A 56,383-nucleotide genomic window follows, 5' to 3' on the forward strand; every position below is an offset into this window, starting at 1 on the left:
CCACAGCTCGAGCCCGCCGCTCTGATGTCTGCGCCGAAGCGGTTGACGCGCGCGGCGCCGGCCATGCTGGCCTCGCCGGTCACCCGCTACGGTTTCCGCGACGCCAAGCCGATCAATTTCGGCAAGGCTTCGCCACGCTACCTTGCCGTCCACGGCGTCGACGTCTCGCGCTGGCAGGGCAATGTCAACTGGGGCAAGCTGCGTACCCAGGGCGCCAACTTCGCCTATATCAAGGCGACCGATGGCGGCGACCATCTCGACCCGATGTTCATGAAGAACTGGCGCAATGCCGACGCCGCCGGGCTGAAGCGCGGCGCCTATCATTTCTTCTACTGGTGCCGCACTGCGGGCGAGCAGGCCGACTGGTTCATCCGCAATGTGCCGAGGGTCGAAGGCGCGCTGCCACCGGTAATCGATGTCGAGTGGAACGGCGAATCTTCCTGCAAGCGGCGGCCGTCGCGGGCCACCGTGCTGGAAAAGATGAAGGTGTTCATGGACAAGCTGGAGCGCCATTACGGCCAGCGGCCCATCATCTACACCGCACCGGATTTCTATCGCGACAATCTCAAGGGTGCGTTTCTCGATTATCCGTTCTGGCTGCGCGCCGTGGCGCGGCATCCCTCAAAAGTCTATCCCGGCCGCAAATGGCTGTTCTGGCAGTACTCCGGCTCCGGCCTGTCGCACGGCGTGACCGGCCGCATCGACCTCAACGTCTTCCATGGCGACGAGCGCGCCTGGCGGGCATGGGCAGGCGGGCAGACGACCGTCGCCGACGCCGACTGAACGTCAGGCCGGTGCCGGTGCGCCTGCGCTGCCTGCCGCTGCGCCTTGGGTGAATTTTCAGCGTCTCGCTAACGATCCGCTCACTGTGTCCTTTAGCGGTATCGCAACAGCCTTCCGGTAACGTGCCCGTGATCGGGTTTCGGAGGGATCCATGCGCAATCCAGTTGTGGCTGTCGCACTTGCCGCCGCCGTCGGCTACGGGTTTTTCAGTTCGCTCGGCCACATGCCGGGCGGAAGTGGCGCTTCGCTGGCGGAGTCGAAGCAGAACGTCGTGTCCTATTCCACCGAGGACAAGGCGATGCAGGCCGCCAAGGACAGCGGCCGCTCGACCCTCAAGCGCTTCCACGAACTGATGGACGCCGGCACGCCGGGCACCTACACGGTAAAATTCCGCTGACCCAGAACGGCGCCACCGAGCATATCTGGCTGCAGCTGGTGGGCTACAGCGAAGGCTCCTATATCGGCCTGCTTGCTGACGTGCCGGTCAATGGCAACAAGTACAAGATGGGCGACAGGATGACGGTAACCGAGGCCGACGTCGAGGACTGGATGATCAAGAACGGCAAGGTGATCTACGGCGGCTACACCACGCGCCAGGCGCTTGCGGATATGCCGAAGGAGCAGGTTGCAAAGTACGGGTTGACCTTCAAGGACTGAGGGTTGAGGCGCGGGCGAGTTTTATCGCGGTGCCTAGAGGGCTGTCGCGCTTTTCGCGTTCGCGTATCTCTGCCGTCTGCGCCAGCACCCAGTCCCGAAACACCTTGATTTTGGGCGCGTTGCGGCGGCTCTCCAGATGCACCAGCCAATAGCCGTCGCCGTCCGATCCAAGCACGTCGAATGGCTGTATCAACTGGCCCTTTTCCAACAGGGCGCTGTAAAGGTTTTTGGTCAGGATCGCGGCGCCCTTGTCGGTCAGCGCCGCCATCGCATCATAGGCCTGCGTACCCAGTTTCGGGCCAGCGATGACGCGATCGGGCTCGAACGGCACGCCGGCAGCCTTGAACCAGATTTCCCACCAGGGATCGTCGGCACAGCATAGCGGCAGTTGGTAGAGATCCTCGGGGCGGTGGATGCCGCCGACGCTTTCGGCGAGTCTCGGGCTGAGCATCGGCGTATAGTCCGCCTTGAACAGATAGTGAGCCGTCAGTCCCGGCCAATTTCCACTGCCGGTGCGAATGCCGACATCCATGTCGCCGCGCGTGAAATCGACCAGCCCGTGCGATGTATTCACCTTCACGGCAAGGTCGGGATGCATCAGCTGGAATGTTCCAAGCCATACGGCCAGCCAGTTCGATGCGAAGGTTTCCATCGTCGTCACCGACAGCACGCCGGTCGCTCCACCCTTGGTGGCGACCCATGCGTCGGCCAGGGTCGAGAACGCGCCTGTTGCGTGCGGCGCCAGCTGCTGTCCGGCCTCGGTCAGCGCGATCTGCCTTGTTTTTCTTACGAAAAGCGGCGTTCCGGCACGTTCTTCCAGCACCTTTATCTGATAGCTGGCAGCTGATTGGGTCATGCCGAGTTCTTCGGCTGCCTTGGTGAAACTGCCCAGCCGGGCCGCGGCTTCAAAGACCCTGATGGCTCCTAATGGTGGCAGTTCCCAGCTCATGACGCATCAATCCTGCTGATGCATACTACGCGACGTTCGATTGGAAACCAAGCCCGGAAAACGGCATGCTGCATTCATCGGATCAAACCCTGGAGGATACGGCAATGACCACCACCATCGCTCTCTACAACACGCTTCGCCGGCCGATGCTCGACCTCTTCACCGCGCCGTTCAGACCTCGCAAGCACGGCCTGCTCGACCGCCGCTCGCTGTCGGATCATTTCCTCAGGGATATCGGCATGCTTGACGGACGCGTGCCTCCCGGCACCATTGGCTAAGCAAGCTCTTTGACCAGGGGAGGGAAAGATGACTGTGTTATCCGAGGATCTGGCGAAGAGCCGACAAACGATCAACGCCTATGAGGACTATGCCGAACGCTACGACGCTCTGGTGCGGCACGTTCCGAACCAAAGAGAACAGAAATGGCTGAAGCGCCTGGTGAAGATCGCCGGCAAAGGTGGCCGGATTCTTGAAGTCGGTTCGGGACCCGGATACGATGCGGACTTCGTCGAAGGGCTCGGTGTCCAGGTTCGGCGCACAGACGCAACGAAGCGGTTTCTCGAGTTGCAGGCCGCACGCGGCAAGCATGGTGAGTTTCTCGATCTCATCACCGACGATCTCGGCGGCCCCTACGACGCGGTGCTCGCATTGTGCGTCCTGATCCACGTGCCGCGCGAGCAGGCCGACCAGGTGCTTGCCAAGATTGCCGGGTCGCTGCGGCCGGGCGGCGCCTTCCTCGTCTCGATGCGCATTGGCGACGGCGAGAAGAGCGGCGAATATCATACGGTCTACTGGCGCAGGGACGACTTCGCGGCCCGCCTCGAAAACGCCGGGCTGGTTCTTGTCGGAGACGAATTCAACGTCGGCCGCGATCGCGAAGAGTGGACCACCTTTCTGGCTGTGAGGCCGTCATGACGCGCCGCGGACTGTTTTTGTTCGTGCTGCTCAGCCTCCTGTGGGGCATTCCCTATTTGTTGATCAAGCTGGCGGTTGCCGAGGTGTCGGTGCCCTTCCTGGTCTTTGCCCGAACAGCCGTCGGCGCCCTGGCGCTGCTGCCCTTCGTCCTTGTCCAGCGCAGTTTCGGATGGCTGAAGACACATTGGCGGGCGGTCGCCGCATTCTGTCTGGTCGAGATGATCCTGCCATGGGGGCTGATCACCCATGGCGAAGTCAGCATCGACAGTTCCACCGCCGGACTGCTGATTGCCATGACGCCGGCCGTAACCGTCGCGCTCTCAAAGCTGATGGGCTCGGATGAGCGGCTGGGGATACGCCGCTGGACCGGCCTTTTCCTCGGTTTTGCCGGTGTCTTCGTGCTGGCGCTGCCGACCTTGGGTGGCGGATTTCTCGCGGTCGTCGAGATTCTCATGGCCGCGGCCTGCTATGCCTCGGGTTCGATCATCGCGTCGCGCTGGCTGAACGATGTGCCGGCAACCTCGCTGACGGCAGTCTGTCTGGCAGGGGCCGCGCTGATCTACGCCGTGCCGGCGGCGTTGGCCTGGCCGGCGGCCATGCCGTCGACAACGGTGGTTGGCGCAATCCTCGGTCTTGGCGTGTTTTGCACGGCGATTGCCTTCGCCACCTACTTCTTGTTGGTGCGGGAGATCGGCCCCGAACGGGCGGTCGTCATCACCTATGTGGCGCCCGCCGTGTCCGTGGCAGCGGGCGTGCTCGTCCTTTCGGAGCCGCTCGATATCGGCATTGTGGCGGCCTTCGCGCTCATCCTGTGCGGATCATATCTCGGCACGTGGCGCGCTCCGCCAGAACCGTCCGTGTCCGCGACCTCGGCAAGTTGACCGGCGGCCGCCAGCCGCCGTCAGAAATAAGGTCGCAGGTTCTCGCGAATGCGGTCCAGCACCGTCTTTCCCGAGATATCGGCGGTGAAGGTCTTGCCGGTGATGGTCTCAAAGGCCTGCGTGTAAACCCGCGATGTCTGCTCGATGAGCTCGGCGGGGATTTTCGGAATACGATCCTTGTAGGGATCGCAGCGCGCGGTCACCCAGGCGCGAATAAAGTCCTTGTCGAAACTTTGCGGCCGCTCGCCTGCCTTGAAACGCTCTTCATAGCTTGCCGCAAGCCAGTAGCGGCTTGAGTCGGGCGTATGGATTTCATCGGCAAGGATGATGGCGCCATCCTTGTCCGTGCCGAACTCGTATTTGGTGTCGACCAGGATCAGGCCGCGCTTGGCGGCCAACGCTTTGCCGCGCGCAAACAGCGCCAGCGCATAGCGCGAGACTGTGTCCCATTGCTCTTCCGATAACAGGCCGCGCGTCAGGATCTCGTCGCGCGTCAAGGGCTCGTCATGGCCGCCATCGAGCGCCTTGCTGGTCGGCGTGATGATGGCCTGCGGCAGCTTCTCATTGTCGCGCAGTCCGTCCGGCAGGCGGATGCCGTACATATCGCGTTCGCCGTTCTTGTATTTCGTCAGCACCGAAGTGCTGGTGGTGCCGGCGAGGTAGTCGCGAACGACGATTTCCACCGGCAGAATGTCGAGCCTGGTGCCGACGACGACATTGGGGTCGGGATAATCGAGCACATGGTTGGGGCAGATGTCCGCCGTTTCCTCGAACCAGTAGCGCGCCGTCTGCGTCAGCAACTCTCCCTTGAGCGGTATTGCGGTCAGGATCACATCGAAGGCGCTCAGCCGGTCGGTGGCGATGATGATGCGGCGGCCATCCGGCAGATCGTAATTCTCGCGGACCTTGCCTTTGTAGTGGTTCGGGAGTTCCGGAATGAAGGCATCCGAGAGAACGCGCAGTGCTGTCATCCTGGTCTCATGGCTCCTAACAGTTTGGGCGACTCTTAACAAAGTTGGCGGGGCTTCGATACCCGAGGAAGGGCGGTTCGTCCTTTGCGAATAATCAAGACATTGCCTTCGCCGTGCTATCTATTTGCAGCTTCCGGCACTCCTGGGGGACGCGGTGGACGTAGAGCTCAAATTTCTGATTGTCGGATTTGCCTGCGCGATCGCGGGCGGTCTGTCGTTCATCACCTTCGTCAAATGGCGCGAGGTGCAGGCGATGAGCCACTGGCTGCCGGCGCCGGGCAAGATCATCTCGTCGCGCGTCGAGGCGCGCGAAGTCAGAAGGTCGGGCGTCGGCTCGGACAGCAGCGACACCACCGAGATGCGCAATTTTCCGGCGATCACCTTCGAATACAAGGTCGGTAAAAAGAAATTTCAAAGCTCGCGCTACAGCGTGAAGGAGAATCTGGGGAATTTCGAAGTCACCGAAACCCTGGCGCAGTTTCCCACCGGCGCTGAAGTGACCGTCTTCTACAATCCGGCCGATCCGGGCAAGGCCGTGATCGAACGCACCCTGCCGGACGGCGCCTTCAAGTTCATGGTCAAGCTCTCGGCCGGGCTGGTGATCGGCACGGTGGTGCTGGTGTTTTCGCTCGGTGGCGTGCTGGAGGCGATCCGGCCGCACCTGCCCAAGCCGCAGAACCTCGGCGCCGGAGCGCTGCTGCTGTTCATGGGCCTGATGATCCTGCGCATGGCCTTCGTCCAGAAGTCGCTTGCCGAGCAGGCGGCAAAATGGCCGGTCGCCGCCGGCCGCATTGACTCCTCCGGCCTGCAGGCGCTGCGAAACTACAGCGGCTATCGACGCTGGAGCACCGTCTTCAAATCCCGCATCGTTTACAGCTACGGCGTCGCCGGCCAGCGCTACACCTCCGATCGCGTAACCTTCGGCGCCACGGTCACCGCTTCAATGCCCGGCTTAATCAGCGGCCAGGCGCGCAGCTATGCCGAGGGCGGCAAGGTCGACGTGCATTACGACCCAGCCAACCCCGCCTCGGCAGTGCTCGAATGCAGGGTGCGCGGGCTTTGGCTGCTGTGGGTCTGTTCGGCCGCGTTTCTGGGCGGCGCGGCGTGGCTGGTCGGTTTTATCTGAGGCGCCCACTTTCATGACAAGACATCCAATGATCGTCCGCAGGCTGGCTGTCGTTTCCCTGGCTCTGCTCGGCGCCGTGCAGGCAGCGAGCGCAAAAGAATGTCTGCTGAGCCATGCCACCTACCGCGAGCCGCGTTCGGGCGCGGTGATGCAATTCCGGCCGCTGAACAATGAGCCGGCGGCACTGACGGCCGAAGTGTTTTCGGTGACCGTGCCCAACACCGACACGCGCTTGCCGGCCGACATCACCTGGACCAATGGCAAAAATTCGTTTCCGCTCGGCACCATCCGCCATGCCTGCACCGACGACGACCGCGAAGTGGGGCTGGAGGACGGCAGCGGGATGTGCCGGATATGGATGGGCTATGCCTTGACCGGAGGCGGAGCCGAGCAGCTGAATTCACGCGAAGCGACACCGGCGCCGAAAGGGCTGTTGCTGCCCGATTTCGGCGCGGGCTTCACCGAATTTGCCGATTTCGCCAATGCCAATCCGGACGGCTCGGCCTGGGATGCCTTCACATTGACAGGATGCAGCGATGAATAGCGCCATGAGATCGATTGTCTGGATTTGCGTGCTGTTTGCCGCCGCGGCGATATCAGCCGCTGCATATGCGGACGAGCCGTCGCCGTCGCGCCCGCCGATCGACAAATGCGTCTGGGAAAAAATGGCCGACAAGACGGTTGGGCTGGCCGCTTGGGCGCAGCGCTGCGATTTCGGCTTCCGCCAGATCCATTTCGAGTTCGCCGGCAATGCGCTCGCCATCAAATACAGCGACGGCGGCGCGCCCGATCCGCTGGTCGAGGTGTTCGACATCAAATCAGGCGAAACCGCCGAGGCCGCGGTGTTGCGCCTGTTGCTGGAAAAGACCGACAAATCAGGCAGCGCCCGCTGCGTGCTGACGCCCTACACCGAGGGCACCGTGCCCACCGGCGTCAAACTCTACACATTCAGCCCCGACGCCGCCTATCCCATAGAGCTGAAAGCGCTTGCCAATGACGAAGTTCCCGAACCGCCCTGCGGCGACTGGGGCGAAATGCCGGATGGTATTCAGTATTTCGAGGCGCCGGCGGGTGAGGGGCGGAGGGTGCTGTTCGTTCGGGCGGGGCAGGACGAGCCGCTGTTCGACGATCAGACGCTGCGGATGTTGCCGTAGGGTCTATGTGCGCGAAACCGACTGTAACCGTGCCGTGCGCCCTGACCTGCGAGCTAATGGTTGATCGTGCGTCACGCTTCGGACAAGTTTGATCGCCTATGACCACTACAACAGACAATGAGATGTACCAATGGCGCTGCTGACGATTGGCTATGAAGGTTCTGAAATTGACGACTTCGTATCCGTACTGAAGGCGGCGAAGGTCGAATTGCTTGTCGACGTGAGAGATCTACCTTTGTCGAGAAAACCAGGCTTCTCCAAAAATTCGCTCAGGAGCCATCTCGAAAACTCTTCGATCGACTATAGGCACACAAAAATCCTTGGTGACCCCAGAGAGGGGCGGTTGGCTGCTCGAAGCGGTGATCGTCCGCGGTTTGAACGCATCTTCAGAAACCATATCGCAAATGAGGCAGCCGGGAAAATTATCCGTGAATTAGTACTGCAGGCGGAGACAAAGAACATTTGTTTAATGTGTTTTGAAAGGGATCACAAAGACTGCCATCGATCGATTATTTGTGAAGAGATATTGAAAGTTAAGAAGAGTTCAATTAAAAATATTGGTGTTCCGAAGGGCTTTCGTCTAAAGGCTGCGTGATTGGCATCTCTCTCTCGGCGTGACTCTGCAGTGATTTTGGTAAAGGCGGCGCCACGAGTTGGAGAAACTCACGGCGAGCTGGTCTGTTGTGCAGGGCTAGATTTCAGCGGTAACTGGATTCGGCTATATCCAGTAGCTTTCCGGACGCTAGAAGATGCTCAGAAGTTCGGTCGGTGGGATACCATTGAGTACGGCTGGAGCCTTCCTAAAGGCGACCAAAGAAGAGAGAGCCGAAGGCTAGAGCATAAATCTCTCGTAATAACAGGCAGTTTGTCCGAAAAATCACGGGCTCAATTCTTAGCGCGGCATGTCGTTCCTAGCCTCAACACTGAACTGGAGGAAGGTCGAAGTCTGGCGCTTGTTCGACCGAAGAATGCTGAATTCGTGATTGAAAAAAAAGATCGCGCTACATTTGAGGACGAGAAAGCGCGATTTCGTATGTGGCATGACCAGGAGGCTAATAGCCTGTTTGGATTTCTGGATAAGAGCTTAGTTCCGTATGAGCCGGCTCCATTTCTTTTCAAATATAAATACGAAACGATGGACGGGTTGCGGGAAGGAACTTGTCAGGATTGGGAGATAGAAGCCACTTTTCTCAAGTGGCAACGGCTCTATGGCGAGACCGACACGCTTCAAAAGATGACCGAAAGATTTGGGGTTGAGTACTCGAGAAAAGGTTTTGTTCTCGCGATGGGTACTCACAAAGCCTATCCGCAATGGCTAATTAATGGCGTGATCCGGCTCGACCACGGAGTTGAGAACGAAATCCAACAATCGCTTTTTTAAAGGCCTATACGAAATCGGCCCGATCTTGCGACCGGGCCGATGATGTTGCGTTTTAGCGCTAGGACTTTCCTCAGCTGCACCCGCTCGTCGATCCACAAGTATCGCACTTCTCGCAGGTTCCGTTCCGTACCATGGTGAAGTTGTGGCATTCCGAGCATTCGTTGCCGGTGTAGCCTTGCATCAAGGATTGCTGACGCCGCGTAGAGGCAAGCGCCTTTGCCTCGGCCGCTTCTTTCGCTGCTTCGTCGGTGAACAACCCGGTGGGGTCGGCAGCCTCCTCGGAAACAATATCTTCGACCAGTTCCTTGGCTCGCTCCTCATAGTCGCGCTTGTAGGCGATGGCTTCGTCGCTTGCTGGTTTAAGCGCCAACACGTTGGAGCCTGAGAACGCAGTTGGAGTGACCCGGGCAGGTGCCGCGGCAGGTGATCCAGCAAAGCCCTTGGGTTCGCCACCTAAGCCCGACACCAACTTCACTGGTGACGCGCCGCGGGTAAGGCCCTTCGAGAACGGCGTCGCCTTGCCTTCGTTGATGCCGCGTCCGAGCGCCGTCTTGTCGAAATCCGACTGGTCGACATGGGCGAGGTCGTGGCGGCCGAGGTAGGACACAGCGAGCTCGCGGAACACATAGTCGAGGATCGACGTCGCATTCTTGATTGCGTCATTGCCCTGCACCATGCCGGCCGGCTCGAACTTGGTGAAGGTGAAGGCCTCGACAAATTCCTCGAGCGGCACGCCATATTGCAAGCCGAGCGAAATGGCGATGGCGAAGTTGTTCATCATGGCCCGGAAAGCAGCGCCTTCCTTGTGCATGTCTATGAAGATCTCGCCGATGCGGCCGTCATCGAATTCGCCCGTGCGCAGGTAGACCTTGTGGCCGCCGACGACCGCTTTCTGGGTGTATCCCTTGCGGCGGTTCGGCAGTTTTTCACGATCGCGATAGAGACGTTCGATGACGCGTTCGACGATCTTCTCGGTCACTTGCACGGCGCGCTGTGAAGCGGGCGCAGCGATCAGCTGCTCGACCGCGTCGTCCTCGTCATCCTCGCTGTCGGCGAGCAGCGACGAATTGAGCGGCTGCGACAGCTTTGAGCCGTCGCGATAGAGCGCGTTGGCCTTCAGCGCCAGCTTCCACGACAGCATGTAAGCGCCCTTGGCGTCTTCCACCGTCGCATCGTTGGGCATGTTGATGGTCTTGGAGATGGCGCCGGAGATGAAGGGCTGTGCCGCCGCCATCATCTGGATGTGGCTGTTGATGGACAGCGAGCGCTTGCCGATCTTGCCGCACGGGCTGGCGCAGTCGAACACCGCGAGATGCTCGGGCTTGAGGAAGGGCGCGCCTTCCAGAGTCATGGCACCGCAGACGTGGATGTTGGCGGCCTCGATGTCCTTTTTGGAGAAGCCCAGCGCCGGCAGCATCTCGAACGAGAAGTCGTTGAGCTGCTCGTCGGTGAAGCCGAACGTCTCCTTCACCCAGTCGGCGCCGAGCGTCCACTGGTTGAAGACGAACTTGATGTCGAAGGCCGACTTCAGTGCTGCATTGAGCGCCGCGATCTTGTCGTCAGTAAAACCCTTCGCCTTGAGCGAGCCGGGGTTGACCGCCGGCGCCTGGTTCATGTTGCCGTGACCGACCGCATAGGCCTCGATCTCGGCGATCTGGCTTTCTGAATAGCCCAGTGTGCGCAGCGCTTCCGGCACGGCGCGGTTGATGATCTTGAAATAGCCGCCGCCGGCAAGCTTCTTGAACTTCACCAGCGCGAAGTCGGGCTCGATGCCGGTGGTATCGCAATCCATGACCAGGCCGATCGTGCCGGTCGGCGCAATCACGGTCGCCTGCGCATTGCGGTAGCCATGCTCTTCGCCGAGTTCGATGGCGCGGTCCCAGGCAGCCTTGGCGTGCGCGGCCAGTTCCTGCTGCTTCAGGTCGGACGCGACCAGCGGCACCGGATTGACGGCGAGCTTCTCGTAGCCCTGCTTTTCGCCATAGGCGGCACGGCGATGGTTGCGCATGACGCGCAGCATGTTCTGCGCATTGCGGTCGTAGTCGGCGAAGGCGCCGAGCTCGCCGGCCATCTCGGCCGAGGTGGCATAGGCGACGCCGGTCATGATGGCGGTGAGTGCTGCGCAGATGGCGCGGCCCTCGTCGGAATTATAGGGAATGCCGGACGTCATCAGCAGGCCGCCAATGTTGGCATAGCCGAGGCCGAGCGTGCGGTATTCGTAGGACTGCTTGGCGATCTCCTTCGACGGAAACTGCGCCATCATCACCGAGATTTCGAGAACGACGGTCCACAGCCGCACCGTGTGCTCGTAGGCGGCGATGTCGATCGTGCCGTCGGCATTGCGGTAGGGCAGCAGGTTGATCGAGGCCAGGTTGCAGGCCGTGTCGTCGAGGAACATGTATTCCGAGCACGGATTGGAGGCCCGGATCGCACCGGCCGAAGCGCAGGTGTGCCAGTCGTTCATCGTCGTGTTGAAATGCAGGCCCGGATCGGCCGAAGCCCAGGCGGCGTAGCCGATCTTCTCCCAGAGGTCGCGTGCCTTCAGCGTCTTCAGCACCTTGCCGTCCTTGCGGGCGGTGAGGTGCCAGTCGGCATCGTCCTCGACGGCGCGCAGGAAATTGTCCTTCAGCGACACCGAATTATTGGAGTTCTGGCCGGAAACGGTGAGGTAGGCGTCGGAATCCCAGTCGGTGTCGTAGGTCTTGAACGACATCGAGGTGTAGCCCTGCTTGGCGAACTGGATGACACGGTAGATGTAGTTCTCCGGCACGGCCGACTTCTTGGCCGCCTTGATCTCGCGCTTCAGCGCGGTGTTGATCGACGGGTCGAAGCAGTCGTCATCATGGCCTTCGCAGTTGATGCAGGCCTTCATGATCGCTTCGAGATGTTTTTTCACGATCTTGGAGCCGGTGACCAGCGACGCCACCTTCTGCTCTTCATTGACCTTCCAGTCGATGAATTCCTCGATATCGGGATGGTCGGCGTCGACAATGACCATCTTGGCCGCACGACGCGTGGTGCCGCCCGACTTGATGGCGCCCGCCGCGCGGTCGCCGATCTTGAGGAAGCTCATCAGGCCGGACGAACGGCCGCCGCCCGACAGCTTTTCGCCTTCGCCGCGCAGCATCGAGAAATTGGAGCCGGTGCCCGAGCCATATTTGAACAGACGCGCTTCACGCACCCACAGGTCCATGATGCCGCCTTCGTTGACGAGATCGTCCTGCACGCCCTGGATGAAACAGGCATGCGGCTGCGGATGCTCGTAGGAGGACTTCGACTTGGTCAGCTTGCCGGTAAACGGGTCGACATAATAGTGGCCCTGGCTCGGACCATCGATGCCGTAGGCCCAGTGCAGGCCGGTGTTGAACCATTGCGGCGAGTTCGGCGCAACGCGCTGGGTGGCGAGCATATAGGCGAGTTCGTCGCGGAAGGCGCTCGCGTCTTCTTCCGACTTGAAGTAGCCGCCCTTGTAGCCCCAATAGGTCCAGGTGCCGGCCAGCCGGTCGAAGACCTGGCGGGCGTCGATTTCGGAACCGTAGCGCTCGGCTTCCGGCAGCTTGGCAAGCTCGGCCTCGTCGGCGACGGAGCGCCACAGGAAGGAGGGGACGTCGTTCTCCTCGACCTTCTTCAGGCGCGCGGGCACGCCGGCCTTGCGGAAATACTTCTGCGCCAGGATGTCGGCGGCAACCTGCGAGAACTGCGCCGGCACATCGATATTGTCCAAGCGGAACACCACCGAGCCGTCCGGATTCTTGATCTCCGAAAGCGCCTTGCGGAATTCGATCTCCGCGTAAGCTGATTGGCCTGGCTTGGTGAAACGACGCTCGATGCGCATTGGTCCGGTCCCTTTTGTCTATATATAGCGCTTTTCCCCGGGGATTTCTGCCCCCAATGCGAAACGCGCATGTCCGCCGTCTGCCGGCGTTCGAAAACACCGGCTCTCCTTGTGGCAGTCTTCGTCGCCTTGCTGGTCGAACTTCTTGCGAAGCAGCTGTTCCAACTCTGCGCCGAACCCTGCGGGTCCCTCAAAACTGAATTTTTCCTCGATTCCCTCGACGGAGGGAAATTCACACTATCTAGCGTCGAACCTGCCTGCAAACACTAAATATAGTGTTAACAGACAATTTATTCCAGTCCGACAAATCTCCCTTTTCGCTCCCGAAGCCCCCACGATCCAACGCTTCCGCCAGCCTCGTAAACAGGCGGAAATCATGGCCAAAACGCACAAAATCCGGGAAAATGACCGGGCTCGAAACTCTCCGGTCGCGCCCTCAACAAGAGCACATGGCACATAAAAGGCGACTCGGTTTGCGTCGTCAAGGATTCGTTTGCGTAGCTTTTGTGACCCCAACATCTTGTGTGTCACATATGTGGATAACGGGGACAAAAAGCGGCTGAGGAAAGCCCGATTCTGCCGGCGTGGACCGCTGGTGAGCGGTTCACCCGAGACAGGCCCGGCCGGATTCTGGCTCACAGCCTTTTCATTTTAGCTGGCGTGCATTATGTCTTTGGCGTCGCGCGGGGGCGCGTCTTGTCAATTCCAAGAGCATCCGTTACGCCCCGCCCATGACAGTTACCGTCCGTTTTGCCCCCTCACCAACCGGCCGCATTCATATCGGCAATGCCCGCACCGCCTTGTTCAACTGGCTGTTTGCCATGAACAACAAGGGCCGTTTCATTCAGCGCTTCGACGACACCGACATTGCCCGCTCGAGGCAGGAATTTTCCGACGCCATCCTCTACGACCTGCACTGGCTGGGGATTTTTCCCGACGCCACCGAATACCAGTCGCGGCGCTTCGAAACTTACGACGCGGCGGTGGAGCGGCTGCAGAGAGCCGGCGCTGTCTATCCCTGCTACGAGACCCCCGAAGAACTCGACCTGCGCCGCAAGGTGCGCCGCACGCGCGGCCTGCCGCCGGTCTATGGCCGCGAGGCGCTGGCGCTTTCGCAGCAGCAGATCGCCGAATACCGCTCCGATGGCCGCCGGCCGCACTGGCGCTTTCTGCTGCCGAATTTCACCAGCGATCCGCTGCAGCCCGAACGCACCGAAGTGCACTGGAACGATCTGGTGCGCGGCGAGGAAACCGTCGATCTGGCCTCACTGTCCGATCCGGTGCTGCGGCGCGAGGACGGCACTTATCTCTACACGCTGCCTTCGGTCGTCGACGACATCGAGATGGGGGTCAGTCATGTTATCCGCGGCGACGACCACGTCACCAACACCGGCGTGCAGATCGCGCTGTTCAAGGCATTGGGCGCCGAGCCGCCTGTCTTCGGCCACCACAATCTCTTGACCACGGCCTCGGGCGAGGGCCTGTCGAAGCGCAGCGGTGCGCTGTCGATCGAAAGCCTGCGCGAGGAGGGCATCGAACCGATGGCTGTGGCTTCGCTGGCCGTCCTTGTCGGCACCTCGGAAAATGTCGCGGCGGTGCATGACATGCCGGCACTGGCCGCGCGCTTCGATCCGGCCGCCACGTCGAAATCGGCGGCCAAATTCGACCCGGACGAGCTGTTCGTGCTCAATCGTGCGCTCATGCACCACATGCCGTTTTCCGAGGCGCGGGATCGGCTGATCGTGCTCGGCATCTCCGGCGACAAGGCCGAGCCGTTCTGGCTGGCGGTGCGCGGCAATCTCGACCGGCTGAGCGACGCGGTCGGCTGGTGGCGCATCCTTGCCGACGGCCCGCAGCCCGCGCCGGAGTTTTCCGACGAGGATCGCGACTTCCTGCAGCAGGCCTTCGACCTGTTGCCGGAAGAGCCGTGGACCGGAACGGTGTGGAAGGACTGGACGGCCAGGATCAGGGAAGCCAGCGGCCGCAAGGGCAAGGCGCTGTTCATGCCGCTGAGACTGGCGCTTACCGGACTTGCTTCCGGGCCGGAGCTTGCAGATCTATTGCCGCTGCTGGGTCGGGAAGGAACGCTGGCCCGACGACCCTGACCTTGCGCTGGTCCGGCGGGATCAGCGACACCGGCGACACCACCGGCTTGACGGCAAGGCGCTTGATGGCGGCGCGGTCGAGCCCGCCTTGTACGTTCGCCAGCGTCTCCGGATCCGCGCCCGGATCGGGTTTGGCCGCCGGCACCGGAATGAATGGCGTTGTCTCGGTATCAGGCTGCGATTGCTCGGGCGGTGGCGGGTTGCCGCCGATGATCTCGAAATTTCCGGCCTGCGCATTGCAGCCACAAGCCAGCGGCCGCGACATGTTGGGCTGTTTGTAGAGATAGGCGGTCGGCAACTTGCTGTAGGGCCTGCCGGTCACCGACGACGTCATGTTGGCCGAATCGTCTTCCATGCCGCGCGAATAGAACACCTGCATTTCGGTGCCGGGGCAGCTCGATTCGCAATTCTTCTGGTCGCGCTCGAAATCGCCGAGCGAAGCCGAGTTCGACATCGGGAAGAAATAGCCGTCGCAGGTGCGCACGCAGCTCGTATGGAACTCGCCGCCAACCGTCGGGAAATCCGGCACGCCGGGCTGATTGAGCACCCGGCGCACATTGCGCTCCTCGCCGGGATCATCGGGCTGATCGAGCGTGTCGATCTGCCGGTTGCCGCCGAAAAGCTGGTCGAACAGATTGCCGTCGTCGGGTTCGCGGCTGGCTTCCTGCAGCGGCTCCCGGCGCGGCGCGGGCTCGTCACGGCAGCCATTGGCGTCGAGCGCGGCCAGGATGCGGCCGCGGTCGCGCCGCGAGCCGCCGCCGGCAAGCTGCGCGCGCTTGGCTTGCAACGCATCGAGATTGGCGTTCATGCGATCGATGCTGCTGTTCAGCGCGGCACATTGGCTGACATTGCGCGAAAACAGCGAAAACCCGCAATTCGCATCGCTCGCACGACCGCGCACCTTTGATAGCTGTTCGAACTGGCGGGAGATGGCCTTGTCATACTTCCGCACCATGCTGGAATTGCCGCCGCCATTCGATGAAGAAGCAAGCTCGGCTTCCAGTTGACGGCAAACGCGGGAGGCGGCCTGCGGTTCAGTGGTGGCGATGGCCGAAAGCACAAGCGCGCCGAGCAGCGCAGCCAGATGCTTCAGCCTCCATCGTCCGCCCGTCATTGCCCGAACCCCGCTTGCCTGCCTGTCTACCGGATTCGCGGTTAACCGTTCCCTCAATCTACAACCAAAGATGGTCTTAGCCCATAGACGCGTTGCAGGAGGCGTTTGGATAGGGCGGCAACTGTGCGATCTCACCGCTGCATGAAAAAGGCGCAATCGCCCCGGAATTATCCCACGATCCAGCAATGCCCCGGGGAGCTGGCATGATCGCGATTACCCGTCGAACCGCGCTGCAGTTCGGTCTGTTGTGCCTGGCGGTGCCCGCCGCCCGGGCGCAGGAAAATCCAGCCGCTCCGAACTGGCGCAGCAAATTGGTCGAAGCCGCGCGTGAGCAGATCGGCATCACCACCTTCTACGACCCGACCTATGTCCGCCTCGGCTATCCCGGCGGCGACGTCGCGCCGGATCGAGGCGTGTGCACGGATGTCATCGTGCGCGCCTATCGCCGCGCCTTCAATCTCGACCTGCAGAAACTGGTGCATGAGGATATGGCCGCCAATTTCGCCGCCTATCCCAAGACCTGGGGCCTGAAAGCGACCGACCGCAACATCGACCACCGACGGGTCGGCAATCTTGCCGCTTTTTTCGGGCGCAACGGAGTTTCCTTGCCCGCCAGCGAGTATCCTCCCGACTTTCAGCCGGGCGATATCGTCACCCAGATGCTGCCCGGCAACCTGCCGCACATCGTCATCGTCTCTTCCGAACGCACGGCGGACGTGCCGGAACGAGCGCTGGTCATCCACAATATCGGGTCGGGCGCCCGCGAGGAGGACACGCTGTTCGCCTTCAAGCAGACCGGGCATTACCGCTTCGCGCCTGCGTGAGAAACTCAGCCGAAATGAACCACCGCCTGCGCCTTGTGCGCCGCCTCGACCACCGCCAGCGCCGTCATATTGACGACGCCGCGCGACGTCACCGACGGCGTCAAAATATGCGCCGGCTTGTCGGTGCCAAGCAGGATCGGACCGACATGCAGCGCATCCATCATCGTGCGCAGCGCGGTCAGCGTGATGTTGGCGGAGTCGAGGTTGGGGAACACCAGGAGATTGGCTTCGCCCTTCAGCCGCGAATGCGGATAGACGCGCTGGCGCAGATGCTCCGACAGGGCTGAATCGGCATGCATCTCGCCGTCGCATTGCAGGTCGGGCGCAACGCGCGCCAGGATCGCCGCTGCCTGCCGCATCTTCAGCGCGCTGGGAGAATCGCGCGAGCCGAAATCCGAATGCGACAGCAGCGCCGCCTTCGGCTCGATGCCGAAGCGCTGGATTTCCTCCGCCGCCAATATGGTCATTTCGGCGATTTCCTCGGCCGTCGGGTCGACCGAGACATGGGTGTCGGTGAGGAAGATGATGCCGCGCTGCGAGATCAGCATCGACAGCGTCGACAGGTCGCGGTCCTTGACGCCCGCGCGTGGTCCGATGACCAGCGTCACATTGCGCAGATGCCGCTCGAAACGGCCCTCGAGGCCGCAGATCATGGCGTCGGCATCGCCGCGTTTGAGGGCCAGTGCCGCAATCACCGTGTTGTCGGTGCGCACCATGGTGCGCGCGGCCTCCGTCGTCACGCCGCGCCGGCCGGCAAGCTCGATCAAAAGGTCGACATAATGGCGGTAGCGCGGATCGTCTTCCGGGTTGATCAGGCCGAAATCGACGCCCGGCTTGATACGCAGGCCGTAGCGCTTCAGCCTGACCTCGATGACGTGCGGGCGGCCGATCAGGATCGGCTCGGCAATGCCTTCCTCCAGCACCACCTGGGCTGCGCGCAGCACGCGCTCGTCCTCGCCGTCGGCATAGATGACGCGCTTGGCGTTCGAAGCTTTGGCCGAGGAAAACACCGGCTTCATCACCAGGCCGGAGCGGAAGACGAAGCGGTTGAGCTGGTCGATATAGGCGGCGAAGTCGGTGATCGGCCGGGTCGCGACGCCGGTGTCGCAGGCAGCCTTGGCCACCGCCGGCGCGATGCGCAGGATCAGGCGGGGATCGAAGGGCGAGGGGATCAGGAAGTCGGGTCCGAAGATCGGCGTCTCGCCGGAATAGGCGCGGGCGGCGACGTCGGATGGTTCCTCGCGGGCAAGGGCAGCAATCGCCCTGACCGCGGCCATCTTCATCTCCTCGTTGATGGCGCTGGCGCCGCAGTCCAGCGCACCGCGGAAGATGTAAGGAAAACAAAGCACGTTGTTGACCTGATTGGGAAAATCGGAACGGCCGGTGCAGATCATCGCGTCGGGACGGGCGGCGCGCGCGACCTCCGGCATGATCTCGGGATTGGGGTTGGCCAGCGCCAGGATCAACGGCTTAGGCGCCATATGATCAAGCAATTCCGGCTTCAGCACGCCGGCGGCCGACAGGCCGAGAAAAACGTCGGCGCCAGGGATCACATCGGCCAGCGTGCGCGCCTCGGTGTCCTTCACATAGGGGTCTTTCCAGCGATCCATCTCGTCGGTGCGGCCCTTGTAGGCGACGCCGAAGCGGTCGGTGACCCAGATATTCTCTACCTTGGCGCCAAGCGAGACCAACAGGTTGAGGCAGGCGAGCGCTGCCGCACCGGCGCCTGAGGTGACGATCTTGATGTCGGAAATGGTCTTGCCGGCGAATTCCAGCCCGTTGAGCACGGCGGCGGCGACGATGATGGCGGTGCCATGCTGGTCGTCATGGAAGACGGGAATGCCCATGCGGGCCTTCAACTGCGCCTCGACCTCGAAGCATTCGGGCGCCTTGATGTCCTCGAGATTGATGCCGCCGAAAGTCGGCTCCAGCGCCGAGATCGTCTCGACCATGCGCTCTATGCCCGGCGCGTCGATCTCGATGTCGAAGACGTCGATGCCGGCGAATTTCTTGAACAGCACCGCCTTGCCTTCCATCACCGGCTTGGAGGCGAGCGGGCCGATATTGCCGAGCCCGAGAACGGCCGAGCCGTTGGAGACGACGCCGACCAGATTGGCGCGCGCTGTATAATCGGCCGCGGTTGCCGGATTGTCGCGGATTTCGAGGCAGGGCGCGGCAACACCCGGCGAATAGGCCAACGCCAGGTCGCGCTGGTTGCCGAGCGGCTTGGTCGCCTGGATCTCGAGCTTTCCCGGCCTTGGATGCTTGTGGAAGTAGAGGGCGGCTTCGTCGAGGTCCGAACGTGCCGTTTTCTTGTTCTCGCCTTCCATGCGGCCGCTCCCTCAAACCTGCTTTGCAGCCTTTTAGCACGCAAAAATGGTTTTTCGCGACGCCAAATGACGCAAGCGCGGCTAAAACAACCCGGTCCGGAAAGATCGAACTATTTCAAATGATTGCGCTGAAATCCTGCCGATTATCCATCGAGCCCTTCAGAACGCGCTGACATAGAGGCCGCCATCGACGGGGATGTTCTGGCCGGTGAGATAACCGGCATGGACCGAGCACAGAAAGGCGCAGATCTGGCCGAACTCTTCCGGCGTGCCGAGCCGCTTGGCCGGAACGTCGGCGCTGATGCGGGTCTTGCGCGCTGCGGCCGCTGCCGGGTCTTCCATCGTGCCGGCCTCATGCGGGCCGCGCAGCCGGTCTGTGTCGAGCTTGCCCGGCAGCAGGCTGTTGATGGTGACGTTGCGGTCGATCACCGTGCGCGCCACGCCGGCCAGGAACGAGGTCAGCCCGGCTCGCGCGCCGGACGACAGATCGAGGCCGGGAATCGGGACGTAGACCGACAGCGAGGTGATGTTGACGATGCGGCCGAAGCCGCGCATGGCCATGCCGTTGATGACGGCCTGCACCAGTTCGATCGGCGTCACCATGTTCTGCGTCACGCCTTCGAGGATCTTTGCGCGGTCGAGTTCGCGGAATTCGCGCAAGGGCGGGCCGCCATTGTTGTTGACCAGGATATCCGGGTCGGGGCAGGCGGCTAGGATCGCCTTCTGCACGTCGGGCTTCGAGACGTCGCCGACGATCTCGGTCACCTTCACGCCGTAGCGTTCGCGCAGTTCGGCTGCGGTTTTTGCCAGCAGCTCGGCATTGCGGCCGTTGACGACGAGATCGCAGCCGGCCTCGGCCAGCGCCATGGCGCAGCCGCGGCCCAGCCCCTTGCTCGATGCGCAGACGATGGCCTTCTTGCCCTTGATGCCGAGATCCATGACGATTTTCTCCTGTGATTGGCGCGGCACGCTAGCCCTTTGGCTGGCCCAATCGCAACCGTCATACGGTTGTTGCATGAATCGGGGCATAGCCTGCGCGAAAGCAACGGTGACGATCTGATGTCCGGTACAGAAACCCGCACTTTCCGCAGCATGTTCATATCCGACCTGCATCTCGGATCGAAGGCGGCCAAGGCCGAGTTCCTGATCGATTTCCTGCGGTATCACGACGCCGATATCATCTATCTCGTCGGTGATATCGTCGACGGCTGGCGGCTGCGGCGCAGCTGGCACTGGCCGCAGAGCCACAATGACGTCGTCCAGAAACTGCTGCGCAAGGCCCGCAAGGGCACCTCGATCACCTATATCGCCGGCAATCACGACGAATTCGCGCGCCAGTTCCAAGGCGTGCATTTCGGCGGCATCGTCGTTGCCGACCGCGCCATCCACGAAACCGCCGATGGCAGGCGCCTGCTGGTCATCCATGGCGACCAATTCGACACCGTCGTCCACAATGCGCGCTGGCTGGCCTATCTCGGCGACTACGCCTATGACGCCGCGATGCTGGTCAACCGCGTGGTGACGAAGCTCCGCCATTTGCTGGGTCTCCCTTACTGGTCGTTCTCGTCCTGGGCTAAGGTCAAGGTCAAGAAGGCGGTCAACTTCATCGGCTCGTTCCAGACCGTGCTGACCGAGGAGGCCCGCCGCTCGCATGTCGACGGCGTCATCTGCGGCCACATCCATCACGCCGCGATCGAGACTTATGAGAATGTGCAGTACATCAACACCGGCGACTGGGTGGAGAGCTGCACGGCGGTGGTCGAACATTTCGATGGCAAGATGGAGATCATCCACTGGGCGCTGGTGCTGCCCGAAGTACCGGACGAGCCGTTCATCCCCTTGCTGATCGAAGACAGGGTCGTCGAAGCGGCATAACCCTCCTGTTAATCGACTGGTCCAGGCAGTTTCGGACCGCTTTCGCGCATGTTAAGGGATCGATCTGCGTTGCAGCCCTTTGTGCAGCGTAATTGGATCGATTCATGTCGCTGCCGCCGCTCTCGCCTGAACAACTCGTCAAACCGCGCCATTTCGAACTGCGTATGAGCCTGATCTTCGCGACATTGTTCGTGTCGCTGGGAACGCATGTGCCTTATTTCCCGCTGTGGCTGCATGCCCAGGGTTTCCACGCCGAGCAGATCGCCATCATCCTGGCGGCGCCGATGTTCCTGCGCGTGGTGACGACGCCGCTGCTGACCGCGCTGGCGGACCGGGCGAAGGACAGGGCCGATGTCTATATTGCGCTGGTGGCCGCGACGATGGTGCTTTCCGCCGGCTATTTCCTCAACCCGACCTACGCCATGGTGCTTGCCGTATCGCTGGCGCTGACGGTGGTGTGGACGCCGCATTCGCCGATCGCCGATTCGCTCGCACTGTCGGGTGTGCGCCGCTTCGGCTCGAACTACACCGCGATGCGCAAATGGGGCTCGATTTCCTATCTCTGCGCCAATGTCGCAGGCGGCTTTATCCTCGCCTGGACGAGCCCGCAGGCCGTGCCGGTAATCATCTTTGCGGCATTGTCTGCCGCGCTCGTCGCCGGATTGCTGGCGCCGCGGCTTGGCCGCCCGCGCCGGGCTTCGCCGCTATCGGCCGCCGACATCCAGCATCAGGCGCCGAGCCTTCTCAATCGGTATTTCCTGTATTTCACCCTCGGCGTCGGCATCATCACCGCCAGCCATGCCTTCCTCTACGGCTTTGTCTCAATCTACTGGAAATCGGTCGGCATCAGCGATTCCGTCGTTGGCCTGCTGTGGGCCTGGGGCGTGGTGGCCGAGGTCTGCATGTTCGTGTTTTTCAACCGTATTTTTGCCTCCGTCTCAGTCGTCAAGGTGATGCTGATCGCCGGCGTCGGCTCCATCGTGCGCTGGATCGCCTTTCCGTTGATCTGGCCACTCGGGCTTGGCGTTGCCGGTTTCTTCGGCGTGCAGACCCTGCATTCGGTGTCGGTGGCGATGGTGTTGATCGGCCTGCAGAAGATGATCGGCGAAACGGTTTCGGAAGAACGCACGGGTGCGGCGCAAGGTATTGCCTATTTCTTCAACGGCTTCTTCATGGCGGCGGTGACGCTGGCGTCCGGCCCGCTTTATGAGCGCTACGGCGTCGACGGCTTCCTGGCGATGATCCCGATCGCCATCATCGGCCTGGCGCTGATCGGGCTCGCCGCGCGTTCAGCCCCACAGCATCCTGTCAGGCGGTGACACCAGCGACCCCTGGTAGACGAGCCCGGGCTGGCGGTCGCGGGCAAGCAGCAGCGGGCCGTCGAGGTCGACGAACTCGGCGCCCTGTGCAAGCAACACAGCCGGCGCCATCGCCAGCGACGTGCCGACCATGCAGCCGACCATCACGCCGAATCCCAGCTCCCGGGCGCGGTTGCGAAGGGTAAGGGCGGCGGTCAGGCCGCCGGATTTGTCGAGCTTGATGTTGACGGCGTCATAGAGGCCGACAAGCGCTTCGAGGTCCTTCGCCTCGTGGACGCTTTCGTCTGCGCAGATCGGCACCGGATGCGCGATGTGGCGCAGGATGGCATCATGGCCGGCGGGAAGCGGCTGTTCGATCAGGGCTATGCCATGTTCGGCGGCGAAAGCGAGATTCTCGATGATGTTGGCATCGGTCCAGCCTTCATTGGCGTCGAGGATGATGCGGCTGTCGGGCGCCGCTTCGGTCACGGCGCGGATGCGGGCCAAGTCGTTGTCGCCGCCGATCTTGACCTTGAGCAGCGGCCGCCCGGCATTGGCGCGGGCTTGCGCCGCCATTGCCTCCGGCTCGCCCAGCGACAGCGTGTAGGCCGTCTCCAGCGCCGACAAGGGCACAACGTGGATGGCGTCGGCGACCGCAACGCCGCTGATCTTGGCCTCCAGGTCCCACAAGGCGCAATCGATGGCGTTGCGGGCAGCACCCGCCGGCATCGCATCGAGCAGTTCCTTGCGGCTGATGCCGCCTTCTATCTGCCGGCGCATGGCCTCGGTGGCGTCGCGCACCCCCTCCATGGTCTCGCCATAGCGCTTGTAGGGGACGCATTCGCCCCATCCGCGATTGTCCCCATCGCTGATCGTGCAGGTAATGACTTCGGCTTCGGTCTTCGACCCGCGCGAGATGGTGAAGGTGCCGGCAATGGGAAAACGCTCGGCCTCAACCGAAATGACACGCGCCATAATTTTCTGCTCCGGCTATGCGACAACGCGTCGTCGGCAAATCGACAGGTACGACCCGTCAGGCTAAACAGGACGCCATGTTGACCATCGGCAAACGCGACGCAAGCGGCAACGCCGCCAAGGAGGCCGACCACCAGCCCCGCGTTGCGGTCGGCGAGGAGGGCGGCGTCCTCGGCTGCGCTTTCTCCGGCATCTGGACGACGACGACAGTGGCGCTGATCGACGCCGAGATGCGCAAGATCGAGCAGCGCAAAGGCTTCCAGACGCTCGCTTTGGATCTTTCCCACATCGAGAAGATGGACACCGCCGGAGCCTGGCTGATCGATCGCCTGGTCAGTGTCTTCGAAAAGAAGGGTGTCGTGATCAAGATGCAGGGGCAAAGCGATGTCGCCTCGATCCTGCTCGGCGCCGTTGGCGAAGCTGTCCGGCGCGAGCCCGAATCGCGCGGCGTCCGGCGCCCCAACATCATCCTCCGCGGGCTGGAGGCGGTCGGCCGCCGCATCTATGAGATGCGCGACGATTTCCTCGCCTCGATGAACATCCTCGGCGCCACCATCGGCGGCGCCCAGATGAAGCTCGGGCGCGGCCATGCCATCAATCCGGCGGCGATCTTCAACCAGATCGATCGCATGGGTGTCGGCGCCATCCCCGTGGTGGTGCTGATGTCGGCGATCGTCGGCGCCATCGTCGCCCAGCAGGGCGCCTACCAGCTCAACTATTTCGGCGCCAACATTTTCGTTGTCGATCTGGTCGGCGTGCTGATCCTGCGCGAGCTCGGCGTGCTGATGACCGCCATCATGATCGCCGGCCGTTCCGGCAGCGCCATCACCGCCGAGATCGGCTCGATGAAGATGCGCGAGGAGGTCGACGCGCTGAAGGTCATCGGCCTCAACCCGATCGGCGTGCTGGTGTTTCCGCGCCTGGTGGCGCTGGTGATCGCGCTGCCCTGTCTCACCATCGTCGCCAATTTTGCCGCTCTTGGCGGCGGCATCCTAGCCGCCTGGCTTTATTCCGGTATTGCGCCGACGGCCTTCATCGACCGGCTGCGCGGCGCGATCGATATCAGCACCATCTTCGCCGGGCTGATCAAGGCGCCGTTCATGGCCATGATCATCGGCACCATTGCTTCCGTAGAAGGCATGAAGGTCGGCGGCAGCGCCGAATCGCTGGGGCTGCACGTCACCGCCTCGGTGGTGAAGTCGATCTTCGTCGTCATCATCCTCGATGGCCTTTTCGCCATCTTCTACGCGTCGATCGAGTTCTGACATGATGCGCAGAAACTCAAAGGCGACCAAGGCTGTGCAGGGAATGGAAGAAGACGATATCGTGCTGTCGGTGCGCGATATCACCGTTTCCCTGGACGACAAGCTGATCCTCGACAAACTGGCGCTCGACATCAAGCGCGGCGAAATCCTCGGTTTCGTCGGCGCCTCGGGCGCCGGCAAATCGGTGCTGCTGCGCACGATTCTCGGCCTGCTGCACAAGCAGTCCGGCACGATCAAGCTGTTTGGCCTCGACCTCGAAAAGGCCAGCGACATCGAGCGGTTGCGCATCGACATGCGCCTTGGCGTGCTTTTCCAGCACGGCGCCCTGTTTTCGGCGTTGACCGTGCAGGAAAACGTGCAGGTGCCGATGCGCGAATATCTCGATCTGCCGAAGAAACTGATGGACGAGCTGGCCTTGCTCAAGATCGAACTGGTCGGCCTGCCGCCGGACGCCGCGCAAAAATTTCCCTCGGAGCTTTCGGGCGGCATGATCAAGCGCGCCGCCCTGGCGCGGGCGCTGGCGCTCGACCCCGACATCGTCTTCCTCGACGAGCCGACTTCCGGCCTCGACCCGATCAGCGCGTCCGAATTCGACGAACTGGTGGTCAAGCTGCGCGATACAATGGATCTGACGGTCTATATGGTGACGCACGATCTCGACACGCTGTTTACCGCTTGCGACCGCGTGGCGGTGCTCGGCAACAAGAAAATCCTGGTCGAAGGCACGATCGACGACATGCTGAAAAGCGAAGAACCGTGGGTCAAATCCTATTTCCGCGGAAAACGCGCTCGGCAACTTGATCTTGCCGCGCGCGCATAGACATAAGTGGGGCAATGGAAACCAGAGCCAACTACGTAATTGTCGGCATTTTCACCCTGGCTGCAATCCTGGCGGCGTTCGGGTTCGTCTATTGGACCGCCCAGATCGGTGATCGCGGCGAGACGGCGGAGCTGCGCGTGCGCATTCAGGGTTCGGCCTCCGGCCTCGGCCCCGGCAGTCTGGTGCTGTTCAACGGCGTCAAGGTCGGGGTGGTCAAGCGCGTCTATTTCGACCGCAATGACCCGAATGCCGCCATTGCTACGACCGAGATCGACCAGACAACGCCGCTCACCAAATCGACGCAGGCCGATATCGGCATCGCCAGCCTTGCCGGCCAGGTCAACATCGAATTGAAGGGCGCCGATCCAAAGGAACCAAATCTGCTGGAAGAGGCGGCAAAGGAAGGCAGGACCGCCGAGATCATCGCCAATCCATCGGCGGTCACCAACCTGCTGCAGACGGCGCAGAATATCTTCACCCGTGCCGACAAGGTGCTTTCCGAACTCGAAGGTTTCACCAGGGATGTGCGCGGGCCGCTGACCCAGACCGTCAAGAACGCCCAGACATTTTCCGATGCGCTGGCCAGGAATGCCGATGGCATCGACAAGTTCCTGACCGCCGTCAGCGCGCTGTCGGACGAGTTGAAGGGTGTTTCCGGCAAGCTCGACGGCACACTGAAGGCTGCCGAAGGCCTGCTCAATGCCGTCGACAAGGACAAGATCAAGAGCATCGTCGCCAATGTGGACGCCGTCACCGCCAATCTGAAGGAGACCAGCGGACAGCTCGACGGCGTGATCAAGAACGTCGATACCGCGGTCGGCTCGGTCAACGATTTCGCCAAGCGCACGCAAGGCACGCTGGCAAAGGTCGACAATGTGCTCGACGGCATCGATCCGGCACAAGTGCGCGTGGCGCTCGCCAACATTCAGAAGGCCAGCGAAAATGCCAACAAGGCCGCCGCCGACATCGCCCAGGTGACTGACAAGTTCGCCGACCGGGCCGACGACATCGACGAGACGATCAAGGACGCCAAACAGCTTGCGTCGCGCCTCAACGATGCCTCGGTGCGCGTCGACGGCATCCTGAAAAGGGTCGATACGCTGCTCGGTTCGGGCCAGGCCGACGGCGTCATGGCCGATGCCAGGGACACGCTGAAGTCGTTCAAGCAGGTCGCCGACACGCTGAACGCCCGGCTTGGCACGATCACCGACAATATTACGCGCTTCTCGGGCCAGGGCCTGTCGAATGTCGAGGCGCTGGTCCAGGACAGCCGGCGTTCGATCAGCCGCATCGAAGAGGCGGTGACCGATCTCAGCCGCAACCCGCAGCGCATCCTGTCGGGCGGCGACGGCGAGGTCCGGCAGTTCGATGGCAGGGCACGGCGTTGACTTCCCTGCCCGCCCGCAGCAATTACATGGACCGCGGATGCGGATTCATCATACGATCCGGGGACAGTGGGGATCACGCGTGACGTTCGGGTTGGGTGGGTATAGATCGGCAGTCGTTTTGCTTGGCTTGACGCTGGCTGGTTGCGCGGCATTGGGAGGCAAGCCGGCGCCGCTCGATACGTTCGAGCTGTCCGCCCCGTCGATCGACGCCCGTGGCCACAGCCGCCGCCAGATCCTGATCGCCCAGCCCTCCGCGCTCAAGGCGCTGGACAGCCAGAACATCGTCATCAAGCCGTCAGATCGCTCGATCCAGTATCTCAAGGGCGCGCAATGGGCCGACCGGCTGCCGCTGATCGTGCAGGCGAGGCTCGCCGAAACCTTCCAGCGCTCCGGAAGCTTTGCCGGCGTCGGCAAGCCGGGCGAGGGGCTGGCGATCGACTACCAGGTGATCGTCGAGATCCGCTCCTTCGAAGTCCGCGTCAATGGTGGCGAGCATGCCGAGGTCAATCTCTTCGTGCGCATCCTGAACGACCGCAACGGCGAGGTGCGCGCCTCGAAGAGCTTCACCGCATCCGCTCCCGTCTCGGGCAGCGGCAATCCGGCCTATGTCAGCGCGCTCGACAGCGCCTTCGGCGAGGCGGCGAAGGATATCGTGAGCTGGACGGACTCGGTGATCTGAGCGAACCCGGCGAGGCGCTTGAGACCCAGGAACCTTAGCCGCCTGCCAGACGGTTGGTGACCAGTTCTGCCTTCATCCAGTGGGTTTCACTCTGGACATGTCCTGCCCGTACATATTTGCCCATTCGAATGGGCATGTCTGCCTCAGCAAATGCTTCGGCAACCCTAGCCACAAAGCCTTCTTGCTTGGCCTTATCCAGGGACGCAGCCAGATTATCGAAGAGGTTGGGGCTGAAAGGCCCACGATAGAGCGTGGGAACAGGAGTGATGCCCAGTTCCTCAAACCGGGCCAGGGTCAAATCCCACGGTTGAATCTCGGTCCCGATGATCCATGCAAAGCCAAGAAAAAATGACGGCAGCGCATCATACGCAACCGAATGTCGGGCATAGAGGTTCTCGCCGACAATCCGTTCATCGTCAGCAAGTTGCGGTGAAACATTTGCTGCAAATGCCTTCAGCCAGTCTCGGGATGGATGATAACGGCTATCGGGACTGCGCGCGTGAGAGCCATCGCGATGAAGGGTTGTGTTCTCTCCATCCATCTTCTCGGTGACCACAAGATCAGCCACCCTTAGTCCTTCAAGCGACGCCATGACCTTGTCGTCGCTGGTGGCTCCGACCGATATCGGCAGATGAAAAGTGCGACCGTATTTCCTCATGCTGGAGGCATAGCTTGCAGCCCATCGCGCCAGCAAGGGCAGCCTGAGTTCTTTGCGCTCGTCATTGTTCGATCCATGACAAACGAAAAAGGCGGGAAATTTCCCGCCTTTTTCATTTTGATGCAGCAATCGTAGCTAGTGCAAACGGCCGCTCGCATGGGCCAGCATGGTGTAGACCTTGCCGGTGTCCGACGTCAGGTAGGTCTGCGCCATGATGTTGTCGCGGTCGTTGCGCGAGACGTCCTTGAGCAGCTTCTCGAAATCGTCGCAGTAGCGGTCGACGGCGGCGCGGAACTCCGCCTCGGCCTGATATTTGCGGCGGATTTCGTCAAAGGTCTGCTGGCCCTTGAGCGTGTAGAGGCGGCGCGTGAACACGTCACGCTCGCCGCGCCGGTAGCGGTTCCACAGCTCGATCGAGGCGTCGTGGTCGATCGCCCGGGCAATATCGACCGAGAGCGAATTGAGCGACTCCATGACATGCAGGGGCGAGCGCTGGGCGGGAGTTGCGCGCGGTGCTTCCGCGGGCGCTGCCGGCCTGGCGACTTCCTCCTCGCGCGATGCTCCGGTCAGGAGATCGCGCACCCAGCCGCCTTGCGGCGTGCGGGCGTTGGCGTCGCGCTGGCGCGGTGCTTCGGCAGGGCGTTCGATATCGAGCGTGCCACGCAGGCCGCCGAGCGGCGCCTGCGGAGCAGGGCGCTCCGGCTGTGGCGCCGGCGGCGGGCGGCGTACCGGCTCGGCCGGGCGCTGCACTGGCGCCTGAGGCGCCGGGCGCAGGGCGCGCGGTTCGGCATTGTCGCCGCCACGTCCCGATTTCGCAACGATATCCGAAAGTTCCTTGAGCGCGTTGATCTGCTCGGCAACGGCACGGCGGATCGCCGAGGTCGATTCCTTGGCCTCTTCCGGCATTTCGATGACGCCCTTCTTGAGCTCGGCGCGGGTGAGGTCGAGCTCGCTCTTGATCGAGCTTGCGGTGCGCCGCATCTCCTCGGTCGCATCGGCGAACCGGCTGGTTGCCGAATCGACCACTTCCGTTATGGCGATGCGGATCTTGTCGGCTGATGCCAGCGTCTTGCCTTCGGCATTCTGCATCGTCTGGCCGACAAGGTTTTCGAACGAACGCATCACCTTCTCGAGGTCTTCCGACTTCTTGACCAAGCCGACGGCGAGATCTTCGAGCGACGATTGCCGCTCAAGCGTGTGCTCTAGATTGCTCTGCGCCGAGCTCAACAGATCCGAAGCCGAGGACAGCAAGCGGCTGTGCTCGTCGAACTTGGTGGCGATCGAGGCCACTTCGCGCAGGGTCGACGACGACAGTTCGGTAAGCCGCGTCGTGTTCGAATCGACCAGGCGTGCCGAGCTGGCGAAGGTCTGCGCGGCCTTTTCGGTGGTTGCCGCGAAGCTTTGCGTGCTGCCGCTCAGACGTTCGTCGACCTGGCCGAGGTTGATCGCCGCCTGTTCGATCAGCTCACCAAGCTGCGAGCTGGAGACGCTCATGCGGCCGATGAGGTCGGCGACGCTATCGGCGAGCGACGAGCGCGCGCCTTCGACGGCCGACAGCGTTTCGGCGGTGCGGCTGGCGAGCGCGTTGACGAGGGCGGCATTTTCGCTGCGCAGCTTCTCGGTCGCGCGTTCGGTGACCTCTTCCATGCTCTTTTGCAGTTCCGAGCCGCCCTGGGCGAAGCGCTCGACCAGCGGCCGCGCGGTTTCGTCCAGGATCTTCGCCATCTCGGCCGAACGCGCCGCCAGCATCGTGTTGAGCTCGCGGGTATTGGTGCCGATTGTCTTGGCAGCGTCGTTGGTGCTTTGGCCGATGTGCTGGCCGACCGCGGTAAAAGTCTCCGCAATCGTGTTGGCGCGCGAGATCAGCTGAGCTTCTGCGCTGGAAACCTGCTCGTTGAGCTTCTGGCCCATCGTCTCCGTCGTATAAAGAAGGCGGTTCTCGACGCGGGCGACCTGTTCCTCGACGCGCGAAGCTGCGGACGCAACGCTCGCGGCCAGCCGCTCGTCGGCGCCGGCAAGAGCCTGCTCCATCTCGCGGGCGTGGACGGCAAGTTCCTGGCCGGTCTGGCGTGCACGTTCGGCAACGCGCTGCTCGGTGCTGGCGAAGGCGCCGACGATGTTGTCGGCATGCTCGCCGATGGTCGAGGTGGAGTCGGCGATGCGCGACACCAGGCGGTGATCGGCCTCGTCGAAGATGCGGCTGATCTCGGTGGCGCGTGCCGACAGCGCGTCCGAACCCTCGGCAATGCGCGAGATCAGCTGCTGGTCGGCGGCGTCGAAGATGCGGCCAAGGTCCGAGGCGCGGGCGGCCAGCGCTTCGGCGGATTCGCCGATGCGCATGCTCAGCCGCTGGTCGGCGCCCTCGAAGTTGCGCAGGACGTCGCCGGCGCGGTCGGCCAGCGACTGCGCCGTCTCGACCGCGCGGGCGACCAGCTTCTGGTCGGCGGCGTCGAACGTGCCGGCGATCTCGCCGGCGCGGGCAGCCAGCCGTCCGGCCGTTTCTTCGGCGCGGGCGAGCAGCGAGTTCGACGTCTCGTCATGCCGGGCAAGCAGCACGCTCGTTGTGTCTTCGGCGCGAGCAAGCAAGGCATTCGTCGTATCCTCGGCGCGAGCAAGCAGGGCGCTCGATGTGTCCTCGGCACGTGCGTGCAGACGGCGATCCGCGTCCTCGAAGGTGCGGGCGATGTCCTCGGCCCGGGCCAAAAGGGCGGACGAGGTCTGCTCGGCACGCTCGGCGATCTTGCGGTCGGCGTCACTGAAGGCAGCACCGGCCTGTTCGTGCAGCGCGCTGGTGACTTCCATCACCTTCTCGCGCAGCGCGCCGGCAACGAAGACGGCGCTCTTTTCGAGCACGCTGCGGACATTGTCGACACCCACCGACAACGCGCGCTCCATGGTTCCGGCGCGCTCTTCGATGATGCCGGTCTGCTTGCTGAAGGCCTGCTCGATCTTCTCGACATCGGCAGCGATTGCCGCCGAGATATCGGTGCTTCTGCCGGCAATCTGGTCGATATGGCCCGACAGCGAGCGGTCGACATCCTTGCGTATGTCGGCGAGCTTTGCCAGATCGTCTTCCAGCGCCTGGGTCAACATGTTGCGGCCTTCGGCCAGCTTGCCGACATGGCCGGCGATGATGTCGTCAACCTCACCGCGGCTTGCCGACAGCTTCTGCAGGTCGGCTTCCAGCGCACGTTTCAGGATGTCTCGCCCCTCGGCCAGCTTCTCGACCTGGCCTGCGACCAGTCCGTCGATGCTCGACCGGCTCTCGGCCAGCTTGGCGAGGTCGTCCTCGAGAGCCTTCGACAGCGTCGCGCGATCCCGGACGAGCTTGTCGCTGTGACCCTCGATCAGGCTGTTGACATTTTCCAAATCCGCTTCCAGCACCCGTGCGAACTCGCCACGGTTTTCGCTCAGCTTCTGCGACTGGTCGGCAATGGCGCTCCTGATCGCATTGAGATCGGCTTCGAGCGCCCGTGTGAGGATGTCGCGGCCCTCGGCGAGCTTCTCGACCTGTCCGGCGACCAGCCCATCGATGCTGGAGCGGCTCTCCGCCAGTTTGGCGATGTCGTCTTCCAGTGCCTTTGAGAGCGCCGAACGGTCCTGGACGAGCCTGTTTTGATGATCGGCCATGATGCCGCTGACATTGTGCAGATCGTCCTGAAGCGCCTGGGATAGCGTCGAACGATCCTGGACAAGCCGGCTCGAGTGGTCGGTGATCAGGCTGTTCACATTCTGAAGGTCATCCTGAAGCGCCTGGGATAGCGTCGAACGATCCTGGACAAGCCGGCTCGAGTGGTCAGCGATCAGGCTGTTCACAGTCTGCAGATCAGCTTCCAGTGCCTTGGAAAGCTGACCGCGCTCTTCCGCCACCTTGTCGGAATGACCCGCGATGGCACCCTTTATGGTGTTGAGGTCGGCTTCGAGCGCGCGCTTGAGGATATCGCGCCCCTCGGCCAGCTTTTCGACCTGGCCGGCGACCAGCCCGTCGATGCTCGACCGGCTCTCGGCGAGCTTGGCGAGGTCGGCCTCGAGCGTCTGTGACAACAGGCCACGATCGTCGGCAAGCCGGCTCGAATGGTCGGAGAGCAGGCCCCTGATGCCGGATAGGTCGTTCTCCAGCGCCTTGCTGAGTTCGGTTCGGTCCTCGGCCAGTTTCGCCGAGTGGTTCTCGATCACGCCCTTGATGCCGATAATGTCGTTTTCGAGCGCCTTGGTCAGGATGGCGCGGCCTTCGGCGATCTTTTCAACCTGGCCGGCGACCAGCCCGTCAATCGAGGCGCGGCTGTCGGCGAGCTTGCCGAGATCGGCTTCCAGGGCGCGCGACAGAATGTTGCGGCCTTCGGCCAGTTTACCGACATGTCCGGCGACCATTTCGTCAATGATCGTACGGGCTTGCACCAGTTTTCCGGAGTCTTCATGCAAAGCCTGGTTGAGCCGGTTGCGGCCTTCTTCAAGCCGCTCGAGATGGCTTCCCAGCGACGCGTCGATGGCGGCGCGCGACTCGTTGACCTTGCGTAGATCCTCTTCCAGGGCGCGCGAGATCAGGTTGCGGCCTTCGGCCAGCTTCTGCACCTGGTTGGTTACGGCCGCATCGATGCCGGCGCGGCCCTCGGCGAACTTCGCCAGGTCCGCCTGCATGGCAGCCGCCATGCGTTCGCGGCTTTCGGACAGCTTGCGGCTGTGGTTTTCGACGGCGTCCTCGATGCCGACGCGGGCATCGGCAAGACGCTGGATGTCGGTGTCGAAGGAGCGCGACACGACATGGCGGGCGGCTTCCATGCGGCCGGCGAAATCGCTGGCGCGGGCTTCGAGCATCGACGAGGTCGACGAGACGATGTCGGCCATGTCGGCGCCGATCTGGGTCTTGCCCTGATCGATCATCGCCGACAAATGATCCTTGCTCTCGGCAAAGGTGTGGGCGATCTCGCGGGCGCGCTCGACCAGCGTTTCGTTGATCTGGCGGGCGCGCGCCTCGAGCGCGGCGTTGAGCTTCTGCGTGCCGGTATCGAGTGCTTCGGCGCGGGTCTGGAATTCGCTGATCAGCGCCTGGCCGCGCTCGGCCAGCGTCCGCTCGATGCCGTTCAGGCTGGACTCGAATTCCGAGCTCAGGGTGCGGGCGGCGCCGCCGAGCAGCGACACCATACCGGTGGTGCGGTCGTCGAGCAGGTCGGTCAGCGACCGGGTCAGGCCGTCTGTGGTGTCCGTCAGCTTGGCGATGCGGGTGTCGAGCAGCGAAGCAAAGGCTTCGCCCGACGTCGACAGCCTGTCGGTGATTGAATCCAGCCGGGTTTCGACGGAATCGAAGATCGACATCGAGCTTTCATTGATGCGGTCGATCAGCGTGTCGCCGGAATTCGTGATCGTCATCGACAGCTTGGTCGACGCGTTGAGGATAGAGTCGCGAATAATGTCGGAGGCGGCGCCGATCTCGTCCTTCAGCGTTTCATGCGCGCCGGTGATCGAGGCGCGCACGCGCTCGGCATGAGTGACGACGGCTTCGCGCTCGCTGCCCAGCCCGTCGACCAGCGACCGGATGCGCGATTCATTCTCCGAATAGGAGCGTTCGATCTGGTTGACCTCGCTGTGGACCAGCGTTTCGAGCTCGACGGCGCGCGCCAGCGTGCGCTCGATGCCTTCGCCCATCGCCGCCACTTCACGGCGAACGGCCTGGCCGATCATCATCACGCGATCCTGGGCGAGGTTTTCCGGCTCCGCCAGACGGAAAGCCACTTCCGTCATCGACTGCGCGGCAATGCGCATTTCCTGCGCGCGGCGGATCATCGCCGCGAAGGCCCAAAACAGGACGACCGGTATGATTGCCGCGATCGCCAGGCCGATCAGTTCAGGGCGGGCCAGGATTTGATCGAATGTACGAATTTTCCAGATGCTGGGGCCAAACAGCAAATTGGCAAGGCCGCCGGCGCCGGCGATCCAGGCCAGCGACACGAACGCCACGACCCAATAGATCGTGCTAGACGCGCGCCGGTTGAGGCTGTGCAGCAGCGTCTTGTAATCTTTTTGGCGGTCATCGTTTGCCGGCTTGAAGCCGGCTGGCTGAGCGCTGTTGCGCGATTCGACCGGGCGCAGCTCGGCGGGCTTGGCTGCCGGCTTCGCACTCTGGTTTTGTTGGATGGGCGCGTTTTGAGCGGGGGCGGGCTTCTGGGGGCGGCCTTCGCGCGCCAGTTCGTCCGCGGCCTGCGATATCTGCGCTTCCAGATCTTCCATCGACGCCGCGATATCGAGATCGCCGCTGCCGTCTCCGCTGAGATCGAGGTCTAGTGCCTTTTCGAGTTCCCTGGCTACGTCGCTGTCGAGAGTTCTGGTCGTCGTTGGTTTCTTCGCCATGCCTTCGCTACCCTGTACTAGCTGCCGAGGGACTTCTTATTTTTGCCTGATTCTGGCTCGTCTTATCCCACGCAGGAGGCTGAAAATGGACCTTCGTATCGTAATGACACACAGGGGTAAAGAAAACATGCATTCCGCGAGATACGTAAAACTTTAAATATAAGGTTAACGACAACGTGATCTAACCGCCTCAGCGGCAACAATTTTCCAGCCCATTCATTAACGCGTTGGCGACGGAAATCGCCTAGTTTTTTCGGCGATCGGCACAAGGAGTTTCAAATTGGTACGCGGTGAAAGCGGCATTGCCTTCTCAATGCCGGGCGGCGATGCGTCGGGACCGGCCCGTTCGCGCCCAGTGGATCTGGCCCACCTGGCCCGTCAGACAATGGGCGATCGCGCCCTCGAACAGGAGGTATTGGCACTGTTCGTACAGCAGGCGCTTTCCGTCCGGGACAGAATAGTCGATGCCGACGTCAGGGAGCGACTGCTTCTGGCGCATGGGCTGAAAGGTTCGGCGCGCGGGGTCGGCGCCTTTGCCATCGCCGACTGCGCCACCTCGATCGAACAGCAGCCGGAAGATGCGCGCATCCTCAAGCGCCTCGGCGCCCTGATCGAGGAAGTGCGCGATTTCATCGCCGCCATCAGCCGGTAATGGCTGCCGCTCGGCAGCGGCCACCGGGATGAATCGACGGGGCCAGGGCGTGCTTTGGCCAGCTTTCCGAAAAAACGTCACAAAGCGGCGCTTTCGCGCGGCAGTTGACTTGTCCGGCGGAGTGATTATCTCGGCTGGGACTCCCTTCAGGTGACAAATGACCAAGCTGACCTTCATTGCCCATGACGGCACTCCTTTCGATGTCGAGGCCGAAAACGGCTCGACCGTCATGGAGAATGCGATCCGTAGCGCGGTGCCGGGCATCGAGGCAGAATGCGGCGGCGCCTGCGCCTGCGCGACCTGCCATGTCTATGTCGACGAAGCCTGGACGGCCGAGGTCGGCGAGCCGGAGGCGATGGAAGAGGACATGCTGGACTTCGCCTATGACGTCCAGCCGAACTCGCGGCTGTCCTGCCAGATCAAGGTGCGCGACGCGCTTGACGGCCTGGTCGTGCGCGTGCCGGCTCGCCAGGGTTGATCTCCCGTACCATCTGATTTTTCCCGCCGCCGCTTGGCAGCGGGCCAATGCTCATGCAGTCTCGCGCCAGTTTCGCCCCAGTCTGACAATGAGGCTCGCCTGGCATGACCGATGTAATCAAGACGGACGCACTCATCGTCGGGGCGGGGCCGGTCGGCCTGTTCGCGGTGTTCGAACTCGGCCTCTTCGACATGAAGTGCCATCTGATCGACATCCTCGACCGGCCGGGCGGCCAATGCGCCGAACTCTATCCGGAAAAGCCGATCTACGACATTCCAGGCTGGCCCTCGATCTCGGCGCAAGGGCTGGTCGACAGACTGCTGGAGCAGATTCACCCGTTCAAGCCGGATTTTACCTTCAACCGCATGGTCTCCAGCCTGGAAAAGCTGGACGACGGCTCATTTCGGGTCACCACCGACGAGAACGAGGTGTTCGAAGCCAAGGTGGTGGTGATCGCCGCCGGTGGCGGCTCGTTCCAGCCCAAACGGCCGCCCATTCCCGGCATCGAGGCCTATGAGGGCAGGAGCGTCTTCTATTCGGTGCGCCGTATGGAGGAATTCCGCGGCCACGACCTCGTCATCGTCGGCGGCGGCGATTCCGCACTCGACTGGACGCTGAACCTGCAGCCGGTGGCAAAAAGCGTGACACTGGTCCACCGGCGCGCGGAATTCAGGGCGGCGCCCGACAGCGTCAATAAGATGTATGCCATGCAGGAGATGAAGCAGCTGGAGTTCCGGGTCGGCCAGGTGAGCGGCCTGACCGGCGCCGACGGCGAGCTGGCCTCTGCTACCATCAAGGGCGGGCCTGACGGCGACATCGAGGTGCCGTGCACGCGCATGCTGCCATTCTTCGGCCTGACCATGAAGCTGGGACCAATCGCCGAATGGGGGCTCAACCTTCATGAGAACCTCATTCCGGTCGATACCGAGAAATTCCAGACTTCGGTGCCAGGCATCTTTGCCGTCGGCGATATCAACTGGTACCCAGGCAAGCTGAAGCTGATCCTGTCGGGTTTTCACGAGGTGGCGCTGATGGCGCAGGCCGCCAAGCGCATCATCAGCCCCGGTGAGCGCATCGTCTTCCAGTACACGACGTCGTCGACCAGCCTGCAGAAGAAGCTCGGCGTCGTGGAGTAGGTCCTACAGGGCTTTCCGGATCACTCCACCAGAACGACCGGCGCCTCGGCGTCGTCGCGGCCGCGCAGTGACTTCTCCGGCATCAGAGCCAGCGTGATCAGCGCCAGCACGAGCGTGACCGCCGCGGCAAGGAAGATCATCATGAAGGGCGTCGCCGAGACGATCTGTCCGGCAGCCGGCGCGCCTTCGCCGGCAAGCGGCAGGCCATAGCCGAGCGCGACGGCGCCGAGCATGGCGACGCCGAGCGCACTGCCCAGCGAACGCAGGAAGGTCAGCACGCCGGTGGCAACGCCGAGATGCGCGCGGTCGACGGCGTTCTGCACCGATACGGTGGCGACCGGGAAGGTGGTGCCGCTTCCAAGGCCGATGCAGATGGTCAAGAGCTCGACGACCAGCAGCGAGGCGCGGCCAGCGACCAGGCTGAGCACGCCAAGACAGACAATGGCGAAGAGAACGCCGACCATGGCGATGCGCTTATAGTGGAAGAAGCGCGGTATCGTGCGGCCGCTGAAGGTCGCGCCGGCGACCGTTCCGAGCAGCAGGCCGAGCATGGCAAGGCCCGACTGGCTGACCGACAGGCCGATGATCGACTGCAGATAGACCGGCAGATACACCGACAGGCCGATATTAGCGGCCTGCAGCAGGAACATCGACGCCGTGCCGGCAAGCACGATCGGATTGCTCAGCACTTCAAGCGAAATCAGCGGCTCGGCCGCACGCATCAGCCGCAATGCGAACGCAGCCCAGAAAACCGCCGAACAGGCGAGCAGCCCGACGATCTCGCGCGAGGCCCATGGATAGGCGCTGCCGCCCCAGTTGAGGGCCAAAAGCAGCAATGCCGTCGCCACCACCAGAAGCAGCGCGCCCGGCGCGTCGATGCGATGCCGCTTTGCGGCGACCGGCAGTTTGCGCAGCGGCTTGTTGATGATGGCCATGGCCAAGATGCCGAGCGGGATGTTGATCCAGAAGATCAGCGACCAATGCAGATGTTCGGCAAATCCGCCGCCGAGCAAAGGCCCGGCGATGCTGGCGACAGCCCAGGTGCCCGAAATCCAGGCGGCATAGCGCGCGCGTTCGCGCGGCGGCACCAGGTCGCCGATGACGATCTGCGCCAGGGCGAACAGGCCGCCGCCGCCCGCACCCTGGATCGCCCGGCCGATGACCAGCACGAACATGTTGGGGGCCATGGCGCTGACCAGCGATCCCAGAAGGAAGATCAGGATCGCCGCATAGACGGTCGGCCGGCGGCCATAGACGTCGGAAATCTTGCCGTAGAGCGGCGCCATGGCGGTCGCCGTCAGGAGATAGCCGGTCACGATCCACGGCAGGTAGTCGGCATGGCCGAGCGAACGGCCGATGGTCGGCATGGCCGGCGCGACGATTGTCTGGTCGAGCGCCGCCAGCAGCATCGACAAAAGGATGCCGGCGATGATGACGTTCTTCTCGCTTTCCGTCAGCGGCGCGGCGGGGGGCAGCCTAGCCGGCTTGTCGACAGCCTGGTCCATATCAGTTCATCCATAACGTTTGAGAGCGATTGCGCGGCGCCAAATGGCCGCTCCGCTATACGCCGCCTCAATTGGTCTTGATCTGGTGTTTCGAAGCTCGGGCCTTGCCAGCCTGACATATCTTGCGAGCCTGACATATGTCGTCCCGTATAGGCCGATTTCGACCTATGCCCGAAAATTTTCTGGGGCTGGCCTCATGTTTCGGCAGAATTGGCTTCGTATCAGTCCGTGTTTCAGCCGGGCGGAAGCTGGCCGTTCTCGACGCGCTGCATGCGGTAGCGCAGCAGCCGCAGGATGCGGCTTTCAAAATTCACGCCTTCGACGCGGTCGAAGCGCAACTGGTCCTGGTCATGCCTGGCGAGTTCGGCCGCGGTGATCTGCGCCGCCTTCGCCTTTGCCCCGGCGCAGGTCTTTTGCGCAAAGCTCGCGTTCAGCGCGTCTTCGAGCAGACGGCCGTGGTTCTTGGCGATCTCGACATGACGCTCCTCATGGCGCTTGATGTCGGCCGACAGCGTATCCCAGAACAGCCTGACATCGGGATCGGCCTTGCGCGGCCTGCGCCACTCCGGAAGGATGACCTTGACCTTGACGGTAACGGCGGCCTTGGCGATGCGGCAGGTGTCTGCGGTTTGCGCGTAGCTGATGCGGGTGGTGAACGCCATCTGGGTGGCGCCTGGATGCCGCATCCCGGTGCTTTTCACCTCGGGTCCATGCTTCGACAATTGCGTCTCGATGTCATCGAGCGTGCTGCCGCCGATGGCAAAATAGCTGTAAGTCTTCACCAGATTGGCAGCATTCGCCGGCAGGACGGTCAAAGCCAGCATCAGGGCGCAGAGCAGGGGTCGTTTCATCATGTTGCCTCTTCACTCACCTTGCTTTACGGCCGTTGCCGGCGCAACGGAATTGATCTTCCACCGATCACGCATCGTTGATGGATTGCAAGCGCTCGATGAGCCACATGCCAATGAGCCACATGCCAACGAGACACATGGTTGAAGGACAATGACGACAAGGCGATGGCAACTGGCGCATGGGCGCCATCTCGAACTTGGCGAGAAAGCTATTGTGGTCGGCATTCTCAACGTCACGCCGGACAGTTTTTCGGATGGCGGACTGTTCATCACGCCCGATCAGGCGGTGGCGCAGGCGCGCCGTATGGCGCAAGAGGGCGCCGCCGTCATCGACATCGGCGGGGAATCCACACGCCCCGGCGCATCGCCCGTAACTGTTGAAGAAGAGCAGGGCCGCATCCTGCCGGTGATCGCAGCACTCGCCGGTTCAGGCGAAGCCCTGATTTCGGTCGACACCTATCGCGAGGAAACCGCGCGCCTCGCCGTCGCCGCCGGCGCGCATATCGTCAACGATGTCTGGGGCTTGCAGCGTGAACCCGGCATCGCCCGCGTCGCCGCCGAGACCGGCGCCGGACTGGTCATCATGCATACCGGGCGCGAGCGGCAAAAACTGCCCGACGTCATCGCCGACCAGTTTTTGTTCCTCAAGGCTTCGCTGGAAATCGCCAGGCGCAGCGGCGTTGCGGACGATCATATCGTACTCGATGCCGGCTTCGGCTTCGCCAAGGAGACGGCTGAGGAAAACCTCGACCTGATGGCGCGGTTTTCCGAGCTTAAGGAGCTCGGTTTTCCCTTGATGGCCGGCACCTCCAGAAAACGCTTCATCGGCACCGTCACCGGCCGCGAAGCCGGCGCGCGCGCCGCCGGGACGGCAGCCACCAGTGTCATCCTGAGGCTGAAGGGCGCCGATCTGTTTCGCGTTCACGATGTCGCAATCAACATGGACGCACTGGCCGTCGCCGATGCTATGCTGGCGCGCGAAAAGCCAGGACGCTGAGCCCAGGACACTAAGAAATGTACGTCATCCGCATGAAGAACTGCGCCTTCTTTGCCCGGCACGGCGTGCTGGATGAGGAAGAGGCGCTTGGCCAGCGTTTTTATGTCGATGCCGAGTTGACGGTCGAGCCCAGCCGCCCGCTGGAGGATGATTCCATCGAGGATACCGTCAATTACGGCATCGCCTTCACGGTGATTGAAAAGATCGTCACTGGACATCGCCGTTTCCTGATCGAGGCGCTGGCGCTCGAAGTGGCGAAGGCGCTGACTTCACGGTTTCCGCAGATCAGGAAGGCCGAGATCACCGTGCGCAAGCCCAACGCACCGGTGCCCGGCGTGCTCGATTATGTCGAGGTGACCGTTGTCTGGCCAGAGTAACAATAACACGGTCTATCTCAGCCTTGGCGGCAATCTCGGCGATCCCTCGGCCTCGATGGCCACGGCGCTGCGCCTGCTGGACGCCGACGAGAACACGCGTGTCATCGCCGTCTCCTCGCTCTATCGCACGCCGCCCTGGGGCAAGCTCGACCAGCCGGATTTCCTCAACGCCGCTGCCGAAATCTCGACCTCGCTGGCGCCAAGGGCGCTGCTCGACCTCTGCCTCGAGGCCGAGCGCAAGCTGAAGCGGGTGCGCGAGGAGCGCTGGGGTCCGCGCCTGATCGACATCGACATATTGGTGTTCGGCGACCGCACAATCCACGAAACCGGGCTGGAGGTGCCGCATCCCCGAATGGTGGAGCGCGCCTTCGTGCTGGCGCCCTTGGCAGAGATCGCGCCGGATCTGGCGGTGGGCGGCAGGAGCGTGACCGAGCGGCTCAGCGCCGTCGATACGTCAGGCATAGAGCGGCTGGCTTCCGGCCGCGATTGGTGGCTGGGTTAACCGGAGAAGCCGCCGCCATCGAGAAATGCCTGTTCGTCCGCCGTCGTCTCGCGGCCAAGCATCTTGTTCCTGTGCGGAAAGCGGCCGAAGCGCTGGATGATGTCGCGGTGCTCGATGGCGTATTTCACATACTCCGGCGCCCTGGCGGTGGTGAGCTCGACCGATCTGTCCTGGTCGGCGGGCAGTTCCGAATGTTCGTAGGGCAGGTACAGGAAGACGCGCAGGTTTTCTTCCAGCGAAAGGTCATGGCCGGCGGCGATTGCCTTGGCGGCAAAATGCCTTGCCAGCGGATCGGTGGCGTACATATGGCCTGAGCCGCGAAAGCAGTTGCGTGGAAACTGGTCGAGCAGGATCATCAGCGCCAGCGAACCCTCGGCATGCTCCGACCATGCGTCGCACTCGCGCCGCGCGGCGGCAAAGTGCAGGTCGAGAAACCTGCTGCGGAAATTCGCGTCGAAGGCGTCGTTCTTCTCGAACCACGCGTCTTCGCCGGCCTCGCGCCAGAATTTTGTGACGGCGAGCGCGCGCTCATCCAATGCGGCCATCAGCTTTCCCCCTGATCGGCGGGCTCGGGCTTGTGCAGCACGCCGGCCGTCTCTTCGTTCAGCGCCTGGCCGGGCCGGCGCGGTTGCGTCAGCGGCGTCGGGATCGGCGTGCCGGTATTGCCCCTGAGGAAACGTTGCCCGGCGCGGACGCCTTCGGCCAACTGCGTCTCCAGTCGGGCATTGTCGCGCCGTCGCACATCCTCGATGACATCGGCGACATCTTCCGGCTCGACGCCCAAAACCTCGAGCGCGGAACCGCCGAAGACGAGGGCCGATTCGAAGGTCTCGCGCAGCTGGAAGTCGACCCCGGCGCGGATGAGCGACAGGGCGGTGCCGCGATCGAAGGCACGCGCCAGGACAGTCAGCAACGGGAACTCCGCCTTGATCAGTTCCGCCATGCGCACCGTGGCGTCCGGCTTGTCGACGCAGATCAGCACGGCGCGGGCGCGGCCTGCACCTGCGGCGCGCAGAATGTCGAGCCGCGTGCCGTCGCCATAATAGACCTTGAAGCCGAAATCGGCGGCCGCCTGGATCATTTCGACATCATTGTCGATGATCGACACATCGATGCCGCGCAACAAAAGCGGCTGGCTGGCGATCTGGCCGAAACGGCCGAAGCCGATGACCAGCACACTGCCGGTAAGGCCGTCGGCGATGTCGACGCCTTCAAGCGACTGCTCGTCGCGCGGCGTCACATATTTGAGCGCAATGATCGCCAGCGGCGTCAGCACCATGGAGATGATGATGATAGCGGTCAGCGTTGCGTTGGCCCGGCTGTCGATGATGCCAACCGCCGCTGCGGCCGAATAGAGGACGAAGGCGAATTCGCCGCCTTGCGCCATGATCACGGCGCGTTCCAGCGCTTCACGATGACCGCTCTTCAGCATGCGGGCGACGAGGTAGATGCCGAGCGCATTCATCGCCATGTAGGCGACGACATAGACGGCGATCAGCCGCCAGTTGTCGGCCACCACATGCAGGTCGAGCGACATGCCGACGGCGAGGAAGAACAGGCCAAGCAGGATGCCGCGGAATGGCTCGACGTCGGCCTCCAGCTGGTGGCGGAAAGTCGATTCCGACAACAGCACGCCGGCCAGGAACGCGCCCATCGCCATCGACAGGCCGGAAAGCTGCATGACCAGCGCCGACCCCAGCACGACCAGAAGTGCTGCCGCCGTCATCACCTCGCGCGCCTTGGCGTCGGCCAGGATGCGGAAGAACGGGTTGAGCAGATAGCGGCCGGCCACCACCAGCCCGACGATGGCGCCAAGACCGATGCCGATTTCGGTCAGCCTTTGCTGCAGGGTCATCTCGCTGCCGCCCGGCGCCAGGAAGGCGACCAGCGCCAGAAGCGGCACGATTGCCAGATCCTCGAGCAGCAGGATGGACACGATGCGCTGGCCCTTGGGGCTGGCCATCTCGCCACGCTCTTCCAGAAGCTGCATGACGATCGCCGTCGAGGTCAGGACAAAGCCGGCGCCGGCAACGAAGGATTGCGCGATCGGAAAGCCGCCGGCGAGACCAACACCGGTGAGCAGCAAGGCGCAGACGCCGACCTGCAGCGCGCCGAGGCCGAAAATCTCGCGGCGCAGGCCCCATAGCCGCGACGGCTGCATCTCCAGCCCGATGATGAACAGGAACATGACCACGCCGAGTTCGGCGACATGCAGGATGGCTTCCGATTCGGAAAAAATGCCAATACCGAACGGGCCGATGACCACGCCCGCGGCGAGATAGCCGAGGATCGAGCCCAGCCCCATGCGTTTGAAGATCGGAACGGCGACGACGCCTGCGGCAAGCAGCGCCACCACCTGAATGAGATCGCTGCCCGATGCTTCCGCTGCCATGCCTCTTGTCCCTGTGTCCGACAGCACTCCTTGCATGCACTGGGAGCGGGAGGCAAGGGCGGGAAGCCTGCCAGGATGGGTAGGGTGCCGCGGCAGCGATTCCCCGGTGGAACAACAGTCTGCGCTTGCCTGTCGGACGGCCGGTATCTATATCTGACAAATGCCTGATTATTCGTCCCGGCCGTCGCCGCTGCCACATATCCCGATGGATGCGCTCAGCGAAGTTCTGCAAGACTTTCGCTTGAGTGGTGTCAACTATGGCCGCTGCGAACTCCGGCACCCATGGAGCATAGACTTTCCGCAACAACAACTGCTTCGTTTTCACTTTGTCGGCCAGGGTCCATGCTGGATTCACACCGAAGCGCAAGGCTGGCAGGAGTTGCGCGATGGCGATCTGGTGCTGCTGCCGCAAGGCATCGCCCATCGGCTGGCGAGTGCGCCGGACGTGGTGGGCGATTCGCTCGAGGGCTGCCAGGTGATCAAGTTGGGCGGCAACGTTTGCGAAGTGATACGGCAGGGAACGGGCGCGACAAGCACCCTTTTCTGCGGCTCCATGTCTCTCGGCTCCTGTGCGCTCAATCCGTTGATCACGTTGATGCCGCCTCTCATCAAGGGTTGCGACGTAGCCGGCAATGACCCGATGGTCGGCCCTTTGCTGGCGGCCATGACGGTGGAGGCCGCGCAACCGCAGATGGGCAGCGCCACCATCCTGTCGCGTATGGCGGATTTGCTGACAGCCAGGCTCATCCGGTGCTGGGTCAATTGCAACGGCGCCTCGACCACCGGTTGGCTCGCAGCCATCCGAGACCCCCATATAGGGCGCGCTCTGGCGGCCATGCACCGCGACCCCGGCCACAACTGGACGCTGGGAAGCCTCGCCGGTGTGGCAGGCCAATCGCGTTCGATTTTCGCCGAGCGCTTCAGCGCGGTATTGGGGGAGGGTGCCGCACATTATCTCGCCCGCCTGCGCATGCAGCTTGCCCGCGAATTGCTGGGCCAAAACGGCTTGTCTGTTGCCGAAGTCGCTACCCGTTTGGGCTATGATTCCGAGGCGTCCTTCGCCCGCGCGTTCAAGCGCATCACCAATGTCTCGCCAGGCGTTGTGCGTCGCACAATTCCCGGACGAATGGATATGAATTTCGGATTTTAAGGTACATAACATCCGGACGGACTCGCCTATCTAAGATCTCCAAACTTTGGAGATCTTCCCGTGACTGACACAACATTACAGCTTGAAGACGCCGCCATCGGCCTTGATGCCGATGCACCAGCCGCGTGGAGCGCGGCCACCTGGTTCGCGGTCCTATCATTGGCGGCAACCAGCTTTGCCCTGGTGTCAGCCGAGTTCTTGCCGGCAGGTCTGTTGACGCCGATGGCGCGCGATCTCGGCATCAGCGAGGGAACGGCCGGACAGGTCGTCACCGCCACCGCTTCCGTTGGCGCCGTGACGGCCATGTTGAGCAATGTTCTCATCGGCCGATTGAACCGCAAGGCGGTGCTGGTTGGCCTCATGGCCCTGGCGGTCGGTTCCAATATTCTTGCGGCGCTGGCGCCCAATTTCTGGCTGCTGTTGCTGGGCCGGGCCGGGTTGGGGATCGCTCTTAGCGCTTTCTGGGCACTTTCCGTTGCCGTCGTGGCGCGGCTGGTTGGCGCCAATGCGACAGGTCGCGGCATGGCGATCGTGACCCTCGGCGTCTCGCTCGCCACCATTGCCGCGCCGTCGATGGGTGCGTTGATCAGTGACTGGCTGGGATGGCGCAGCGCCATGGCCATGACGGCGGGGCTGGCCGCGCTTGCCATGCTGCTGCAGCTTCTCAGCCTGCCGACCTTGCCTGCGGCGGCAAGCAACAGCCTTGCAGACGTCTTTCGGCTGACACGGCGGCGTGGCATCCAACTCGGTATGCTTGCCATTGTTCTGCTGATGACCGGGCATTTTGCCGGCTCGGTCTATGTGCGCCCGTTCCTCGAACAGGTGACGCTCCTCACAACCGGGCCGATTGCCCTGGCGCTGCTCGGGTTCGGCATCGCCGCTGTGATCGGCAATATTGCCGGTGGCCGCCTGGCCGACACCAACATCCACATGGCCCTCGCAGTAACCGCCGCGTTGATGGCGTTTGCGGCACTCGCTTTGGTGCTTTGGGGCGCGCAAACCGGCGTTGCCTTCGGCTTTGTTACGCTGTGGGGCTTCGCCTTCGGCATGGCGCCGGTGGTGCTGCCGACCAATATGTCTCGCGCGGCACCTGATGCGCTGGAAGCAGCAGGCAGCCTGATGGTCACTTCCTTCCAGGTTGCCATCACCGTCGGTGCGGTTGTCGGCGGCTATGTCGTGGACACCTATGGCGCTACGGGACCTTTGACCCTAACCGCCGTCCTTGCCGCGGCGACGGCCGCACTGGCGCTGCTGCAGCCTCGTGGCTGAAACCTTGCTTCGTCTGACACGGGCGGCCTCAATCAGGCCGTCCGCGCCGTTGCAGCAGCGCTGCACAAGTTTATGCGCCGCACACGTTGCGTTTTGCCGCAATCGGCGGCTATGGGACGCCAGGCTTCGGCCGTTGGAAGGCAGCGACGATCAAGTTCTGCCTTCGTGAGGAGAATGACTGACATGAAGAAGTTTTTGCTCGTCGGCGTGGGTGTCGCCATGCTCGCCGCATCGGCCTGTTCGAAGGCGCCTGAATGCACGCAGGAAATCGCGGCCAAGAAGGCGCAGGAAATGACCGCCGCGCTGCAGCAAGCGATCACGAAGGATCCGTCCAAGGCCGCCGACCTGACCGCCAAGGTGCAGGCTGTGACGACCAAATATCAGGGCGCCACCACGCCGGCCGACGCCTGCAAGGCCTATGACGAGCTGACGGCCGCCATCAAGGGCTGATTCTTCGTTCGGAAATTGAGAAAGGCGGTGGCTCGAGTAGCCGCCGCCTTTTTTGCTGGTGTTCTTAAAGCGCATCGCGCTGACACGAAGGACGGCCGGCACGCACAGGACCCTGACACGTTGGCCTTGCTGTGGCTTGGGCCGTCGGAGACGCTGACATCGTCGGTTGCGCGCCACATGTCCGATCGCGGCAGAAAGGTGCCGCACCGAGCGGCCCGTGCTTGAGGAGCGCCGAGCCGGCCGCAAGGTGGCCTGTCATTTCCCGACATCGAGCTGAGCGGAATCGCTCAGCTATCGCGCAGTGCAACCCCGTTCCGCGCTTTTTGGGGGAACCGCTTGAGAGTCAGTTTTTGGCGATGGAGCCAACTTCGACGGCATCGACGCGCTTGAGGCTCATGCCGATGACCGGCACCAGCTGCTGGTCGACGCGCACGGCGATGGTCACCGTCATCGAATTGTCGTCGGGAATGCGGGCCTGCATGACGCCGCGCAGCTGGTTGCGGTTGATGGTGAAGACGACTTTGCGGGCATCGACCACGTTGCCGCCGATGATGTCCAGGCCCGACCCCGCGGCGCCGCCCATGAAATTTCCCTTGTAGTCGCGGCCCTTGCGCTCGACGGTCGCCGACATTTTCTGGGTGAAGACACCGACGCGGCAGTCGCCATCGAGCGTCATGCCGGTCTTGTTGTCCGGCGTCGAGCCGTCGAAGCTGCAGGTGAACTTCGTGCCCTTGTATTTGCCGGCGATGATTTCGCCCGGGCCGACCCATTTGCCTTCGACGGTGCGGAAGAACTGTTTGTCGGGCTCGGCTGCAAAGGCTTTCCCGGTCGGGCCCAGAGGTGCTGCAAGCGCGACCAGGGGCAGGACGCAGGACAAGATTACGCTTTTCATAGACGACACCCGGCAACAAGGAGGCTGTTGTCGGACGACCATGAACAAGATTGGTTAATGCTTGGTGACCGCGAGAGGGCGTTCACTTGGTCGAGGCGGGTGCTTCATTCTCTTTTCTGGCCGCAAACGAGGTCAGCGCCGACAGGAAATCGCCCATACCCGGCCGCCTGCCGGCAATGAAGGGCAGGGGCCGCGCCGTCTCCATGGCAGCAATGCCGATACGCGCCGTCATCATGCCGTTGACCACGCCTTCGCCGAGTTTCGCCGAAAGCCGTGCGGCAAGGCCATGGCCGACGATCTGCTGGACAAAGCTGTCGCCGAAGGCGATCGAGCCGGTCACCGCCAGATGGGCAAGAACGCTGCGCGCCAGCCGGAAAAAGCCCAGCGTGCCCGGCCTGCCGCCGTAGAGTTCGGACAAGCGGCGGATCAGGCGCCCGGCCTCGAACACGACATAGGCAACGTCTACGAGTGCGCGGGGGCTGACGGCGGTGACCAGCGACACGCGTTTGGCTGCTTCGAGGATCATCACCTTGGCTCTCGCATCGAGCGGCCCGAGAATCTCGGTCTCGGCCAGTCGCACCAGATTGCCGCCATCGATGATCTCGCCGCGCAATTCGGCCAGGGAGCGCCTGCCGGCCGCGGTTTCGGGTTTCGCAGCGACAAAGGCCGAAAGCTCTTCGACGACGGCCCTTGCAGCCTTCGGATCGTCGCGCGCCACGGCATCGAGCGCCCGCTTTTGCAGTTTTTCGACCTCGGCCAGCCGGGCAATAGCCAGGAATTCCCGCACCAGCACGACAGCGAGCGCCAACACGGCAATTGCGGCCATTCCCGCTGCCAGCCACCCCAGCCACTCTGCGCGCTCGAACAGGTCGCGGATGAGTTGGTCGGTCCACAGGCCGACGGCGAGCGAAACCAGCACGCCGACCGCGCCGAAAAACAGGCTGGCAAACAGCGAGCGCCTGCGCGGCGCGGTCGCCGGCGGCGGTTCGGCGGCGACAATGTCGGGTTCGTCGAAGAGATCGATCTCGGCCGGCACGACGACGGCGCGCGACTTGCGTGCCGGCGGCTCGGCATGGGGGCGGCGCGTTTCCTGCTTCGGTTCGGCCTCCGGGTCGATGCGGAAAGCTGCCGGTCTGCGGGGCGCGGTCATGCCAGATGGTCTCCGATCAGGAACTGCAAGGCGCGGTCGAGCCTGATATGCGGCAGCGACAGCGTGACGCCTTCGGCGGTGCGTTCGAGCTTTGGCGGGCGAAAGCGCACGAAACGGATCGCCGGATCGTCGCTGCTCTGCCGGTGGTCGGCTTCGGAAACGTCGAAAACCGCGTCAATTTTCTCCGGCAAGTCCCCGGGAAATATGGCGGTTTCGGCTTTACCATCAAAGGTTTCGCCGTTGATCTTCTCGCCCTTCAGCGGCGTGCCGATGATCACCGGCAGGGTTTCGCGGCCTTGCTTGACCGTGCCTTCGCGCGTCGCGCGCACCGCCGCCATGGCGACCACGTCGACATCGGCGCCGGTGAAATTTGCCCGCGCCACGGCGCGGTCGGCAAGCCGCCGCACGATTGCCTGCAGCCGGTCATGGCTTTCGTGATGCAAATGGTCGGCCTTGGTCGCGGCAACCAGGATGCGGTCGATGCGGCGTGAAAACAGGTCGGTGAGGAAATTGCTTCGGCCAGGACGGAAACAGGAGAGGATTTCGGTCACCGCGCGTTCCAGGTCGGCCATCGCGCCGGGGCCGGCGTTCAGCGCCTGCATGGCGTCGATCACCACGATCTGGCGGTCGAGGCGGGTGATGTGTTCGCGGAAGAACGGTTTCACCACATGCGTCTTGTAGGCCTCGTAGCGGCGCTCCATCATCGCTTGCAGCGAGCCGGAGCGCGGCCGTTTCTCACCCTTGAGCAGCAAGGGCGCGAAGGTCAGCGCCGGCGATCCCTCGAGGTCGCCAGGCATCAGGAAACGGCCGGGCGGCAAGGTCGAAAGCGCCCGCTCGTCGAGCTTGCAGGCCTTGAGGTAGGCGGCAAAACTCTCGGCGAGGCGCCGCGCCGTCATCTCGTCGGCGTCGGCATTGGGGTCGATCCTCGCCGACAGCGCCCGCCAGTCCTGCGACAGGTCGGCCCGCACCGGCAGCATAGCCATCTCAAAAGCTTCATGCGAAAAATCGGCGAAGGATTTGCCGAGCAGCGGCAGGTCGAGCAGCCATTCGCCGGGGTAGTCGACGATGTCGACCGACAATCGGCCGCTGGAAAACATCCGGTTCCAACCGGAGGCAGACTCATATTCGATGGTGAGCCTGAGTTCCGAAATGGCGCGCGTCGAGTCCGGCCAGACACGGTCGTTGACCAGGGCGGAGATATGGTCCTCGTACTGAAAACGCGGCACGGCATCGTCCGGCTGTTCCTCGAGGAAGGCGCGAGCGATCCGTCCCGACTTCTGCGCCTCGAACAGCGGCAGGCGCCCGCCATGGATGAGATTGTGGACGAGAGCCGAGATGAACACCGTCTTGCCGGCCCGGGACAGGCCGGTGACGCCCAGCCGAAGCGACGGCGAAAAAAGCCCGCTCGCACGCCCCGACAGCGTATCCAGGGCAATTCTCGCTTCGTCGGTGAAAGTGGTCAGCGATGATGCCAAAATCTGTTCTCTCAGGCGTGCTCTTGCGCCCGATATAGGCTTTGCGGTTCAAGTTTGAAATGGCGCCCGGCCTCGGCCGGCTCGGCTCAGAGATCGACGGGCGTCAGGAAGGCTTCGAGGTAGCCCGCGCCTTGCGCAGCCTCGGTGAGGGTGCCGTCGAAGCGCACGACCGCAAGGCCGGAGGTCGGGAAACCATGGTTCATGATGGCCCGAGCAGCCTCGTCGCCGTCGCCCGAGACCGCCATGGCAAGGTCTTCCGTCATCGGATTGTGGCCGATGACCAGCAGCGAGCCGGGGCCGCCATTGCTGCGGATGATGGCGAGGTAGCCGGCGGCATCCTCGCTGTAGAGCGTGTCGAAGAACAGCACCCGGCCGGTATCGGTGTGGCCGGCGATGCCTTCCAGCGTCTGGCGCGCCCGCTTGGCGTTGGAGCAGAGCGTGATATCGGGGATGTAGTTGCGGGCACGCATCGCCGTCCCCATCATTTCGGCATCGGCAATGCCGGATGCGTCGAGCGGGCGATCGAAGTCGCGCACGCCGGGCAGGGCCCAGCCAGCCTTCGCATGCCTCAACAGATACAGTCTGCTCACCGGACCCCCAATGGTGTGCTGCCCACCAATGACACAACTGGATTAGCCACGAGAAAGGCCTGAGGCACAATGGGCGCCGCCGCCCAAGCGCAACGAATCATGTGCGAATTCGCCCGCGCCCCTGCTATGGAAGGCTTTGCTGAGGATCGCCCGCGCGGGCATTAATAATTGCGTGAAACGCGCGCGGATTACGCTTGTGCAGCCTTCTCTGCGCGAATATATAGGCGCCAAATTTGGGGTTGTTGGGTGAGTCGAATGAACGATATCGTTACAGCCAATTACGTACCCTCCGAAGACGAGCCGTTCATGAACGAACGGCAGAAATCCTACTTTCGCCTGAAGCTCGTCACCTGGAAGACCGACATACTGCGCGAAGCGCGCGAAACACTCGAAATCCTGCAGCAGGAAAACGCCAACCACCCCGATCTCGCCGATCGCGCTTCCTCGGAAACCGACCGCGCCATCGAGCTTCGCGCCCGCGACCGCCAGCGCAAGCTCATTTCAAAGATCGATTCGGCGCTGCAGCGCATCGATGAAGGCACTTACGGCTATTGCGAGGAAACCGGCGAGCCGATCGCGCTGAAGCGTCTCGACGCGCGTCCGATCGCGACCTTGTCGATCGAAGCGCAGGAGCGCCACGAACGCCGCGAGAAGGTCTATCGCGACGATTGAGCCGCTGCCGTCAGGCAGGACTGTTTCATCAGAAATGACCGGGTTTCCCGGCCATTTCTGTTTTTGGCCGAAGGGTTTAGTCGCACGAAGTTAAAGCGCGTTGCGCTGAAACGGACGACGCGCTTTAAGCGCCGTTCCGATCGGGAATCGGCAAGATGTGACGGTTCGCCGGGCTTTATCGTTTCTGGCTGGCGAGTTCGCCGAGCAGCTTGGTCATCTCGTCGTCGAGAGACTGCGGTGCCTTCGCAGCCGGCTTGCTTGCCGGTTTGGGGTGCGAATCGTCGAGCGAGACCTCGAGCTCCCGCATCAGGGTATCGTCGATGGACTCATGCTTCGGTGGCGGGGCCTGCCGGGCAGTATTGGCGGCGGAGCCATAGGCCGGCAGCGGTGTCACATTGCTCGCCTGGTAGATTTGAGCCGGTTTCGGCGCCGGCGCGGCCTGGCGCGGCGGAACGGCGGCCGGAGCAGCCCTTACCGGTTGCGGCGGCGGCGCCTGCCTTGCGGGCGTGGCCGGAGCGGGTTGTGCTGCGCGCGGCCGCGGCGCCTGTTGCTGCTGGCCAACACCGCCATCGCCGGTCAATGCCGGACGGCGTGGCGCTGCAAGTCTGATATCGCGCTCGACGACAACGTCGGTCGGGCCGCCGATCAAAAGCAGGTGTTCGATGTCGTCGCGACGGATGAGCACCAGCCGGCGGTGGCTGTCGACCGCCGTCGCGTCCATGACCGCCAGCCGTGTCTTGCGGTTCCTGCCGCCGGCAACGAAGGTGCCGAAGGTCAGGTTGCGGACCAGCCTGATGATGATGAGCACGATGACCAGCAGGACAAGGGCAGCAAACGTCCACAGCAGCGCTGCGGCATATCCGGGACCCGCCACATTATCCAGCCACTGCATCGGTGCCCCCAATCGGCTTTTGAAGTGGAGGGACACTAGACCGTTGCGGCCAGCCACCGCAAGTTGCCTTCACGCTTCGTGAACAGCTTGAAAACACCGACGCGTCATTTTTATCCGACATTTGCCGCCAAGGCCTTTTCCGGATTAGGAGAATGTGATTCAACCGGCCGGGGGCGGTGTCGGACAACTCACGAGCAGGGGGCATATGGCCAGGGAAACGCGAGGCGATTTCTATCCGGTACCGATCGTCGATCAGAACACGCGGCCAGGCGCGGTTACCCGGCTCATCGTGTTCATCATCGTCCTGACTGGGGCCGCGATCGTTTTCGGCATTTTCCGCGAGCGTCTTGGCGATCCGTTCCTGCTCGGCATGCTGGGCGTGCTTGCCATGATCGGCGTCGGCTTCCTGTTCGCCACGGCCATCGGCTTCGTGCAGATCGCGCCGCGTTCGACCGGGGACGAACTGTCGAAGGCCTTCGTCGATTCGATGTCGCAGGGCCTGATCGTCACCGACACCAAGGGCCGCGTCGTCTACGCCAACCGGGCCTACGCCGAGATGACCGGTGCTGCGTCGGCCGCCGATCTGAAGACGGTCGAAGGCCTGCTTTCCGATGTCCCCGAAGCTTCGGTGACCATATACCGGCTGGCCTCGGGCTTGCGCGATGGCCAGGCCGGCGACGGTGAGTTCCGGCTAGCACAGTCGATCAGGCCGGGCGCCGAACCCGGCGCGCGCTGGTACCGGGCGCGGGCCCGGACCTTCAGCGTTCCCGGTCAGCGCCTGCCGATGCTTGCCTGGCAGCTTGCCGATATCTCGCAGGAACGGGCCGAGCAGGAGCGTTTCTTCCTCGACTTGCAGAAGGCCATCGACCATCTCGACCATGCGCCGGCCGGTTTCTTCTCGGCCGACCAGGAAGGCCGTGTCACCTACATCAACGCCACGCTCGCCGAATGGCTGGGCATCGATCTGGCGAGCTTCACCCCTGGCGCCGTGACACTCCCGGAAATCGTCGCCGGCGACGGCATGGCGCTGGTGCGCTCGGTCAAGGCCGATCCCGGCACCACCCGCAACGCCGTCATCGATCTCGATCTTACGACGACGACCGGCGAGGCGCTGCCGGTGCGCTTCATGCATCGGGTCTCGGCCAGCCGCGAGGGGACCAACGGTCCCACCCGCACCATCGTGCTCAACCGCACGCAGGGCGAGGACGCATCGGCCGATCTTCGGGCTTCGGAGGTACGCTTCACTCGCTTCTTCAATTCGACGCCGATGGCCATTGCCGCCGTCGACAATGGCGGCCGCATCCTGCGCACCAACGCGCCGTTCCTGTCGCTGTTTTCTTCCGTCGTCGACGGCGACGCGGTTGACCGCCGCGTGCGGCTGGACACCGTGATCCATGAGCGCGACCGGCCGGCCTTTGCCGCCGCCTTCGAGAAGGCGCGGCTGAGGCAGGCCGACATCGAGCCGATCGACACGCTGCTGCCCGGCAATGAGGAGCGTCACATCCGCTTCTACGTCAACGCCGTCGCCGACGGCACCGGCGAGGGCGCCGAGGAATCGGCCATCGTCTATGCCGTCGAGACCACCGAGCAGAAGGCGCTCGAGGGCCAGATGGCGCAGAGCCAGAAGATGCAGGCAGTCGGACAGCTCGCCGGCGGCATCGCCCACGACTTCAACAATGTGCTGACCGCCATCATCATGGCGTCGGATCTTTTGCTGACCAATCACCGGCCGTCGGACCCGTCCTTCCCCGACATCATGAACATCAAGCAGAATGCCAACCGGGCGGCCTCGCTGGTGCGGCAGTTGCTCGCCTTCTCGCGCAAGCAGACATTGCGGCCGGAAGTGCTGAACCTGACCGACGTGCTTGCCGATCTCCGGATGCTGCTTGCCCGCCTGGTTGGCAACGAGATCAAGCTGAAGGTCGACCACGGCCGCGATTTGTGGCCGGTCAAGGTCGATATCGGCCAGTTCGAGCAGGTGGTGGTCAACCTGGCCGTCAACGCACGCGACGCCATGCCGGCTGGCGGCGACCTCACCGTGCGCACCCGCAACGTCACCGCCGAACAATGCAAGAGCTTCTCCTACCGCGAGCTCACGCCTGCCGACTATGTCGTGGTCGAGGTCGAGGATAGCGGCTCGGGCATTGCGCCGGACGTGCTGAAGAAGATCTTTGAGCCGTTCTTCACCACCAAGGAAGTCGGCAAAGGCACCGGCCTTGGCCTGTCGATGGTCTATGGCATCATCAAGCAGACCGGCGGTTTCATCTTCTGCGATTCCGAAGTCGGCAAGGGCTCGACCTTCCGCATCTTCTTGCCGCGCCATATCGTGGAGGCGAAGAAGCCCGGCGACGTCAGCGAGGCGCCGGCTGCGCCGGTGAAAGCCGCCGACAGCGCCAAGGACCTGTCGGGCTCGGCCACTGTGCTCCTCGTCGAGGATGAAGACGCCGTGCGCATGGGCGGCTCGCGGGCGCTGACCTCGCGCGGCTATACCGTCCATGAGGCCTCCTCGGGCGTCGAGGCGCTGGAAGTCTTCGAAGCGCTCGGCGGCAAGGTCGATATCGTCGTGTCAGACGTGGTGATGCCGGAAATGGACGGACCGACGCTGCTCGGCGAACTGCGCAAGCGCCAGCCCGACATCAAGTTCGTCTTCGTGTCCGGCTATGCCGAAGACGCTTTCGCCAGAAACCTGCCGCCGGACGCGCAATTCGGCTTCCTGCCGAAGCCGTTCTCCCTCAAGCAACTGGCCACCGTGGTCAAGGATGTATTGGAGTCCTAGGGCGCCCTAATTCAAAGCTTGCGCAATGACGTGACACTGCCATGATTGCAGGCGAAACGGGCGGCGAGTTTTGGGGAGCATGTCGTGACGCCGCACAACGAGGCTGCCAGGGGCGACTATGCCGCAACGGTGCTGTTGCCGGGCGATCCGCAACGCGCCGAGTGGATGGCAAAGACATTTCTTGAGGCGTCGCGCTGCGTCAACCGCCGCCGGGGCGCACTCGGCTTCACCGGCCTCTATCGCGGCCGTCCCATCAGCATCCAGGCCACCGGCATCGGTGTCCCGTCTTTCCTGGTCTATGTGCATGAACTCCTGGATGTTCACGGCGTCAAAACGCTGATCCGCACAGGTACCTGCGGCGGCCTGACACCCCGCGTGCCGCTGCGCTCCTTGGTGATCTCGCAGTCGGTGCGCGCCGAAAGCGACCAAAGCGGCCAGGTCTTCGGCCTCTACGATGCTGCCGCCGGGGCCGATCCCGGCCTGTTCGCCCACGCCTTGGCTTGCGCCGCCCAGCTCGGCATCGACCACCAGGCCGGGCTGACCATCTGCAGCGATGTCTTCTACCACCCTGAAGGGCGCGACCGCTTTGCCGAAGCGCAGGCGCTTGGCGCTCTCGCTGTCGATATGGAAACCAGCGCACTCTACCGAATCGCGGCGCATTTCGGCGCCCGCGCGCTGTCGCTGCTGACCGTCGTCGACAACATCGTGACCGGCGAACAGACTGCCTATTCCGAACGTCAGGCGCTGTTCACTGATATGGCGCGGCTTGGGTTCGACGTTGCGGCGGAAGGCTAGCTTCCTCAGGCCGCTTTGCGCTTCGGCGTCAGCTCATCCATGTCTGGCCGGTGACCGCGCAGATAGAGCGCGCAGGTGGTACGCAGCATCGACGCGAAATTGGGGATGGCGCCGTTGATCTCGATCGCCTCGTCATAGAGTTTTGAGATGAACTTCGGCGTCATCAGGCCCTGGCTGTCGGCAATTTCGTCAAGCAGCGCCCAGAACGTTCCTTCAAGCTGGATACTCGTAGAGTGACCGTCGATGCGGATCGACCGGTTGATCTGTCGATAGCCTTCCGGATCCTGCCCGGCAAAAACCCTGCACATCCTTACCTCCCGATATTGTTGGTTTTGGGCGCAGCGTGTCGCGCCTTCAAGTTGTGGTTGTCCCTGCATGTTCGGCCTTGTGGGCCGAATCGGCAATCGGACTTTCGTCTTTAGGCGCAGGCATAGCAGCGATTGCAAATTTAGCCGTGGTAACCGGCTGCCACCACCTTTCGCGCGTGCCGCCCATAATCGCCTCCAACATGCAGCGGCGGAGACTGATTTGGCGAAGGCAATCCATTCCATGATCCGGGTTCTCCAAGAGGCCAGATCCGTCGATTTCTACAGAAACGCTTTCGGGCTCGATGTCGCCGACAGGCTGGATTTCGAGACATTCACGCTGATTTACCTTGCCAACGCCGAAACGGGGTTCGAGCTCGAACTCACCGTGAACAAGGGCCGCACCGAGCCTTATGAGCTAGGCGACGGTTACGGCCATCTGGCGGTCTCGGTGTCCGATCTCGACAGCGAACACGACCGGATCGGCGCGCTCGGCCTCAACCCCATGAAGATCGTCGAATTCAACCGCGACGGATCGCTGATCGCGCGCTTTTTCTTCATCGAGGACCCCGACGGCTACAAGATCGAGGTTCTGCAGCGTGGAGGGCGCTTCCAGTAGGGGATTATCGGCCGCATTCAGCCGCGCGACGCCAGCAACGGCGCTGTTCAAGGGCGCAAACAGCAAGCAGGGAGGAACAAAATGGTCACGATCTATGACGCGAGGCTCTCACGTCGTGAACTTCTCAAAC

The 56,383-nt window shown here is 62.9% G+C and carries 52 protein-coding genes (2 of these 52 cut by a window edge); 33 read left to right on the forward strand and 19 right to left on the reverse strand.

Translation table 11 applies throughout. The features are described from left to right. The 3 genes from NKJ80_RS20395 to NKJ80_RS20405 all read left to right on the forward strand — a co-directional run. Positions 1-783, forward strand: partial view of a glycoside hydrolase family 25 protein gene (locus NKJ80_RS20395; RefSeq protein WP_023825095.1) — the 3' portion only. Its footprint begins 282 nt before the window's first position; 783 of the gene's 1,065 nt are visible here — the last part of the coding sequence; the start codon falls outside the window, past its left edge; its stop codon occupies positions 781-783. Positions 784-934: 151 nt separating this feature from the next. Continuing rightward, a complete protein-coding gene (locus NKJ80_RS20400) occupies positions 935-1,180 on the forward strand; it encodes a hypothetical protein (protein WP_352498197.1) in 246 nt (81 codons plus the stop codon). Between the two features lie 38 nt (positions 1,181-1,218). Next, entirely contained in the window at positions 1,219-1,440 is a 222-nt protein-coding gene (locus tag NKJ80_RS20405; protein WP_352498198.1) for a DUF2314 domain-containing protein, read from the forward strand. On the opposite strand, the gene NKJ80_RS20410 is transcribed toward NKJ80_RS20405, so the two are convergent. Next, positions 1,430-2,389 carry a LysR family transcriptional regulator gene (locus NKJ80_RS20410; RefSeq protein ID WP_352498199.1) on the reverse strand — a complete coding sequence of 320 codons (960 nt, stop codon included), beginning with the start codon at positions 2,387-2,389 and terminating at the stop codon, positions 1,430-1,432. The genes NKJ80_RS20405 and NKJ80_RS20410 overlap by 11 nt on opposite strands. 104 nt (positions 2,390-2,493) lie before the next feature. Between NKJ80_RS20410 and NKJ80_RS20415 the strand changes: the two genes are divergently transcribed. Genes NKJ80_RS20415 through NKJ80_RS20425 form a run of 3 tightly spaced genes read left to right on the forward strand, consistent with a single transcriptional unit; the run spans position 2,494 to position 4,185 of the window. Next, the gene (locus NKJ80_RS20415; RefSeq protein ID WP_196813891.1) at positions 2,494-2,667 is read left to right on the forward strand and encodes a hypothetical protein; all 174 of its coding nucleotides are present in this window, start codon (positions 2,494-2,496) and stop codon (positions 2,665-2,667) included. Between the two features lie 28 nt (positions 2,668-2,695). Further along, complete coding sequence (locus NKJ80_RS20420) at positions 2,696-3,304, forward strand: class I SAM-dependent DNA methyltransferase (RefSeq protein ID WP_023694158.1); 609 nt, start codon at positions 2,696-2,698, stop codon at positions 3,302-3,304. Beyond that, complete coding sequence (locus NKJ80_RS20425) at positions 3,301-4,185, forward strand: DMT family transporter (RefSeq protein WP_023697600.1); 885 nt, start codon at positions 3,301-3,303, stop codon at positions 4,183-4,185. Before NKJ80_RS20420 ends, NKJ80_RS20425 begins: the two co-directional genes overlap by 4 nt. 20 nt (positions 4,186-4,205) lie before the next feature. On the opposite strand, the gene NKJ80_RS20430 is transcribed toward NKJ80_RS20425, so the two are convergent. Continuing rightward, entirely contained in the window at positions 4,206-5,147 is a 942-nt protein-coding gene (locus NKJ80_RS20430) for a phosphoribosylaminoimidazolesuccinocarboxamide synthase (protein WP_023739359.1), read from the reverse strand. Between the two features lie 163 nt (positions 5,148-5,310). Between NKJ80_RS20430 and NKJ80_RS20435 the strand changes: the two genes are divergently transcribed. The 5 genes from NKJ80_RS20435 to NKJ80_RS20455 all read left to right on the forward strand — a co-directional run bounded on the left by NKJ80_RS20435 (position 5,311) and on the right by NKJ80_RS20455 (position 8,817). Further along, positions 5,311-6,282 (forward strand): DUF3592 domain-containing protein, encoded by a 972-nt coding sequence (locus tag NKJ80_RS20435; protein ID WP_352498200.1) that lies wholly within the window; start codon positions 5,311-5,313, stop codon positions 6,280-6,282. 13 nt (positions 6,283-6,295) lie between these two features. Beyond that, positions 6,296-6,826: a hypothetical protein gene (locus NKJ80_RS20440; RefSeq protein WP_352498201.1), complete on the forward strand. Its 531-nt coding sequence runs from the start codon at positions 6,296-6,298 to the stop codon at positions 6,824-6,826. Positions 6,827-6,830: 4 nt separating this feature from the next. Beyond that, a complete protein-coding gene (locus tag NKJ80_RS20445) occupies positions 6,831-7,436 on the forward strand; it encodes a hypothetical protein (RefSeq protein ID WP_352498202.1) in 606 nt (201 codons plus the stop codon). A 130-nt stretch (positions 7,437-7,566) separates the two neighbouring features. Continuing rightward, positions 7,567-8,031, forward strand: a complete 465-nt coding sequence (locus tag NKJ80_RS20450; RefSeq protein WP_352498203.1) for a DUF488 domain-containing protein — start codon at positions 7,567-7,569, stop codon at positions 8,029-8,031. Further along, positions 8,032-8,817 (forward strand): DUF8758 domain-containing protein, encoded by a 786-nt coding sequence (locus NKJ80_RS20455; RefSeq protein WP_156933979.1) that lies wholly within the window; start codon positions 8,032-8,034, stop codon positions 8,815-8,817. Between the two features lie 70 nt (positions 8,818-8,887). Here NKJ80_RS20455 and NKJ80_RS20460 read toward each other — a convergent pair whose 3' ends face one another. Next, positions 8,888-12,652 carry a vitamin B12-dependent ribonucleotide reductase gene (locus NKJ80_RS20460; RefSeq protein ID WP_352498204.1) on the reverse strand — a complete coding sequence of 1,255 codons (3,765 nt, stop codon included), beginning with the start codon at positions 12,650-12,652 and terminating at the stop codon, positions 8,888-8,890. A gap of 731 nt (positions 12,653-13,383) precedes the next feature. On the opposite strand from NKJ80_RS20460, the gene gltX reads away from it, so the two are divergent. Beyond that, on the forward strand, positions 13,384-14,757 hold the full coding sequence (gene gltX / locus NKJ80_RS20465; RefSeq protein WP_352498205.1) for a glutamate--tRNA ligase: 1,374 nt from the start codon (positions 13,384-13,386) through the stop codon (positions 14,755-14,757). Here the strand turns inward: gltX and NKJ80_RS20470 are convergent. Next, the gene (locus NKJ80_RS20470) at positions 14,675-15,871 is read right to left on the reverse strand and encodes a DUF2865 domain-containing protein (protein ID WP_352498206.1); all 1,197 of its coding nucleotides are present in this window, start codon (positions 15,869-15,871) and stop codon (positions 14,675-14,677) included. The two genes, gltX and NKJ80_RS20470, sit on opposite strands and share 83 nt — an antisense overlap. Positions 15,872-16,074: 203 nt before the next feature. Between NKJ80_RS20470 and NKJ80_RS20475 the strand changes: the two genes are divergently transcribed. Beyond that, complete coding sequence (locus NKJ80_RS20475) at positions 16,075-16,695, forward strand: DUF1287 domain-containing protein (RefSeq protein WP_352498207.1); 621 nt, start codon at positions 16,075-16,077, stop codon at positions 16,693-16,695. 5 nt (positions 16,696-16,700) lie between these two features. Here the strand turns inward: NKJ80_RS20475 and NKJ80_RS20480 are convergent, their stop codons facing one another. Both NKJ80_RS20480 and NKJ80_RS20485 read right to left on the reverse strand, forming a co-directional pair. After that, positions 16,701-19,025 (reverse strand): NADP-dependent malic enzyme, encoded by a 2,325-nt coding sequence (locus NKJ80_RS20480; RefSeq protein WP_023825089.1) that lies wholly within the window; start codon positions 19,023-19,025, stop codon positions 16,701-16,703. Positions 19,026-19,184: 159 nt separating this feature from the next. After that, a complete protein-coding gene (locus NKJ80_RS20485; RefSeq protein WP_352498208.1) occupies positions 19,185-19,964 on the reverse strand; it encodes an SDR family oxidoreductase in 780 nt (259 codons plus the stop codon). A gap of 120 nt (positions 19,965-20,084) precedes the next feature. On the opposite strand from NKJ80_RS20485, the gene NKJ80_RS20490 reads away from it, so the two are divergent. Continuing rightward, entirely contained in the window at positions 20,085-20,900 is an 816-nt protein-coding gene (locus NKJ80_RS20490) for a UDP-2,3-diacylglucosamine diphosphatase (RefSeq protein WP_023684940.1), read from the forward strand. A 104-nt stretch (positions 20,901-21,004) separates the two neighbouring features. Then, the gene (locus NKJ80_RS20495) at positions 21,005-22,219 is read left to right on the forward strand and encodes an MFS transporter (RefSeq protein ID WP_023684941.1); all 1,215 of its coding nucleotides are present in this window, start codon (positions 21,005-21,007) and stop codon (positions 22,217-22,219) included. Here NKJ80_RS20495 and dgcA read toward each other — a convergent pair. Continuing rightward, entirely contained in the window at positions 22,190-23,173 is a 984-nt protein-coding gene (gene dgcA, locus NKJ80_RS20500) for an N-acetyl-D-Glu racemase DgcA (RefSeq protein ID WP_023684942.1), read from the reverse strand. The genes NKJ80_RS20495 and dgcA overlap by 30 nt on opposite strands. Positions 23,174-23,250: 77 nt before the next feature. On the opposite strand from dgcA, the gene NKJ80_RS20505 reads away from it, so the two are divergent. From NKJ80_RS20505 to NKJ80_RS20520, 4 genes are read left to right on the forward strand one after another with little or no spacing between them, the layout of a single operon-like run. Then, the gene (locus tag NKJ80_RS20505) at positions 23,251-24,438 is read left to right on the forward strand and encodes an MlaE family ABC transporter permease (RefSeq protein ID WP_352462340.1); all 1,188 of its coding nucleotides are present in this window, start codon (positions 23,251-23,253) and stop codon (positions 24,436-24,438) included. Position 24,439: 1 nt separating this feature from the next. Then, a complete protein-coding gene (locus NKJ80_RS20510) occupies positions 24,440-25,258 on the forward strand; it encodes an ABC transporter ATP-binding protein (RefSeq protein ID WP_023726892.1) in 819 nt (272 codons plus the stop codon). 14 nt (positions 25,259-25,272) lie between these two features. Next, positions 25,273-26,646, forward strand: a complete 1,374-nt coding sequence (locus tag NKJ80_RS20515; RefSeq protein ID WP_352498209.1) for an MlaD family protein — start codon at positions 25,273-25,275, stop codon at positions 26,644-26,646. Positions 26,647-26,683: 37 nt separating this feature from the next. Next, entirely contained in the window at positions 26,684-27,325 is a 642-nt protein-coding gene (locus NKJ80_RS20520; RefSeq protein WP_502902212.1) for an ABC-type transport auxiliary lipoprotein family protein, read from the forward strand. Between the two features lie 34 nt (positions 27,326-27,359). Here NKJ80_RS20520 and NKJ80_RS20525 read toward each other — a convergent pair whose 3' ends face one another. Both NKJ80_RS20525 and NKJ80_RS20530 read right to left on the reverse strand, forming a co-directional pair. After that, complete coding sequence (locus NKJ80_RS20525) at positions 27,360-28,112, reverse strand: RNA ligase family protein (protein ID WP_245260146.1); 753 nt, start codon at positions 28,110-28,112, stop codon at positions 27,360-27,362. Between the two features lie 6 nt (positions 28,113-28,118). Next, a complete protein-coding gene (locus NKJ80_RS20530; RefSeq protein ID WP_352498211.1) occupies positions 28,119-34,328 on the reverse strand; it encodes an apolipoprotein A-IV repeat region-like domain-containing protein in 6,210 nt (2,069 codons plus the stop codon). Between the two features lie 313 nt (positions 34,329-34,641). Here NKJ80_RS20530 and NKJ80_RS20535 point away from each other — a divergent pair, with 313 nt between their 5' ends. The 3 genes from NKJ80_RS20535 to NKJ80_RS20545 all read left to right on the forward strand — a co-directional run bounded on the left by NKJ80_RS20535 (position 34,642) and on the right by NKJ80_RS20545 (position 36,594). Then, positions 34,642-34,980, forward strand: a complete 339-nt coding sequence (locus NKJ80_RS20535; RefSeq protein WP_023706163.1) for an Hpt domain-containing protein — start codon at positions 34,642-34,644, stop codon at positions 34,978-34,980. Positions 34,981-35,137: 157 nt separating this feature from the next. Next, positions 35,138-35,458 (forward strand): 2Fe-2S iron-sulfur cluster-binding protein, encoded by a 321-nt coding sequence (locus NKJ80_RS20540; protein ID WP_023673507.1) that lies wholly within the window; start codon positions 35,138-35,140, stop codon positions 35,456-35,458. A 104-nt stretch (positions 35,459-35,562) separates the two neighbouring features. Continuing rightward, positions 35,563-36,594: an NAD(P)/FAD-dependent oxidoreductase gene (locus NKJ80_RS20545; protein WP_023673506.1), complete on the forward strand. Its 1,032-nt coding sequence runs from the start codon at positions 35,563-35,565 to the stop codon at positions 36,592-36,594. Between the two features lie 20 nt (positions 36,595-36,614). Here the strand turns inward: NKJ80_RS20545 and NKJ80_RS20550 are convergent, their stop codons facing one another. Together NKJ80_RS20550 and NKJ80_RS20555 are read right to left on the reverse strand one after the other, a co-directional pair. Further along, positions 36,615-38,099 carry an MDR family MFS transporter gene (locus NKJ80_RS20550; protein WP_352498212.1) on the reverse strand — a complete coding sequence of 495 codons (1,485 nt, stop codon included), beginning with the start codon at positions 38,097-38,099 and terminating at the stop codon, positions 36,615-36,617. A 233-nt stretch (positions 38,100-38,332) separates the two neighbouring features. Next, positions 38,333-38,953 (reverse strand): DUF922 domain-containing Zn-dependent protease, encoded by a 621-nt coding sequence (locus NKJ80_RS20555; protein ID WP_023728091.1) that lies wholly within the window; start codon positions 38,951-38,953, stop codon positions 38,333-38,335. A gap of 148 nt (positions 38,954-39,101) precedes the next feature. Between NKJ80_RS20555 and folP the strand changes: the two genes are divergently transcribed. Genes folP through folK form a run of 3 tightly spaced genes read left to right on the forward strand, consistent with a single transcriptional unit; the run spans position 39,102 to position 40,826 of the window. Continuing rightward, positions 39,102-39,947, forward strand: coding sequence for a dihydropteroate synthase (gene folP, locus NKJ80_RS20560; RefSeq protein ID WP_023829677.1), 846 nt, complete (start codon positions 39,102-39,104; stop codon positions 39,945-39,947). A 17-nt stretch (positions 39,948-39,964) separates the two neighbouring features. After that, positions 39,965-40,324: a dihydroneopterin aldolase gene (folB, locus tag NKJ80_RS20565; RefSeq protein ID WP_023673502.1), complete on the forward strand. Its 360-nt coding sequence runs from the start codon at positions 39,965-39,967 to the stop codon at positions 40,322-40,324. Further along, on the forward strand, positions 40,308-40,826 hold the full coding sequence (gene folK, locus NKJ80_RS20570) for a 2-amino-4-hydroxy-6-hydroxymethyldihydropteridine diphosphokinase (RefSeq protein WP_023688659.1): 519 nt from the start codon (positions 40,308-40,310) through the stop codon (positions 40,824-40,826). The genes folB and folK overlap by 17 nt, the downstream gene beginning before the upstream one ends. Here the strand turns inward: folK and NKJ80_RS20575 are convergent. Both NKJ80_RS20575 and NKJ80_RS20580 read right to left on the reverse strand, forming a co-directional pair. Beyond that, positions 40,823-41,371 (reverse strand): DUF924 family protein, encoded by a 549-nt coding sequence (locus NKJ80_RS20575; protein ID WP_031201589.1) that lies wholly within the window; start codon positions 41,369-41,371, stop codon positions 40,823-40,825. The two genes, folK and NKJ80_RS20575, sit on opposite strands and share 4 nt — an antisense overlap. After that, complete coding sequence (locus NKJ80_RS20580) at positions 41,371-43,218, reverse strand: monovalent cation:proton antiporter-2 (CPA2) family protein (RefSeq protein ID WP_352498213.1); 1,848 nt, start codon at positions 43,216-43,218, stop codon at positions 41,371-41,373. The genes NKJ80_RS20575 and NKJ80_RS20580 overlap by 1 nt, the downstream gene beginning before the upstream one ends. Before the next feature lie 160 nt (positions 43,219-43,378). Between NKJ80_RS20580 and NKJ80_RS20585 the strand changes: the two genes are divergently transcribed. From NKJ80_RS20585 to NKJ80_RS20595, 3 genes are all read left to right on the forward strand, one after another. Next, the gene (locus tag NKJ80_RS20585) at positions 43,379-44,368 is read left to right on the forward strand and encodes an AraC family transcriptional regulator (protein WP_352498214.1); all 990 of its coding nucleotides are present in this window, start codon (positions 43,379-43,381) and stop codon (positions 44,366-44,368) included. Positions 44,369-44,428: 60 nt separating this feature from the next. Then, a complete protein-coding gene (locus tag NKJ80_RS20590) occupies positions 44,429-45,637 on the forward strand; it encodes an MFS transporter (protein WP_023688655.1) in 1,209 nt (402 codons plus the stop codon). A gap of 183 nt (positions 45,638-45,820) precedes the next feature. Further along, complete coding sequence (locus NKJ80_RS20595) at positions 45,821-46,087, forward strand: hypothetical protein (RefSeq protein WP_352498215.1); 267 nt, start codon at positions 45,821-45,823, stop codon at positions 46,085-46,087. 343 nt (positions 46,088-46,430) lie between these two features. Here the strand turns inward: NKJ80_RS20595 and NKJ80_RS20600 are convergent, their stop codons facing one another. From NKJ80_RS20600 to NKJ80_RS20615, 4 genes are all read right to left on the reverse strand, one after another. Continuing rightward, a complete protein-coding gene (locus NKJ80_RS20600; protein WP_023673495.1) occupies positions 46,431-46,979 on the reverse strand; it encodes a hypothetical protein in 549 nt (182 codons plus the stop codon). Positions 46,980-47,061: 82 nt separating this feature from the next. Continuing rightward, positions 47,062-48,129 carry a YcjF family protein gene (locus tag NKJ80_RS20605; protein WP_352498216.1) on the reverse strand — a complete coding sequence of 356 codons (1,068 nt, stop codon included), beginning with the start codon at positions 48,127-48,129 and terminating at the stop codon, positions 47,062-47,064. Further along, a complete protein-coding gene (locus tag NKJ80_RS20610) occupies positions 48,126-49,604 on the reverse strand; it encodes a YcjX family GTP-binding protein (protein ID WP_352498217.1) in 1,479 nt (492 codons plus the stop codon). The genes NKJ80_RS20605 and NKJ80_RS20610 overlap by 4 nt, the downstream gene beginning before the upstream one ends. Positions 49,605-49,690: 86 nt before the next feature. Beyond that, positions 49,691-50,194: a SixA phosphatase family protein gene (locus NKJ80_RS20615; protein ID WP_023693370.1), complete on the reverse strand. Its 504-nt coding sequence runs from the start codon at positions 50,192-50,194 to the stop codon at positions 49,691-49,693. Between the two features lie 255 nt (positions 50,195-50,449). Between NKJ80_RS20615 and dksA the strand changes: the two genes are divergently transcribed. Beyond that, the gene (gene dksA, locus NKJ80_RS20620) at positions 50,450-50,866 is read left to right on the forward strand and encodes an RNA polymerase-binding protein DksA (RefSeq protein ID WP_023673491.1); all 417 of its coding nucleotides are present in this window, start codon (positions 50,450-50,452) and stop codon (positions 50,864-50,866) included. A 175-nt stretch (positions 50,867-51,041) separates the two neighbouring features. Here the strand turns inward: dksA and NKJ80_RS20625 are convergent, their stop codons facing one another. After that, positions 51,042-51,758: a hypothetical protein gene (locus NKJ80_RS20625; RefSeq protein WP_352498218.1), complete on the reverse strand. Its 717-nt coding sequence runs from the start codon at positions 51,756-51,758 to the stop codon at positions 51,042-51,044. A gap of 205 nt (positions 51,759-51,963) precedes the next feature. Between NKJ80_RS20625 and cckA the strand changes: the two genes are divergently transcribed. Next, positions 51,964-54,534, forward strand: a complete 2,571-nt coding sequence (cckA, locus tag NKJ80_RS20630; RefSeq protein ID WP_023670922.1) for a cell cycle histidine kinase CckA — start codon at positions 51,964-51,966, stop codon at positions 54,532-54,534. An 84-nt stretch (positions 54,535-54,618) separates the two neighbouring features. Further along, the gene (locus NKJ80_RS20635; protein WP_352498219.1) at positions 54,619-55,329 is read left to right on the forward strand and encodes a purine-nucleoside phosphorylase; all 711 of its coding nucleotides are present in this window, start codon (positions 54,619-54,621) and stop codon (positions 55,327-55,329) included. 5 nt (positions 55,330-55,334) lie between these two features. On the opposite strand, the gene NKJ80_RS20640 is transcribed toward NKJ80_RS20635, so the two are convergent. Continuing rightward, positions 55,335-55,637 (reverse strand): ribbon-helix-helix domain-containing protein, encoded by a 303-nt coding sequence (locus tag NKJ80_RS20640; protein WP_352498220.1) that lies wholly within the window; start codon positions 55,635-55,637, stop codon positions 55,335-55,337. Between the two features lie 220 nt (positions 55,638-55,857). Here NKJ80_RS20640 and NKJ80_RS20645 point away from each other — a divergent pair, with 220 nt between their 5' ends. Further along, on the forward strand, positions 55,858-56,253 hold the full coding sequence (locus NKJ80_RS20645) for a VOC family protein (protein ID WP_352498221.1): 396 nt from the start codon (positions 55,858-55,860) through the stop codon (positions 56,251-56,253). 81 nt (positions 56,254-56,334) lie between these two features. Continuing rightward, on the forward strand, positions 56,335-56,383 hold the beginning of the coding sequence (locus tag NKJ80_RS20650; protein WP_023670927.1) for a twin-arginine translocation pathway signal. It continues 476 nt past the right edge of the window; the window shows 49 of its 525 coding nt (coding positions 1-49); the start codon lies at positions 56,335-56,337; its stop codon lies off the right edge, out of view.

It is taken from the genome of Mesorhizobium sp. M0030 (assembly GCF_040323695.1).
Taxonomy (GTDB): domain Bacteria; phylum Pseudomonadota; class Alphaproteobacteria; order Rhizobiales; family Rhizobiaceae; genus Mesorhizobium.

Coding starts and splice junctions, on each gene's coding strand:
- NKJ80_RS20400 (WP_352498197.1), top strand. CDS start 935: ATGCGCAATCCAGTTGTGGCTGTCGCACTTGCCGCCGCCGTCGGCTAC.
- NKJ80_RS20410 (WP_352498199.1), bottom strand. CDS start 2,389: ATGAGCTGGGAACTGCCACCATTAGGAGCCATCAGGGTCTTTGAAGCC.
- NKJ80_RS20415 (WP_196813891.1), top strand. CDS start 2,494: ATGACCACCACCATCGCTCTCTACAACACGCTTCGCCGGCCGATGCTC.
- NKJ80_RS20420 (WP_023694158.1), top strand. CDS start 2,696: ATGACTGTGTTATCCGAGGATCTGGCGAAGAGCCGACAAACGATCAAC.
- NKJ80_RS20425 (WP_023697600.1), top strand. CDS start 3,301: ATGACGCGCCGCGGACTGTTTTTGTTCGTGCTGCTCAGCCTCCTGTGG.
- NKJ80_RS20440 (WP_352498201.1), top strand. CDS start 6,296: ATGACAAGACATCCAATGATCGTCCGCAGGCTGGCTGTCGTTTCCCTG.
- NKJ80_RS20445 (WP_352498202.1), top strand. CDS start 6,831: ATGAGATCGATTGTCTGGATTTGCGTGCTGTTTGCCGCCGCGGCGATA.
- NKJ80_RS20450 (WP_352498203.1), top strand. CDS start 7,567: ATGGCGCTGCTGACGATTGGCTATGAAGGTTCTGAAATTGACGACTTC.
- NKJ80_RS20460 (WP_352498204.1), bottom strand. CDS start 12,652: ATGCGCATCGAGCGTCGTTTCACCAAGCCAGGCCAATCAGCTTACGCG.
- gltX (WP_352498205.1), top strand. CDS start 13,384: ATGACAGTTACCGTCCGTTTTGCCCCCTCACCAACCGGCCGCATTCAT.
- NKJ80_RS20470 (WP_352498206.1), bottom strand. CDS start 15,871: ATGACGGGCGGACGATGGAGGCTGAAGCATCTGGCTGCGCTGCTCGGC.
- NKJ80_RS20475 (WP_352498207.1), top strand. CDS start 16,075: ATGATCGCGATTACCCGTCGAACCGCGCTGCAGTTCGGTCTGTTGTGC.
- NKJ80_RS20480 (WP_023825089.1), bottom strand. CDS start 19,025: ATGGAAGGCGAGAACAAGAAAACGGCACGTTCGGACCTCGACGAAGCC.
- NKJ80_RS20485 (WP_352498208.1), bottom strand. CDS start 19,964: ATGGATCTCGGCATCAAGGGCAAGAAGGCCATCGTCTGCGCATCGAGC.
- NKJ80_RS20490 (WP_023684940.1), top strand. CDS start 20,085: ATGTCCGGTACAGAAACCCGCACTTTCCGCAGCATGTTCATATCCGAC.
- NKJ80_RS20495 (WP_023684941.1), top strand. CDS start 21,005: ATGTCGCTGCCGCCGCTCTCGCCTGAACAACTCGTCAAACCGCGCCAT.
- dgcA (WP_023684942.1), bottom strand. CDS start 23,173: ATGGCGCGTGTCATTTCGGTTGAGGCCGAGCGTTTTCCCATTGCCGGC.
- NKJ80_RS20505 (WP_352462340.1), top strand. CDS start 23,251: ATGTTGACCATCGGCAAACGCGACGCAAGCGGCAACGCCGCCAAGGAG.
- NKJ80_RS20510 (WP_023726892.1), top strand. CDS start 24,440: ATGATGCGCAGAAACTCAAAGGCGACCAAGGCTGTGCAGGGAATGGAA.
- NKJ80_RS20515 (WP_352498209.1), top strand. CDS start 25,273: ATGGAAACCAGAGCCAACTACGTAATTGTCGGCATTTTCACCCTGGCT.
- NKJ80_RS20520 (WP_502902212.1), top strand. CDS start 26,684: ATGCGGATTCATCATACGATCCGGGGACAGTGGGGATCACGCGTGACG.
- NKJ80_RS20530 (WP_352498211.1), bottom strand. CDS start 34,328: ATGGCGAAGAAACCAACGACGACCAGAACTCTCGACAGCGACGTAGCC.
- NKJ80_RS20535 (WP_023706163.1), top strand. CDS start 34,642: ATGCCGGGCGGCGATGCGTCGGGACCGGCCCGTTCGCGCCCAGTGGAT.
- NKJ80_RS20540 (WP_023673507.1), top strand. CDS start 35,138: ATGACCAAGCTGACCTTCATTGCCCATGACGGCACTCCTTTCGATGTC.
- NKJ80_RS20545 (WP_023673506.1), top strand. CDS start 35,563: ATGACCGATGTAATCAAGACGGACGCACTCATCGTCGGGGCGGGGCCG.
- NKJ80_RS20550 (WP_352498212.1), bottom strand. CDS start 38,099: ATGGACCAGGCTGTCGACAAGCCGGCTAGGCTGCCCCCCGCCGCGCCG.
- NKJ80_RS20555 (WP_023728091.1), bottom strand. CDS start 38,953: ATGATGAAACGACCCCTGCTCTGCGCCCTGATGCTGGCTTTGACCGTC.
- folP (WP_023829677.1), top strand. CDS start 39,102: ATGACGACAAGGCGATGGCAACTGGCGCATGGGCGCCATCTCGAACTT.
- folB (WP_023673502.1), top strand. CDS start 39,965: ATGTACGTCATCCGCATGAAGAACTGCGCCTTCTTTGCCCGGCACGGC.
- NKJ80_RS20575 (WP_031201589.1), bottom strand. CDS start 41,371: ATGGCCGCATTGGATGAGCGCGCGCTCGCCGTCACAAAATTCTGGCGC.
- NKJ80_RS20580 (WP_352498213.1), bottom strand. CDS start 43,218: ATGGCAGCGGAAGCATCGGGCAGCGATCTCATTCAGGTGGTGGCGCTG.
- NKJ80_RS20585 (WP_352498214.1), top strand. CDS start 43,379: ATGCCTGATTATTCGTCCCGGCCGTCGCCGCTGCCACATATCCCGATG.
- NKJ80_RS20595 (WP_352498215.1), top strand. CDS start 45,821: ATGAAGAAGTTTTTGCTCGTCGGCGTGGGTGTCGCCATGCTCGCCGCA.
- NKJ80_RS20600 (WP_023673495.1), bottom strand. CDS start 46,979: ATGAAAAGCGTAATCTTGTCCTGCGTCCTGCCCCTGGTCGCGCTTGCA.
- NKJ80_RS20605 (WP_352498216.1), bottom strand. CDS start 48,129: ATGACCGCGCCCCGCAGACCGGCAGCTTTCCGCATCGACCCGGAGGCC.
- dksA (WP_023673491.1), top strand. CDS start 50,450: ATGAACGATATCGTTACAGCCAATTACGTACCCTCCGAAGACGAGCCG.
- NKJ80_RS20625 (WP_352498218.1), bottom strand. CDS start 51,758: ATGCAGTGGCTGGATAATGTGGCGGGTCCCGGATATGCCGCAGCGCTG.
- cckA (WP_023670922.1), top strand. CDS start 51,964: ATGGCCAGGGAAACGCGAGGCGATTTCTATCCGGTACCGATCGTCGAT.
- NKJ80_RS20640 (WP_352498220.1), bottom strand. CDS start 55,637: ATGTGCAGGGTTTTTGCCGGGCAGGATCCGGAAGGCTATCGACAGATC.